This window comes from Bacteroidota bacterium (assembly GCA_040388375.1).
Lineage (GTDB): Bacteria > Bacteroidota > Bacteroidia > UKL13-3 > UKL13-3 > JAAFJM01.
Map to the genome: position 1 here is coordinate 57,672 of JAZKBU010000001.1, position 57,671 is coordinate 115,342.

At 35.0% G+C, this 57,671-nt stretch carries 50 protein-coding genes and 1 tRNA gene (2 of these 51 cut by a window edge); 22 read left to right on the top strand and 29 right to left on the bottom strand.

The genetic code is table 11. The features are described from left to right. The 3 genes from V4538_00245 to V4538_00255 all read left to right on the top strand — a co-directional run. Positions 1 to 2,290, top strand: the 3' portion of a protein-coding gene (locus V4538_00245; protein ID MES2379438.1) for a T9SS type A sorting domain-containing protein. Its footprint begins 1,373 nt before the window's first position; only the last 2,290 of its 3,663 coding nucleotides appear in the window; the start codon falls outside the window, past its left edge; it ends in the stop codon at positions 2,288 to 2,290. A 244-nt stretch (positions 2,291 to 2,534) separates the two neighbouring features. Beyond that, positions 2,535 to 3,500, top strand: coding sequence for a hypothetical protein (locus V4538_00250; GenBank protein ID MES2379439.1), 966 nt, complete (start codon positions 2,535 to 2,537; stop codon positions 3,498 to 3,500). 115 nt (positions 3,501 to 3,615) lie between these two features. Beyond that, positions 3,616 to 3,795 carry a hypothetical protein gene (locus V4538_00255; GenBank protein MES2379440.1) on the top strand — a complete coding sequence of 60 codons (180 nt, stop codon included), beginning with the start codon at positions 3,616 to 3,618 and terminating at the stop codon, positions 3,793 to 3,795. Positions 3,796 to 5,270: 1,475 nt separating this feature from the next. Here V4538_00255 and V4538_00260 read toward each other — a convergent pair. The 3 genes from V4538_00260 to V4538_00270 form a co-directional block, all read right to left on the bottom strand. Continuing rightward, positions 5,271 to 5,342 (bottom strand) — tRNA-Arg (locus tag V4538_00260). Between the two features lie 61 nt (positions 5,343 to 5,403). After that, positions 5,404 to 6,288 (bottom strand): succinate--CoA ligase subunit alpha, encoded by an 885-nt coding sequence (sucD, locus tag V4538_00265; protein MES2379441.1) that lies wholly within the window; start codon positions 6,286 to 6,288, stop codon positions 5,404 to 5,406. A gap of 89 nt (positions 6,289 to 6,377) precedes the next feature. Next, a complete protein-coding gene (locus V4538_00270) occupies positions 6,378 to 8,822 on the bottom strand; it encodes a response regulator (GenBank protein MES2379442.1) in 2,445 nt (814 codons plus the stop codon). Positions 8,823 to 9,062: 240 nt separating this feature from the next. Here V4538_00270 and radA point away from each other — a divergent pair, with 240 nt between their 5' ends. Genes radA through V4538_00285 form a run of 3 tightly spaced genes read left to right on the top strand, consistent with a single transcriptional unit; the run spans position 9,063 to position 11,965 of the window. Continuing rightward, positions 9,063 to 10,433, top strand: a complete 1,371-nt coding sequence (radA, locus tag V4538_00275; GenBank protein MES2379443.1) for a DNA repair protein RadA — start codon at positions 9,063 to 9,065, stop codon at positions 10,431 to 10,433. Between the two features lie 16 nt (positions 10,434 to 10,449). Continuing rightward, the gene (locus V4538_00280) at positions 10,450 to 10,905 is read left to right on the top strand and encodes a hypothetical protein (protein MES2379444.1); all 456 of its coding nucleotides are present in this window, start codon (positions 10,450 to 10,452) and stop codon (positions 10,903 to 10,905) included. A gap of 40 nt (positions 10,906 to 10,945) precedes the next feature. After that, positions 10,946 to 11,965 carry a radical SAM/SPASM domain-containing protein gene (locus tag V4538_00285; protein MES2379445.1) on the top strand — a complete coding sequence of 340 codons (1,020 nt, stop codon included), beginning with the start codon at positions 10,946 to 10,948 and terminating at the stop codon, positions 11,963 to 11,965. On the opposite strand, the gene V4538_00290 is transcribed toward V4538_00285, so the two are convergent. The 3 genes from V4538_00290 to V4538_00300 form a co-directional block, all read right to left on the bottom strand. Continuing rightward, complete coding sequence (locus V4538_00290; protein ID MES2379446.1) at positions 11,962 to 12,471, bottom strand: hypothetical protein; 510 nt, start codon at positions 12,469 to 12,471, stop codon at positions 11,962 to 11,964. The two genes, V4538_00285 and V4538_00290, sit on opposite strands and share 4 nt — an antisense overlap. Before the next feature lie 71 nt (positions 12,472 to 12,542). Beyond that, positions 12,543 to 14,990: a TonB-dependent receptor gene (locus V4538_00295; GenBank protein MES2379447.1), complete on the bottom strand. Its 2,448-nt coding sequence runs from the start codon at positions 14,988 to 14,990 to the stop codon at positions 12,543 to 12,545. 35 nt (positions 14,991 to 15,025) lie between these two features. Beyond that, positions 15,026 to 15,712, bottom strand: a complete 687-nt coding sequence (locus tag V4538_00300; GenBank protein MES2379448.1) for a 3-hydroxyacyl-CoA dehydrogenase family protein — start codon at positions 15,710 to 15,712, stop codon at positions 15,026 to 15,028. A 44-nt stretch (positions 15,713 to 15,756) separates the two neighbouring features. Here V4538_00300 and V4538_00305 point away from each other — a divergent pair, with 44 nt between their 5' ends. Both V4538_00305 and V4538_00310 read left to right on the top strand, forming a co-directional pair. Beyond that, positions 15,757 to 16,137 carry a Rid family detoxifying hydrolase gene (locus V4538_00305; GenBank protein ID MES2379449.1) on the top strand — a complete coding sequence of 127 codons (381 nt, stop codon included), beginning with the start codon at positions 15,757 to 15,759 and terminating at the stop codon, positions 16,135 to 16,137. Further along, on the top strand, positions 16,137 to 16,736 hold the full coding sequence (locus V4538_00310) for a hypothetical protein (GenBank protein ID MES2379450.1): 600 nt from the start codon (positions 16,137 to 16,139) through the stop codon (positions 16,734 to 16,736). The genes V4538_00305 and V4538_00310 overlap by 1 nt, the downstream gene beginning before the upstream one ends. A gap of 82 nt (positions 16,737 to 16,818) precedes the next feature. On the opposite strand, the gene rfbB is transcribed toward V4538_00310, so the two are convergent. Both rfbB and galE read right to left on the bottom strand, forming a co-directional pair. Beyond that, positions 16,819 to 17,874 carry a dTDP-glucose 4,6-dehydratase gene (gene rfbB / locus V4538_00315; protein ID MES2379451.1) on the bottom strand — a complete coding sequence of 352 codons (1,056 nt, stop codon included), beginning with the start codon at positions 17,872 to 17,874 and terminating at the stop codon, positions 16,819 to 16,821. A gap of 91 nt (positions 17,875 to 17,965) precedes the next feature. Next, complete coding sequence (gene galE, locus V4538_00320; GenBank protein ID MES2379452.1) at positions 17,966 to 18,979, bottom strand: UDP-glucose 4-epimerase GalE; 1,014 nt, start codon at positions 18,977 to 18,979, stop codon at positions 17,966 to 17,968. Between the two features lie 156 nt (positions 18,980 to 19,135). Between galE and V4538_00325 the strand changes: the two genes are divergently transcribed. Together V4538_00325 and V4538_00330 are read left to right on the top strand one after the other, a co-directional pair. Then, positions 19,136 to 21,454 carry a TonB-dependent receptor gene (locus tag V4538_00325; GenBank protein MES2379453.1) on the top strand — a complete coding sequence of 773 codons (2,319 nt, stop codon included), beginning with the start codon at positions 19,136 to 19,138 and terminating at the stop codon, positions 21,452 to 21,454. Between the two features lie 18 nt (positions 21,455 to 21,472). Next, positions 21,473 to 21,964 carry a hypothetical protein gene (locus tag V4538_00330; protein MES2379454.1) on the top strand — a complete coding sequence of 164 codons (492 nt, stop codon included), beginning with the start codon at positions 21,473 to 21,475 and terminating at the stop codon, positions 21,962 to 21,964. Between the two features lie 29 nt (positions 21,965 to 21,993). Here V4538_00330 and V4538_00335 read toward each other — a convergent pair whose 3' ends face one another. The 5 genes from V4538_00335 to V4538_00355 form a co-directional block, all read right to left on the bottom strand. Continuing rightward, positions 21,994 to 22,803: a choice-of-anchor V domain-containing protein gene (locus V4538_00335; GenBank protein ID MES2379455.1), complete on the bottom strand. Its 810-nt coding sequence runs from the start codon at positions 22,801 to 22,803 to the stop codon at positions 21,994 to 21,996. Positions 22,804 to 22,882: 79 nt separating this feature from the next. Then, positions 22,883 to 23,293 (bottom strand): hypothetical protein, encoded by a 411-nt coding sequence (locus V4538_00340; GenBank protein MES2379456.1) that lies wholly within the window; start codon positions 23,291 to 23,293, stop codon positions 22,883 to 22,885. A gap of 15 nt (positions 23,294 to 23,308) precedes the next feature. Continuing rightward, entirely contained in the window at positions 23,309 to 23,917 is a 609-nt protein-coding gene (locus tag V4538_00345) for a hypothetical protein (protein ID MES2379457.1), read from the bottom strand. Positions 23,918 to 23,983: 66 nt separating this feature from the next. Further along, positions 23,984 to 24,766 (bottom strand): hypothetical protein, encoded by a 783-nt coding sequence (locus V4538_00350; GenBank protein MES2379458.1) that lies wholly within the window; start codon positions 24,764 to 24,766, stop codon positions 23,984 to 23,986. A 189-nt stretch (positions 24,767 to 24,955) separates the two neighbouring features. Next, positions 24,956 to 25,936 (bottom strand): CAP domain-containing protein, encoded by a 981-nt coding sequence (locus V4538_00355; GenBank protein MES2379459.1) that lies wholly within the window; start codon positions 25,934 to 25,936, stop codon positions 24,956 to 24,958. A gap of 370 nt (positions 25,937 to 26,306) precedes the next feature. On the opposite strand from V4538_00355, the gene V4538_00360 reads away from it, so the two are divergent. Both V4538_00360 and V4538_00365 read left to right on the top strand, forming a co-directional pair. Further along, positions 26,307 to 27,437 (top strand): hypothetical protein, encoded by a 1,131-nt coding sequence (locus V4538_00360; GenBank protein ID MES2379460.1) that lies wholly within the window; start codon positions 26,307 to 26,309, stop codon positions 27,435 to 27,437. 180 nt (positions 27,438 to 27,617) lie between these two features. After that, a complete protein-coding gene (locus V4538_00365; GenBank protein ID MES2379461.1) occupies positions 27,618 to 28,193 on the top strand; it encodes a hypothetical protein in 576 nt (191 codons plus the stop codon). An 18-nt stretch (positions 28,194 to 28,211) separates the two neighbouring features. Here V4538_00365 and V4538_00370 read toward each other — a convergent pair whose 3' ends face one another. Both V4538_00370 and V4538_00375 read right to left on the bottom strand, forming a co-directional pair. Then, positions 28,212 to 28,529 (bottom strand): hypothetical protein, encoded by a 318-nt coding sequence (locus tag V4538_00370; GenBank protein ID MES2379462.1) that lies wholly within the window; start codon positions 28,527 to 28,529, stop codon positions 28,212 to 28,214. 171 nt (positions 28,530 to 28,700) lie between these two features. Then, the gene (locus tag V4538_00375; GenBank protein MES2379463.1) at positions 28,701 to 29,006 is read right to left on the bottom strand and encodes a hypothetical protein; all 306 of its coding nucleotides are present in this window, start codon (positions 29,004 to 29,006) and stop codon (positions 28,701 to 28,703) included. Between the two features lie 141 nt (positions 29,007 to 29,147). Here V4538_00375 and V4538_00380 point away from each other — a divergent pair, with 141 nt between their 5' ends. Then, positions 29,148 to 29,360: a helix-turn-helix transcriptional regulator gene (locus tag V4538_00380; GenBank protein ID MES2379464.1), complete on the top strand. Its 213-nt coding sequence runs from the start codon at positions 29,148 to 29,150 to the stop codon at positions 29,358 to 29,360. A 138-nt stretch (positions 29,361 to 29,498) separates the two neighbouring features. On the opposite strand, the gene V4538_00385 is transcribed toward V4538_00380, so the two are convergent. The 3 genes from V4538_00385 to V4538_00395 all read right to left on the bottom strand — a co-directional run bounded on the left by V4538_00385 (position 29,499) and on the right by V4538_00395 (position 32,652). Then, on the bottom strand, positions 29,499 to 30,209 hold the full coding sequence (locus V4538_00385) for a hypothetical protein (GenBank protein MES2379465.1): 711 nt from the start codon (positions 30,207 to 30,209) through the stop codon (positions 29,499 to 29,501). A 413-nt stretch (positions 30,210 to 30,622) separates the two neighbouring features. Then, positions 30,623 to 31,672 (bottom strand): hypothetical protein, encoded by a 1,050-nt coding sequence (locus V4538_00390; protein MES2379466.1) that lies wholly within the window; start codon positions 31,670 to 31,672, stop codon positions 30,623 to 30,625. After that, a complete protein-coding gene (locus V4538_00395; protein MES2379467.1) occupies positions 31,669 to 32,652 on the bottom strand; it encodes a DNA cytosine methyltransferase in 984 nt (327 codons plus the stop codon). Before V4538_00395 ends, V4538_00390 begins: the two co-directional genes overlap by 4 nt. Before the next feature lie 727 nt (positions 32,653 to 33,379). On the opposite strand from V4538_00395, the gene V4538_00400 reads away from it, so the two are divergent. The 3 genes from V4538_00400 to V4538_00410 all read left to right on the top strand — a co-directional run bounded on the left by V4538_00400 (position 33,380) and on the right by V4538_00410 (position 35,694). Next, on the top strand, positions 33,380 to 33,841 hold the full coding sequence (locus V4538_00400) for a hypothetical protein (GenBank protein ID MES2379468.1): 462 nt from the start codon (positions 33,380 to 33,382) through the stop codon (positions 33,839 to 33,841). Between the two features lie 81 nt (positions 33,842 to 33,922). Continuing rightward, positions 33,923 to 35,173: a hypothetical protein gene (locus V4538_00405; protein MES2379469.1), complete on the top strand. Its 1,251-nt coding sequence runs from the start codon at positions 33,923 to 33,925 to the stop codon at positions 35,171 to 35,173. Beyond that, complete coding sequence (locus tag V4538_00410; GenBank protein MES2379470.1) at positions 35,173 to 35,694, top strand: hypothetical protein; 522 nt, start codon at positions 35,173 to 35,175, stop codon at positions 35,692 to 35,694. The genes V4538_00405 and V4538_00410 overlap by 1 nt, the downstream gene beginning before the upstream one ends. A 19-nt stretch (positions 35,695 to 35,713) precedes the next feature. Here V4538_00410 and V4538_00415 read toward each other — a convergent pair whose 3' ends face one another. The 3 genes from V4538_00415 to V4538_00425 all read right to left on the bottom strand — a co-directional run bounded on the left by V4538_00415 (position 35,714) and on the right by V4538_00425 (position 41,803). Further along, the gene (locus V4538_00415) at positions 35,714 to 36,976 is read right to left on the bottom strand and encodes a PKD domain-containing protein (GenBank protein MES2379471.1); all 1,263 of its coding nucleotides are present in this window, start codon (positions 36,974 to 36,976) and stop codon (positions 35,714 to 35,716) included. A gap of 158 nt (positions 36,977 to 37,134) precedes the next feature. Continuing rightward, on the bottom strand, positions 37,135 to 39,360 hold the full coding sequence (locus V4538_00420) for a S8/S53 family peptidase (GenBank protein ID MES2379472.1): 2,226 nt from the start codon (positions 39,358 to 39,360) through the stop codon (positions 37,135 to 37,137). A 46-nt stretch (positions 39,361 to 39,406) separates the two neighbouring features. Then, on the bottom strand, positions 39,407 to 41,803 hold the full coding sequence (locus tag V4538_00425; protein MES2379473.1) for a glycoside hydrolase family 31 protein: 2,397 nt from the start codon (positions 41,801 to 41,803) through the stop codon (positions 39,407 to 39,409). A gap of 170 nt (positions 41,804 to 41,973) precedes the next feature. Between V4538_00425 and V4538_00430 the strand changes: the two genes are divergently transcribed. The 3 genes from V4538_00430 to V4538_00440 all read left to right on the top strand — a co-directional run bounded on the left by V4538_00430 (position 41,974) and on the right by V4538_00440 (position 45,359). Next, complete coding sequence (locus V4538_00430) at positions 41,974 to 43,254, top strand: glycosyltransferase family 4 protein (GenBank protein ID MES2379474.1); 1,281 nt, start codon at positions 41,974 to 41,976, stop codon at positions 43,252 to 43,254. Positions 43,255 to 43,311: 57 nt separating this feature from the next. Further along, positions 43,312 to 44,505 carry a glycoside hydrolase family 57 protein gene (locus V4538_00435; protein ID MES2379475.1) on the top strand — a complete coding sequence of 398 codons (1,194 nt, stop codon included), beginning with the start codon at positions 43,312 to 43,314 and terminating at the stop codon, positions 44,503 to 44,505. A 122-nt stretch (positions 44,506 to 44,627) separates the two neighbouring features. Further along, entirely contained in the window at positions 44,628 to 45,359 is a 732-nt protein-coding gene (locus V4538_00440; GenBank protein MES2379476.1) for an acyl-CoA desaturase, read from the top strand. A 66-nt stretch (positions 45,360 to 45,425) separates the two neighbouring features. On the opposite strand, the gene cmk is transcribed toward V4538_00440, so the two are convergent. Together cmk and porQ are read right to left on the bottom strand one after the other, a co-directional pair. Then, positions 45,426 to 46,109, bottom strand: a complete 684-nt coding sequence (gene cmk / locus V4538_00445) for a (d)CMP kinase (GenBank protein MES2379477.1) — start codon at positions 46,107 to 46,109, stop codon at positions 45,426 to 45,428. Then, positions 46,106 to 47,152, bottom strand: a complete 1,047-nt coding sequence (gene porQ / locus V4538_00450) for a type IX secretion system protein PorQ (GenBank protein MES2379478.1) — start codon at positions 47,150 to 47,152, stop codon at positions 46,106 to 46,108. The genes cmk and porQ overlap by 4 nt, the downstream gene beginning before the upstream one ends. 142 nt (positions 47,153 to 47,294) lie before the next feature. Here porQ and V4538_00455 point away from each other — a divergent pair, with 142 nt between their 5' ends. Next, the gene (locus V4538_00455; GenBank protein MES2379479.1) at positions 47,295 to 48,692 is read left to right on the top strand and encodes an inorganic phosphate transporter; all 1,398 of its coding nucleotides are present in this window, start codon (positions 47,295 to 47,297) and stop codon (positions 48,690 to 48,692) included. A 44-nt stretch (positions 48,693 to 48,736) separates the two neighbouring features. Here V4538_00455 and V4538_00460 read toward each other — a convergent pair whose 3' ends face one another. Beyond that, on the bottom strand, positions 48,737 to 48,877 hold the full coding sequence (locus tag V4538_00460) for a hypothetical protein (GenBank protein ID MES2379480.1): 141 nt from the start codon (positions 48,875 to 48,877) through the stop codon (positions 48,737 to 48,739). A 142-nt stretch (positions 48,878 to 49,019) separates the two neighbouring features. Here V4538_00460 and V4538_00465 point away from each other — a divergent pair, with 142 nt between their 5' ends. After that, positions 49,020 to 50,237, top strand: coding sequence for a porin (locus V4538_00465; GenBank protein MES2379481.1), 1,218 nt, complete (start codon positions 49,020 to 49,022; stop codon positions 50,235 to 50,237). Between the two features lie 46 nt (positions 50,238 to 50,283). Here V4538_00465 and V4538_00470 read toward each other — a convergent pair whose 3' ends face one another. The 3 genes from V4538_00470 to V4538_00480 form a co-directional block, all read right to left on the bottom strand. Then, positions 50,284 to 51,171, bottom strand: a complete 888-nt coding sequence (locus tag V4538_00470) for an FkbM family methyltransferase (protein ID MES2379482.1) — start codon at positions 51,169 to 51,171, stop codon at positions 50,284 to 50,286. A gap of 117 nt (positions 51,172 to 51,288) precedes the next feature. Next, complete coding sequence (locus tag V4538_00475; GenBank protein MES2379483.1) at positions 51,289 to 52,962, bottom strand: hypothetical protein; 1,674 nt, start codon at positions 52,960 to 52,962, stop codon at positions 51,289 to 51,291. Between the two features lie 116 nt (positions 52,963 to 53,078). After that, a complete protein-coding gene (locus V4538_00480; protein ID MES2379484.1) occupies positions 53,079 to 54,923 on the bottom strand; it encodes an agmatine deiminase family protein in 1,845 nt (614 codons plus the stop codon). Between the two features lie 107 nt (positions 54,924 to 55,030). On the opposite strand from V4538_00480, the gene V4538_00485 reads away from it, so the two are divergent. Further along, complete coding sequence (locus tag V4538_00485) at positions 55,031 to 55,750, top strand: RluA family pseudouridine synthase (GenBank protein MES2379485.1); 720 nt, start codon at positions 55,031 to 55,033, stop codon at positions 55,748 to 55,750. On the opposite strand, the gene V4538_00490 is transcribed toward V4538_00485, so the two are convergent. Both V4538_00490 and V4538_00495 read right to left on the bottom strand, forming a co-directional pair. Further along, on the bottom strand, positions 55,747 to 57,132 hold the full coding sequence (locus tag V4538_00490; protein ID MES2379486.1) for a HAMP domain-containing sensor histidine kinase: 1,386 nt from the start codon (positions 57,130 to 57,132) through the stop codon (positions 55,747 to 55,749). The two genes, V4538_00485 and V4538_00490, sit on opposite strands and share 4 nt — an antisense overlap. Before the next feature lie 83 nt (positions 57,133 to 57,215). Continuing rightward, a protein-coding gene (locus V4538_00495; protein MES2379487.1) for a response regulator transcription factor crosses the window boundary here: on the bottom strand, positions 57,216 to 57,671 show its 3' portion. It continues 225 nt past the right edge of the window; 456 of the gene's 681 nt are visible here — the last part of the coding sequence; its start codon lies beyond the right edge, outside the window; the stop codon is at positions 57,216 to 57,218.

Genomic DNA, 57,671 nt, shown 5'->3' on the forward strand with positions numbered 1-57,671 from the left:
GGGTAGAAACAGCTCTTATTTGGGTATAGGGGTTTCTTTTGATAACGGTTTTCAAACTACACCCGTGCGTATAGGTACAGATAGTAATTGGGCAAGCTTTTATGCATATGGGAGTGTATTTGGTTTAAAGGCTGATGGCACTTTATGGTTTTGGGGTTATACGGGTAATACTCCTTATTATATAGATACTTCCGTTACCGAAATTACTACCCCCGTGCAACACAATGCAGCCAGAGATTGGGTAAGTGCCAGCCATATGGGTTCTTATTGTTTATTAAAAGCTGATGGCTCTTTATGGGCAGCAGGAGATAATACTTTTGGACAATTAGGCAATGGTAACTATACCAATGGTACAGGTACTACACTTTCAAGAGTTGGTGATGTTAACCATAAAAACTGGATAAAAATAACTTCTTATTATTATAACTATAATTGCGCTGCGGTACAAGCCAATGGCACACTTTGGACATGGGGCTTTAATTTATATGGGGGGTTGGGTGATGGCACCAACATTAATAGAAATAGTCCTGTACAAATAGGTGCAAATAAGCAGTGGTTATTTATTCGAACTGGAAATGCCATATCGGGTGGTAGAGCCATAGCTGCCAATGGTACTTTATGGGCTTGGGGTGCTAACGATTATGGAACGTACGGCAATGGCTATATGGGTACTTGGTTAGTACCCACCCAAGTGAATAACGATAACAATTGGATAAACATTGCTAATTTAGCTACCCATGCCATAGGTTTAAAAGCACACCGCAATGGTTTTTGTGCGGTAGGGGTAAACGATTATGGACAATTGGGTGATACCACTAACAATAGTACTACCGTTTTTAATTGCGATTTAGGGGTAGCACCTTGCCAAATACCCCCTAAGCCCGTAGCAGATAGTGTAAAAATATGTTTAGGCAGTAGTGCTATTTTAAATGCAAGTGGCTTAGGTGTATTAAGTTGGTATAGCGATTCCATAGATGGCAATTTTTTAGGAGTAGGGGCTAATTTTACGCCACCGCTATTACAAAATAGTACCACCTATTATGTACAAGATAGTACTTGTTTTGTAAGCAATAGGCAACCTGTACCCCTTGTAGTTTTAGCCAAACCCAAAGGGGGTTTTACCATAAACAATAATGTACAATGTATAAAAGGCAATCAATTTGTATTTACCGATACCTCAAACATAGGTAAAAGCCATATAAAACGTATATGGAGTTTAGGCAATACCGATACCGCTTCACTGGCAACGGTAAACAAAACCTATACCCTTACCAATGCTTACGCCATTCTGTTAGTAGTTTACGATACTAATTCGTGTACAGATACCATTACTAAAACCATTCATGTAATAGCCAGTCCTCAATCAGGCTTTATCGTTAATCAACTCAATCAATGCGTAAATAACAACAACTTTATATTTACCGACACCTCAAGTATTAGTATAGGTACACTAAACCGCTCGTGGCAATTTGGCGATGGGGGAACAAGCATAAACACCGATTCAATAAGCCATAAAAAATACAGTTTGGCTAATACCTATTGGGTTAAATTAATTGTAGCTAGCGAAAACGCTTGTAAAGATTCAACACTTAAACGGGTTACGATATACGAAAAACCAACAGTTAAAGCCCTTGCTTCCGATACCCTTATTTGTGCAGGTAATACCATTGTTTTAAATGGAAACGGAGCTAAAAATTATACATGGACAGAGGGTGTTTTAAATGGTATAGCCTTTATACCCACACAAAGCAAAAACTACCAAGTAATAGGTATAGACAGTAACAATTGTGCTGATACCAATACCATACATATAACCCTTAAACCCATGCCCAATATTACTACTACTTGGAGTAAACCAACTATTACCGCTAGCCAAGTAAATGCCAGTTACCAATGGTTAAACTGCAATAGTAATTTTGCGCCCATTGGCGGAGCCAATGCACAAATATTTACCCCTGCTAATAATGGTAGCTATGCCGTAAGTATTAACTTAAATAATTGTATTGATACCTCCGCTTGTGTAGCTATAAATGGTATTGGTATAAACGAAATATACAATAACCCATTAAGCATATACCCCAACCCCAATAATGGTATATTTACCATTAACACAACGCAACAAGGCGAGTATAAAATAAGCAATGAATTAGGGCAAACCATACAAAGTTTTAAAACCTTGTATACCGATAATAGCACCCTAATTGATATAAGTAACCAACCCAACGGCATTTATTTTTTACAGTTTACCAATACGTTTAGTACTTATACCTATAAACTGGTAAAACAGTGAGTATTGTAACTCACAAAACCGTATGCGTTACTAGCATGGAAAAAGCAATACGCATATCCAATTAAAACCCTTAATTACATTTTGAGAAATCGTTACTTATTGTAAATAACGATTTTTTTTCGTTCCGAACGAAGCGTTCGGAGGTCAGTTCCGAACCGTCCCGAACGATTTACTTACTTTCTATATAATGCTAATTACATCTAATTATTTTGAAATTAATAATATTTTATTACTTTTGAGTAATATGGAAGCCACTTTTAAACGATTAATGGAATTATTCCCAACGGAAGCCACTGAAATTGAAAATGTAGATAATGCTTATCCGCTCATTAGTACAACCGTAGTTCCTTTATCATTCACAGGAGTAAATGCACGAACATTTTATGCTTGGAAAGAGAATGGTTTAGTTGATTTAACCATCATGAAAAAACAAGATGAAACAGGGCGAGTATGGATTAAGTTAAACCTATACGAATTTGTTTGGATTAAGATAGTACAGTGTATGCGTGATTTTGGCTTGTCTTATGACCATATCAAAATCGTAAAAGACAGATTTGAAATAAAAACCTACATGGAAATTGTCAATAATTTAGATGAAATGGAGAACATGTGGCGCAATCATTTACATTTTAGTGAAGAAAAGGTACAGGAACTAAGGGATGTTTTCCAAAAGCTTTCAGATATAATGTGTACAGTATATGACGAAAACGACCCCTATGAACAACAAAAAACAGTGTTGTTTAATATGATAATAACAACCATGATGAAACAAGCAAAAAGTTCCATTTTATTACTAAAAGAGAAAGATGGTTTTCGCTCTGATATTATGTTCTATAATGGTATTGAGGATATTGATTCTAGAATGTTCAAAAATATCCGAAAACCTCATTTTGAAATTCCTTTATTAGAAATAATAGAGGAGTTTTTTGACCAGCCAAAGAGTGAAGAGTATGGAATGCAATTGGGATTATTTAATCCAAAAGAGAAAAGGGTATTAGATGCATTGAAAAAAAATGATTTTAAAGAATTACACATTAAAATAGATGATAAAAACGATTTTATAATTGAGGCAATAGAAGAGGGAAATATTACTGATGAACAAGCGGCACAAGTAAGAAAAATGCTTGGATTAGGTAATTACCAGTCTATCAATTTGAAATTTAGGAATGAAAAAAATCTATACTTTAAGAAAACTAGAAGAGTGGAATAATAGTTGCAAAACAAGAGATAAAATAAAAAACACCCGTATTGGTTACGGCTTTAACGAAAACAAAAATTGAAACCTTGTAGCCCAAGTTTTCGGTTACACAGCCAACAACGCTGTTATGTTAAGTTTAGAACAATGTAAAACCATTTTACAACAACAAGGAAACAAGTACACACAAGAAGAAACAAAACAAATTAGAGATTTATTATTGGAGTTAATAGAACTTCAAAACATTCACGTAAACAAAAATTTTGACTATGATAAGGAAAGCGGCATTAATGGCAAGAGTTTCGAGTGACGAACAAGCCAAAGGATATTCATTAGATGTACAATTAAATAGCTTAAACAAGTATTGTGAGCATAATTCAATAACCATTACTAAAGTGTTTAAAGAGGACTATTCCGCTAAAACATTTAATAGACCTGCTTTTAATGAGTTTATTACCTACTTAAAAAAGAATAGGGGTACAATTGATGTACTCCTATTCACTTCATGGGATAGGTTCTCTCGCAATACTTCGGAGGCTTACATGATGATTAACGAATTAAAAAAGCTAGGAGTACAAGCACAAGCCATTGAACAGCCTCTTGATATGTCTATACCCGAAAACAAAGCCATTCTAGCTTTCTACTTAGCATTACCCGAAATTGACAATGACAGGCGCTCTATTAAAGTCAACGGGGGTATAAGGGGCGCAAGAAAAGAGGGCAGAATATCATGCTCCGCTCCAAGGGGTTATTCAAACAAAAGGGATGAATATAACAAACCTATTATTGTCCCCAATGAACAAGCCGTATATATTGCTAATGCTTTCAAACAAATTGCATCGGGTTTAGCCATGCCTTTAGTTATAAAAAATTTGAAAGAAAACGGTATTGTTTTAGTGAGGTCACAATATTATAAACTTTTCCGAAGTCCGATTTATTGCGGACTTATAAGAGTACCAGCAGGGGAAAATGAAGCAGAATATTATATGAAGGGAATACATGAACCTATTATATCGGAGGAGCTTTTTAACAAGGCTCTTGATGTTTTAAATGGTAGAAAAACTGCAACAAACAGGCAAACTGTTACCAGTGAAAAAGACGAATTACCTTTAAGGGGTGTACTTGTTTGCTCAAATTGTAATCACCATATTACAGGTAGTGCTTCACGAAGTAAAACAGGCAAAAGACATTTTTATTACCACTGTAATAAATGCAAAAAGGAACGCTACAAAGCAGATTTAGCAAACCAAGCGGTAATTGATATTCTTAATGGATTTAAAATGTCTAGCGATGTTAAAAACCTCTACCAAGCATTGGTAAAAGAATCATTGGGCGTAAACACCACCAAGCAAGAAAAGCAAGTTAAAACTTTAAAGGAACAAATTAGCCAACAAGAAACACGTTTACAAAACTTACAAGATATGTTAGTGGACAAACAAATTTCTAATGCTGACTATGCCAGTATGAGAAAAAAATACGAGGAAATAAAAGGCAAATTTATACAAGACCTTTCTTACTTAGAACAAGCGGACACTTTTTTACTCGAAAAGCTAAACAAGTCTATACAAGCTATTGCAAACCTTGAAAACATCTATCAAACCTGCGATACCAACTCTAAAATACGTTTGTTGAGTTCGATTTTCCCCGAAAAACTAAGTTTTGATGGTTTCACATGTCGAACTCCAAGAATTAACGAAGTAATTAGACAAACACTCAATATTGACAGGGCTTTGAATGGGGCAAAAAAAAGACAACTCACAAATAATTTGGAGTTGTCTATTCAAGTAGCCTCAACGAGAATCGAACTCATATCAAATGTTTAGGAAACATCTATTCTATCCATTGAACTATGAGGCCATAAAAAAACAAAAGCTAATATAAAATTAGCTTTTGTTTAATACTATAAGAAAGAAATGTACTAGTTAGCTTTTAAGCCTAATACTTCTGACATTTTTGAACCTATTTCTGCAGGTGAATCAACTACGTGTACACCACACTCTGCCATAATTTTCATTTTAGCAGCAGCAGTATCATCGTGTCCGCCAACAATTGCACCGGCATGACCCATTCTACGACCTGCAGGAGCTGTTTGACCGGCTATAAAACCAACTACTGGTTTTTTGTTTCCATTGGCTTTAATCCAACGGGCAGCATCTGCTTCGTAGCTTCCGCCAATTTCACCTATCATAATAATAGCATCTGTTTCAGGGTCGTTCATTAATAACTCTACTGCATCTTTGGTTGGTGTTCCAATAATTGGGTCGCCACCAATACCTATAGCGGTAGATATACCTAAACCTGCTTTTACTATCTGATCGGCTGCTTCGTATGTTAATGTTCCTGATTTTGAAACAATACCTACTCTACCTTGCTTAAATACAAAACCCGGCATAATACCTACTTTGGCTTGTCCAGGTGTAATAACACCCGGGCAGTTTGGACCAATTAAAGTACAACCGCGTGATTTGATGTATTCTTTTACCGGAATCATATCGGCTACCGGAATTCCTTCTGTAATACAAATAATTACTTGTATACCTGCTTCTGCTGCTTCCATAATGGCATCAGCGGCAAATGCCGGTGGCACAAAAATAATAGAAGTATTTGCCTGAGCTTGGTCTACTGAATCTTTAACTGTATTAAATACGGGTCTATCTAAATGTATTTGACCACCTTTACCGGGGGTAACGCCACCAACAACGTTGGTACCGTATTCTATCATTTGTTGGGCATGGAAAGTACCTTCACTACCGGTAAATCCTTGTACAATTACTTTTGAATCTTTGTTTACTAAAACTGCCATTTTGTATTTTTAAAAAAGTGTGGGCAAATATGCTATTTTATTTATATAAAACTAGCTAACAATCATCAATTTTTAGGTAAAACGTTAATTTAACCTACAAATTCCATTATCTTACTAATTAACAAATCTTTACTGATTGGTTTGGTCATGTATTCGTTAATACCGGCATGCAAACTCTCTTTCATTTCTTTCGGTTCTGCATTGGCTGATAATAAAATAATTGGCACTTCTTTATCCAACGACAACTCATCTCCATGGCGGATGTATTTTGCCAGTTCTATACCTGTCATATCGGGTAGTTCTATATCTATTAAAACGATGTCGAATGTTTTCTCTGCCAACCTTGACATGGCCATTTTACCATAGCTAGCTGTTGATATATCGAAACCTTTACGCTCTAATATTTTATGTAGTGTAAAGCTGTTTACTTCATCGTCCTCCACTATTAAAACATTTATACTCTCCGGTGCTTTTGTTTGTCTAACGGGTTGGTCTGCATTTGTTTTGGCAGAGTCTATTAAAACATCAAACGTAACAGTAGCCGTAGCACCTACATTGGTATTGTTGGCTAGCTCAAACTTGCCTATCAGTTTTTCTACAAACTTTTTAACTATAAACAATCCTAAACCAAAGCCTTTACCTATGTTATCATTTTTGGTAAATGGCATAGACAATTCTTTTAAGTTTTTACCCTGTAAGCCTCTGCCTTCGTCACTCACCTGTAACTGAATGGTAGCATAGGTTTCGTGTTGGTTAACATTGGTATCAATCAGTTTAATTTCAATTTTTATTACTCCCTGGTAACTTGCATTAAAAGCATTGCTTAACAGGTTTTGTACTATGGTAGCTACCTTTAGTTTATCACTAATTACATAGGTTGGTAAATCGGACGAAATAAGTTGTGTAAAGAACAAGCCTTTTTGTTTGCACATGGAATCAAACGGAATAAAAATGCTTTGCAACATTTCCATCAGGTTAAATGGTGAGTCTATGGCTTCATCGTTTTTGGAATCGATTTGCATATAACTCACTATATTATTCATGCTAAACAACAACTCGTTGCCACTGGCTCTTATACCTCCTAAATGGTCGCGTAATTCATTTATATTTTTACTATCGTTGGCTAAGTAGCTATAGTTTATCAATGAGTTTAACGGGGTACGTAACTCATGGTTTATTCTGTTTAATATATTGCTTTTGGCGGCTGAGGTTAACTCTAAAGTTTTTCTCCTTTTGTTTTGGTACATGAAATAAAACACCAAAACACCCAATAAAACCAAGAACAAAATAACAAAGGCTAAGCCAAGCAGAATTACATTTTTACGCTGCACGCTTACCTTTTGTTCGCTTAATGTTTGCTTGGCGGTATTGTTTTCTACGTTTAGTTTTTTAATGGTTTCGTTTTGCTTGGCTTTATAATAGCTTGAGTGTATATTTTCTACTTCGGCTCCTTTTGCTGCATTCAGTACCGCATTTTCTTCCGACTCTTTCATGTAGTAAAACGCCTTTTTGGTATCGCCCATTTTTTCGTATACGGACGATAATAAACGACATGCGTCTACATATTCTATTTTATAATTATTTTCTTTGGCAAGCTTAAGGGTTTGCATACCGTAGAATAATGCGCTGTCGTACTTATTTAATTTAATATATACGGCTGATAGGTTATAGCTTGACAGGGCTAAATCGTTTATAATACCTAATCTTTTATCTATTTGATACGACTCTGCATAATAAGGAAATGCTTTACGTGGATTTTTAAATGATATGGCGTAAATAGCTCCTATATTGTTTAATACGGCTGATATTTCTCTTTCTAAATTATGTCGTTTAAACACATCAATAGCCTGACTGTAATAAAACAGGGCTCTATAACCATCGCCTTTGTATTTGCTAATATTACCCAAGTTATTAATACTTTTTGCAGTAGCTACTTCATCGCCTAATTTTTTGTTGTATTCGTATGCTTTTGTAAAATAAAACTCTGCTTTTAAGGTATCGTTCAAATCAAAATACAGGGAGCCTATTTGCATGTTGGCATTGGCTATTCGTAAAATATCGCCTGCCTTTTCGCCTGAACTTAAAGCGCCTAAATAATAGCGCATGGCTTTTGAATAATCTGACTGTATGTAATACAAATTACCCATGTTTTGGTAGGCCCAAGCTATGGTTACTAAATCTTTTGATTTAAGTGCTAATGACAAGCCAAACAGGTAATGTATTTTTGAGTTTTTATAATCGCCTTTATCCCTTTCCAACTGACCTAAAATAATATTGGCTCCGGCCAGTCCTTTATCGTATCCTAATTTGTTTGCCAGGGTTAAAGCCTGCTCCGCATAGGTGCGTGTTTTTAAAACATCTTGCTTTCTAAGTATTTCGGCTAAGCTTACGTATATATCAACCAACTGACTTTCCTTAGCGTAAGGAAGCAATGACTCTAAACTATCTTTTTTGTTTTCGCTTTGGGCAACTACTTTATTGTTAACCGTAAGTGATAACAACATTACTATTAGCCAAATGTATTTATTTTTCATAACTTTATAAAAGCAGCACAAAGTATATAAAAGAAATGAATATGGAAACTATTTAATGATAAATAGCGCATAAAAATTTCATTTATTGGGTAAACAAATTCTTTGTTGTTTTCTTATTTAATTTGAGTTTAATATTATAATAAAAAGATAGTGCTTAAAACAAAAAAAAACGCCTAATTGCTGAGCGAATAATTACATTAGCCCAACAGAAAATTAACTAAAATTTATTGCTAAAAAACAATGGCAAAAACCTCAACTTCATTCTTTTGCAAAAACTGCGGTGCTTCATCAACCAAATGGATAGGTAAATGCCCCAGCTGTGGTGAGTGGAATACTTATGTAGAAGAAGTTATTCATAAAGAAAAAACTGATTATAAAAGTACCTGGAAAGAAACCGGTATTGTTAAACGTGCGTTAAAACCAACGCCCATTAATGCAGTGGAGCAAGGCAGCCAAGTAAGAATAAATTTAAAAGATGGGGAACTGAGTCGTGTACTTGGAGGTGGCTTGGTACCGGGCTCGGTGGTTTTAATAGGTGGTGAACCGGGCATTGGCAAATCTACTTTACTACTGCAAATAGCTTTACAGTTTCCTAACAATACCAAGGTGCTTTATATTAGTGGCGAGGAAAGCGATACGCAAATAAAAATGCGTGCAGAACGCTTGCCTTTTAGCAACGACAATTGTTATTTATTTACGGAAACATCTACCCAAAAAATTGGCAAGGCTTTTCAGGAGTTACAACCTGATGTGGTAATAGTTGATTCTATTCAAACTTTACAAAGTGAATTGATTGATGCCACACCGGGCAGCATATCGCAAATAAAGGAAACCGCCAGCGATATGATACGCTTTGCAAAAGAAACAGGGACACCTGTTTTTTTAATTGGCCATATTACTAAAGATGGAACCATAGCCGGACCCAAATTGTTGGAACACATGGTTGATACGGTACTGCAATTTGAAGGTGACCGACACCATGTATACAGAATATTACGTACTACTAAAAACCGATTTGGCAGTACTAGTGAAATTGGTATTTACGAAATGCAAAATGGTGGTTTAAGGGAGGTTTCCAATCCATCAGAAATACTAATAAGCCAGCGGGATGAAGCTTTGAGTGGTGTGAGTATTTCTGCTACCATTGAAGGTATGCGCCCTTTGTTAATTGAAACACAAGCTTTGGTTAGCCAAGCCGTATATGGCACACCTCAACGCAACAGCAATGGTTACGATACCAAACGCTTAAACATGTTATTAGCAGTACTGGAAAAAAAATGTGGTTTGCGCATGGGCATGCAGGATGTATTTATCAATATAGCTGGTGGTTTAAGAATTGAGGATCCAGGCATTGATTTAAGTATTATTGCGGCTATTGTTTCCAGTTATGAAAACATTGCTATTGACAGTAAAATATGTTTTGTGGGTGAGGTTGGTTTGAGTGGTGAAATAAGGGCGGTTAACCGTATTGAACAACGCATAAGCGAAGCGGAAAAATTAGGCTTTACAACTATTTACCTTTCTAAATTTAACAAGCTGCCTAAAAACAATGCTATTAAAATTATAGAGGTAAGTAAAATAGAAGAACTGCTCAGTTATTTGTTTGGGTAATTGAATTATTGAAAAAATGAAAGATTGGTTTAAATATAAATACGGCTTTGTAAATATTGACGATGAAAATATATATTTTACAAGCACTGGCAATTGGACCGAAACTAAAAAACTTCAAGAAAAAGGAATCCAAAAATCGAATAAAATACGAAAGATAAGAATTCAAACTTTTTTGGTAGTTAGCTTTGTTGCAAGCGCTGTAATAATATTTACAAGTTTGGCAAACGGGAATGTAAGTCTTTTGCTTTTATTTGGGTTACCAATAGCCCTGTTTTCTATTTATAATTATTTAAAAACCGGTATTGGCGAAAACTACAAATTACCCATCCATAATATAATTTCAATTACAATTGCAGACCATACAGCCATGATTGAATTTACTTATTTAGAAAATAAAATTGGCATAGAAAAACTTGAAAGGGTGGAAGAAAAAGGGAAAAAGCTATTAGAAAGCATTATGCTAAAAAAATAAATGTGTAAGTAGATTTTACTACTTATGTTTGCCACGTTACATGAACAGGAATCTTTCAGACGGTATTAATTTATTATCAAAACTAAATGGTAAACGTTTGCTTAATGCGGTTAAATTATATACCAGTTACTATTTATCAAAAACCATAAAAAAACCGGTGCAGTGGGGTATGCCCCTGAGCATGGAAATAGAACCTACTACCAGCTGTAATTTACGTTGCCCGCAATGCCCAAGCGGATTAAGAGAATTTACCCGCGATACGGGTATGCTTGATTTAACCCTGTATAAAAAAATAATTGATGAGCTACATCCTGAATTGGTTTGGCTTATTTTATACTTTCAGGGTGAACCATTTTTAAACAAAAGCTTTTTGGAGTTTGTAAAATATGCTGCTGCTAAAAATATATATACCGCTACCAGCAGCAACGCCCATTATTTTACGGATGAAATGGCAAAAGCTACGGTTGAATCGGGCTTGGACCGATTGATTATTTCTATTGACGGAACCACGCAGGATACTTATGGCAAATACCGCATTGGCGGTAAAATAGAAAAAGTAATTGAAGGCACACAAAACCTATTGAAATGGAAAAAGGAACTGGGTTTAAAAACACCTCATATTATTTGGCAGTTCATAGCCTTTAAACATAACGAACACCAGATACCTGAAATAAAAAAGCTGGCTAAAGAAATTGGTGTAGATGAATTAGGAATAAAAACTGCCCAGATATACGACTACCAAACAAGCGATGCTTTTATTCCTGAAAACGATAGCTTGAGTCGTTATAGTAAAACGGAAGACGGCTATCAAATAAAAAATAAACTGCTAAACCAATGTTGGCGTATGTGGCGTGGCAGTGTAATTACCTGGGACGGATTGGTGGTACCTTGTTGTTTTGATAAGGATGCAACACACCGTTTTGGCAATGTAAGTACTGATAGTTTTAAGGATGTTTGGCAAGGCACGCAATACAATAACTTTAGAAAAGCTATATTAAAAAGCCGTAAGGAAATTGACATTTGTACCAACTGTACCGAAGGTACTAAGGTTTGGAACTAATCTAACACATAAACGGTAAAACCTATCGGTAACTGACCCGGCTTTTTGGGTCTTACTCCTTTTAAATTAGGACCATCTAAATCGGTGATATTTAAATCTATTTCGGTAAATGTTAATACACTTTCTGAAGGCAATTTTGCAATAGCGGTACAAGCTTCTTTACCAAAAAAATTTCCTTTTACAGTGAATGTATTTTTTGTTTTTTCAGGAGCACCCATCGGGTTTGATGTAGTTAGTAAAAGGGAAAAACCTGTTATACAATTTTTGCGTGCCATATGGCCAATTTTAGGTGCCAGTACTATACGGGGTGTACCTACTTTAAAAAAAGTTTCTTTTACTTCTATGCTTTTATATAAATCTATTTGCTCAAACCCATTATCTAAATACAAGTAATAACCTGCTTTCATTTTGGTTAAAGTAGGGTGTTCCTTTTGTGGTTGTTGCTGAGTAGTAAAACTACTTAGCGTAAGCAAGCTCATTAAAATGATGGCAACTTGTTTTATCATACTGTTAAAAACTAATTGGTGTAAATATATTGTTTATGTTTTTGATGTACTATTAAAAATTTCTTATTTAACTAAAAACCTACATCCATGTTCTCCGTAGGCTGCCCCACCTGGGTTGTTTTTTTCTTGGTAAATGGGTTTTCATTGCTTCCAAAACGATAGCTTAATGAGAAAGTACCTATTCTGCTTTCGCGTTTACGCATTCCATCATACACAAAATTGGTTCCATCCTGCCTTACGTTAAACTGTCGTATATCAAAAATATCGGTTACGTTTAATCCTAACTGCAACTTACCTTTCATAAAGTCTTTGCGCAAGCCCGCATCTACTCCATTCATACCACTAATGGTATTTTGTCCGTTACGCATAGGTGCCATATACATTCCGTTGGCCTGAAAGAAAAAACCTTTTGGTAAGGGTAAGCTATACGTAAAACGTGCATTCCATGTGGTTATTTCCGATTGTAAATCGCTTAATACATTGCTGCCATTAATTACATTTCTAAACCAGTTTCCACTTAACATGATGGAGCCTAATTTATCAAAACTATACCTTACTATTACTTCTACACCTGTGTTTTCTGATGAACTAAAATTATAAAATGTCATGATTGATTGCCCCGTTAATTCATTCACGGTTCTTAAACGCGATATCATGTTTTCTGTATAGCGATAATAAACAGTGGTACTAAAGTTCAATTTTTTAAACTGGGTTAAATAATTCAACTCTACACTATGAATATACTCGGGTCTGATTTCAGGATTGCCTTTGCGTAAATTAATAGAATCGCTATAATCAACAAATGGGTTTAGGGCTTCCATGTTGGGCCTGTTTACTCTGCGGCTATAGCCAAACTGTATATCTTGTGTTTTGGTTAATGCATATTTTACATAACCGCTAGGAAAAAGGTTAAAGTAATCTCTGCTAAAAGAGCTATCGGTTGTTTTTGAATTGCCTTCGGTTAAAGCAAACTCTGCACGCAAACCAGCCTGAAAATCGAACCTTCCTTTTTTGGTGCTAAACATAGTATAGGCAGCGTTTACCTGCTCTTTGTATAAAAAGTGATTGCTGATTTTTGCATCGTAATCAAACTCATTTGAACCTGCGTTTAAGCGTTTGCCAACCTGGTCGTTATCTATTAAACGATTGGTTGTTTTTAAGCCATTTTCCCATTTACCAAACGTTAGCGGTAACTGGTAATCAACCTGTGCAATAAACGTAGTAAAGTTATTGGTGTTTTGGTTGCGCTGCATAGGTATGGGTGCAGGATTGTTATAATCATCAATGGCACTTCTATTGTTATTGCTTATAGTAGCACTGGCTGTTAAATCCGATTTATTTTTCTTACTTGTTTTCTTATAATCTACCGTAGCGTCTAAGGTTAAATTATCTTCAGTACTATAGTTGTTTCTTTTAAAATTGGCCGAAGGTTGTTTTTCGTTATCAAAATAATCAAACTGAATATATTCGGGTTTGTTACTAATGTTACTGCTTATGCCACCTGAAACGCTTAAGGTATTATAGTTGTTTAAAAATAAATCTACTCCTACTCTGCCTGTATGAAAATTGTTTACGTTATGTCCGTCTGATTTGCTGGTAAAAGAATTGTTAACAGTATCGAAAAAATTTTGCTGCTCGCCTCTTCCATAAAACTCTCTGCGCTCATGTCGGTACGAGTAATTTCCGTATAGGTTATATTTGGCGGTGCGGTTGTTTAAACCGAGGTTGAATGAATATTTATCTCTGGTACCAACGGTAGCTTGCGTATTGGCATTAAAGCCTTTCAGCTTGTCTTTTTTTGTTTTTATATTGATAATGCCTGCCATTCCATCTGCATCGTATTTAGCGGACGGATTGGTAATTACTTCTACTTCGCTAATGGCATTAGCCGGTAGCTGTTGCAGTATAGCCTGGCGATTGGCTCCTGTTAGTGTACTTGGTTTCCCATCTATTAAAATGGTTACATTTTCGCTACCACGTAAACTAATTTTCCCATCCATGTCTACATTTACGGAAGGGATATTTTGTAATACATCGGTGGCTGAGCCGCCTATATTGGTTATATTTTTGCCAACGTTGTATGTTTTTTTATCTAACTGATTGCTAAAGTCAGTTCGCTCGCTGTTTATTTCTACTTGCTTTAAAGTTTTAGAAGTGGCTTCTAACTGAATAACTCCTATATCGAGTAAGGTTTCTTGTAGTGTTATTTTAAATATTGGGCTCAGGGTACTTTTATAACCAATAAAACTGGCCTTTAACCTGTATATGCCGTAAGGAATATTCTCTAATTTTATTTCGCCTTTTTTGGTGGTAGTAGTTCCGTTTATGGTTACTGAATCGGGCATGCGTTGTAACGAAACAGTAACATACTCAATGGGCTTATTGGTTTTACCATCGGTAAAGGTAGCCAATACTACACCGGGAGCAGGTACAGGCTGAACGGTTCTTGGATTGCCGGGTTGAGCTAAAGCGGTTAAGCTAAAATATAAAGCACAAAGGCTTAAAAGTAATTTATTCAAAATGGGTAATACGTTTTAAATAAGTATAAATGCGTTTAGTTGAAAAATGTTTCGTAGCGCAAATACTTAGTTTTTAACAGGGGACATATTTTATAACGTTCATCGTGGGTATCGTTATAAACGGCTTCTAATACTTCGTACACATTTTTAACGCCTATTTTATCAGCCCACTCAAATGGCCCTAACGGATAGTTGGTTCCTAACTTCATGCTAATATCAATATCGGCCATGGTAGCAGTGCCTTCCTGTAAAGTATAACAGGCTTCGTTTATAATCATACAAACTACACGAGGTGTTACCATACCTACTCTGTCTGCTACTATTTTATACTCCCAGTTTAATGCAGTTAAGGTAGTAGCCAACGTGGCTGTATATTTTTCATCGGCTATGCTTACTTCAAGCAGATTTCTGTTTATAAATGTATCAATGCTATTGATACCGAACAATGGAAAATGAACAACTTCTTTAGCAGCATGTAACATACCTGCTAAACTATTTTTTACAGCACAAACAAAAACCGGGGTACTTGTTAAACCCACATAAGGGGTAAAGGAATGTGCATCCTTTTCATCGAAACTCAAATCAAAAAATGCATCGTATATGCCATCTTGTAAAATAAAGTTTGTATTTTCGTCCATACAATCTATCTCATAATCAGCCGATGAAAGTTTTTGTTTCAATTCTTCTATTCTTTTGCTGTTTCCTTTTGCCAAAATTTTCATATTCGCAGCAAATTAAATCTAACAAAACTAAAAACCCCAAAAAAATGGAAAAGAAAATTATTACCAGCCCCAATGCCCCTGCTCCTATCGGTCCGTACAGCCATTCTGTATTAATAGGAAATACTTTGTACACCAGCGGACAAGTGGCTAAGGATGCCACCACAGGCGAAATGATACAAACTAATATTAAGGCTGAAACGGCTAAAGTAATGGAAAACTTAAAAGCTATATTGGAAGTGGCCGGAATGAATTTTAGCCATGTGGTAAAAACAACTATTTACTGTACTGATTTGGGCGATTTTGCAGCCATTAACGAAGTATATGGCAGTTATTTTACTACGGATTTTCCGGCTCGCGAAACAGTACAAGTTGTAAAATTACCACTAAATGCCAACGTTGAAATAAGTGTAGTAGCTGTTAATTAATGAGACATTCAACCCAAAACTTAGTTTCTATTACTTTTCACCCAGTATTTATTAATACTATCGGGTTGCTATTGTTATTTATTTTATTCCCTTCGTTAGCGGCACTTAATACCAAAGGTAAAAACATAATTATATTACTTATAACTGCCTTTACTACTATTATGCCTATGCTGGCAGTATTAACTTTAAAACTAACCAAACAAATAAGTAGTTTTGAGTTAAGGGATAAAAACGAACGCAAATGGCCTTTTGCCATTACTGCTTTGGGTTATATAGTTAGTTTTTATATGCTGCAAAAGGTTGGTGTATCAACCATTATTTTAAAATACTTATTGGCTTGTAGCGGTACAGTAGTATGTATTGCCATTATTAATAATTTTTGGAAAATAAGTGTGCACATGGCCAGTATTGGTTCTGTTTTAGGCTTATTGGTTATGGTTAATATTTTTACGCAACAGGACCTTCGTATTCCTATTTTGGTTACGCTATTGGTAGCCGGTGCGGTGGGTACTGCCCGTTTATTCGCTATGGCTCATAACACATTGCAACTTTTAGCCGGTTTGACTTTGGGCTTTACCTGGATGATTATTGCTTTATAACTAAATCTATTTTCTACTTAGAATTTATAAAAAAAGCCGTTGACAAAATTTGCCAACGGCTTTTTAGTAACTTATGTTTTAGTTACCTACTTGCATACATTTTATCGTAGTACTTGGCATAATCGCCACTGGTTACCTCGTCCATCCACTGTTGGTTATTCATGTACCAGTTAATGGTTTCTTCTATACCTTGTTCAAACTGTAAACTTGGTTCCCAGCCTAATTCTTTCATTATTTTATTGGCATCAATAGCATAACGTAAATCGTGGCCCGCTCTGTCAGTTACATAAGTAATTAACTTTTCACTTTCTCCTGCCGGGCGACCTAAAATTTTATCCATTGTTTTACAGATTACTTTTATCAAGTCAATGTTAGTCCACTCATTAAAGCCACCTATATTATAGGTTTCGCCAACTTTACCATTGTGGTAAACTACATCAATAGCACGGGCATGGTCAACTACGTATAACCAATCGCGTACATTTTCTCCTTTACCGTAAACGGGTAATGGTTTGTTGTTTCTTATATTATTAATAAACAACGGCACTAATTTTTCCGGAAACTGGTTAGGTCCGTAGTTATTAGAACAATTGGTTAATACTACCGGTATTTTATAGGTATTGTAATATGCTCTTACAAAATGATCGCTGGCTGCTTTACTGGCTGAGTATGGGCTTTGCGGATCGTACGAAGTAGTTTCTAAAAAGAAACTGCCATCGTGTAAACTGCCATATACTTCATCGGTTGATACGTGGTAAAACAGCTTACCTTCCATATTACCTTTCCAGCATTCTTTGGCTGCATTTAACAAATTAACGGTTCCAACCACATTGGTCATAACAAACTCCATCGGGTTGGTTATACTTCTGTCTACATGGCTTTCGGCTGCTAAATGTATAACCGAATCAAATTGGTGCTCATTGAATAAATTATTAACCGCTGTTGCGTCCACCAAATCAACCCTTACAAAATGGTAATTGGGTGCATTTTCTATATCGGTCAGGTTTTTTAAATTACCTGCGTAGGTCAGTTTATCTAAATTGTATATTTGGTAATCGGGGTATTTATTTACAAACAAACGTACTACATGCGAGCCTATAAAACCTGCTCCTCCCGTTATTAATATTTTTCTTGACATAATGTTTTGCTTCTAGCAACTAGCTTCTGGCAGCTAGCTATTTTTATAAAAACTATTTTACTGCCAGCAGCCAGATGCCGGCAGCCAGATGCTATTTACTAGCTAAATGTTTTTCCCAAGCCCAGGCTGTTTGCATACAACTATCTAAATCGTGTTCGGTTTTCCAACCTAATACGTTAGCGGCCTTATCGCAATTGGCATAAATCTGTACCACATCGCCTGCTCTGCGTGGACCTATTTTATAATTTACTTTTTCGCCTGTTACTTTTTCAAACGACTGTATTACTTCTAACACGGAGTTACCGTTACCGGTGCCCAGGTTAAATACATTATAACTTTCGGTATATTTTTTTTGTTGTAAAAACTCAATGGCTTTTACGTGTGCTTTGGCTAAATCAACTACGTGTATATAATCGCGTAAGCAAGTTCCATCGGGTGTTGGGTAATCGTTGCCAAAAACGGTTAATACTTCGCGTTTGCCAATAGCAGTTTGGGTTATAAAGGGTACTAAGTTATTGGGTACGCCAATGGGCAACTCGCCAATTAAAGCTGAGCTGTGTGCTCCTACCGGATTGAAATAACGCAACGATACTACTTTTAAATCACTGGCTTGTGTATAGTCAAACAATACTTCTTCGCAAATTTGTTTGGTATTACCATAAGGCGATTGTGCCTCTGCCTTGGCTGTGTTTTCATCAACCGGAGGGTTAGCCTCGCCATAAACGGTACACGATGAAGAGAACGCAATTTGATTGATGCCTGCAGCCTGCATAGCGTACAATAAATTAACCGTTCCGCCTACATTGTTTTCGTAATATTTTAAAGGATTTTTTACGCTTTCGCCAACGGCTTTAAATGCAGCAAAATGTATTACTGCATCTATTCCTTTTTGGCTCACTAAAAAATCGGTTAAGGCTTTTTTATCTCTTATATCAACTTGGGTAAAGGCTACTTTTTTACCTGTTATTTTTTCAATGCTATCTAATACGTCCGGGTATGAGTTATCGAAATTATCAATTGCCACTACTTCGTGTCCTGCATTATATAATTCAACAATGGTATGCGAACCTATATAACCAGTTCCGCCTGTAACAAGTATTTTCATTTATTTAAAATATTAAGCAAAAATGGTTTTGCATTTATAGGGTGCAAAATAATGGTTTTGCTCAAAATATAGTATGGGCAGTTGTTTTTTTCTATATAGCATTCCTTCGTTTTTTTGTACATATTTGTCAATTGGACAAAAACATGAATCTATTGCATGGGTAAACTTTACACTCTTTTTATATTACTTTTCTTATATGCAAGTACTTGTATGGCCCAGCAGGCAAGCATACGCGGGTACGTAATTGATAAAAGCACTCAAAAACCAATAGAGTATGTAGTAGTTTCTATAAACAAAGGCGCACAAACCATTACAGATAGTACCGGCTTTTTTAAACTGGTTACAGTATATGGCAAGCATACTTTAAAGCTTTCGTTTATTGGTTACCGAACGGAATACTACAATGTAGACCTTGATGAAGGGGCTAATAAACTTATTACTATTGAGCTGGAAGCCTTTAATAACCAGATGGACCAAATTGTTATATCCGGCTCACGCGAAGGGAAAAAGGTAGCCAAAGAAATTGCTTCGGTCAGTATCATCAAACCTTATTTAATTGAAAATACCAACTCCACTGATTTATCGCAAGTAATAAACCGGTTGCCGGGTGTACAGGTAGCCGATGGGCAAGCAAGTATTAGAGGCGGTGTGGGTTGGAGTTATGGAACAGGTAACAGGATTGCTGTTTTGCTGGATGACATGCCTTTGTTGGGTGCTGATTTGGGCGATGCCCGCTGGAAGTTTTTACCTATTGAGGCGGCTGAACAAATTGAAGTAATTAAAGGAGCTGCTTCTGTTTTGTATGGCTCGGCCGCTTTAAACGGAACCATTAATGTGCGCACCGGCTGGCCTACCAGAAAGCCTCAAACCAAAATACAGGCTTACCAAGGTATTTCGCAAAACTTTGACAGGGGTTATATTAACTGGTGGGAATACTCTACGCAGCCTTTTAACAATGGTATGTTTTTTTCGCACAAACAAATGTTTGGTAATTTTGATTTGGTGCTGAGCGGAAATCTTTCGAGTACTCGCAGTCACCTACAATATACAGACGAATTCAGGGCGAGAACTTATGTAAAAACGCGTTACAGACCTCAATCAAATAAGAACTTAACTTTTGGGTTGAATGGTAATTTTATGATGGAGAAATCAGGCAGCTTTTTTTTATGGGCTGATGCTGATACGGGAACGCTTAAACAGTTTAATGGCTCTAAGCCGGCTGATAATTTATACCGTATATTTAGTATTGATCCTCATTTGGATTTAAAGCATGGTAACATGATGCATGCATTTAAATTCAGAATGTACCAGATAGCTCGCTTAATTGATAAAGCGCGTTACCCCAAGGATGATGATGCGATTGCTAATTTGTATGCTTTTGACTATAACAATAAATACAAAATAAATACTTATTTTACTTTGAACAGCGGGGTGTATACTACGGCTTTTCAAGCCGTAAACGGTATATACAAGGGCTCGTTTGGCGGCTTAACAGGGGCAGTTTATTCGCAGGCTGATTTCACTTATAAAAAACTAATTATTACGGGTGGACTTCGTTATGAGGTGATAGCGCAAGATACGAGTAAGGTGGAGAAGGCCTTGTTAAAACGTATTGGCTTAAACTACCAAATTGCTAAAAAAACGTATTTGCGCACTAACTATTCTGAAGGTTACAGGGTGCCTACTATCAGCGAGAAATTTATCAATGACCGGGTTTCATTTTTAAGCATATCGCCCAACCCTAATTTAGTACCTGAAAAAGGATGGACCGCTGAAATTGGTATTCAGCAGGGTTTTAAAATTGCCAACTTTGTAGCTTCACTAGACGCTGCCTTTTTTATTCAGGATTACGATAGTATGATTGATTTTAAGTTTGGACAACACAGTGAAGTTACACCTGAGAATCCTTTTCCATTGGGCTTTAAAGCTTTTAACGTAGGCCATGTACGCGCAGGTGGATTTGATTTAAGCCTGCAAGGCGAAGGAAAAATAAAAGATTTGATGATTCGTATATTAACGGGTTATACTTACTCATTACCTGTTAATTTAAGCGCTGATAACAGCCTGAATAATTATGGCAATTACTTTAACTTATTTATGGAAAGCTTGGGTGTAGCGAAAGCAGATAGTGGTACTTATTTGCAAAGGGTAATGCTCTCGTACCGCAACAGAACTACCGCTAAATTTGATTTGGATTTGACGTATAAAAGGGCTTCGTTTGGCTATAGTGTTTTTTATTATAGTATTTACGAAAAGGTAGATGATTTTGTAATGTTATTGCCTGGTGTTAAACAATTTTTTAAGCGAGCCGGTACGGCTGATATTGTACACAATATCCGTTTTGGTTATAAGCCTAACCAAAACCTTTCGGTTAACTTTTTAATTAACAACTTAACCAACCACGAGTATGCTACCCGCCCCGGTAAGGTTGACCCTCCCAGAACTTTTGTAGCACAGGTAGTGTTTGCATTTTAAAATCGGTATTTTGTCAGAATGAAAAAACCAATTAACATTAACTATAAAACGACATTCATAAGCATTGGACTATTTATTGTTGGCGGTGTTTCTACTTTTTTATTTGAAGAATACTATAGACAATTGGTGAGGTTTTCTTTCAACTATTTTAATGGAGATAATATTCGATTCATTGGTAAAAATTTTCATCTATTTCCAAGCAACAGCTTTATTATTGCCTTTGGACTTTTTACTTCATTGGCCTTTTTATTGCTAAAATTTTCAAACACAACTCGCAGCATCATACAAAAATGTTTTTTTAGTATTTTATTCTTTTTTATAACAAGCATTTGCATAACAGCTTTAGATAGTAAAAGAATAATTGTGGAGTGTACTGCCTGTGACGATGGCATTGTACCATTGCAGTACAATGAAATTACCTACTCCAAGTACTTTATTATTAGCTTATCAATAACACTCATTTATTTACTCATAACCTTTTTTATAGAACGTAGGCAACTGAAAAAATAAATAATGCTTGCAGAGTAATAAACCCGAAATTATTGTTTGATAAGTTTAGCTGTATAGTTAGTTTGTCCGTTTGAAATGAAAACCTGGTACAAACCATTTGGCAAATGTCCTACCTCTATTTTGTTACCTAATGGATTGATTTTATTCAAAACTTCTTTTCCGGTATTTTCTATTACCCGCACTTGTGTAAGACCATTTTCGGAAGAAGGAATATCAAAAGTAAAATAATTGGAAGTAGGGCAAGGATATAGGTTTATGGTTTGGCTGCGAGTTAAGTTATTTAAACCATTACTTTTTGCTTTTTGTACTATAAGCTGAGTTAAAAAAGTTCTATCTCCTCCTTTATGCCCTTCAAAATTAGAATTAAAAGCGCCATAAAAAACGACTGTATCTACATCGGGTGCAACCCAATTAAACGACCAAGACTTACTATCTACTCCCTCTACTCCAGCTGCTTTGTACGTAATGTATTTGTTATTTCCTACTAATTTGGTAGTAGTAGTGTCGGTTATTTTTAGTTCACCCAATAAGTCACCACGTAGGTTTTGTGGCGATATTAAAAAACCAAATCGGGTGGCTCCTTCTTCTGTGTTGGTAGCAGTAATGGTATATGTTTTTCCTGGTATGTACCCGTTAGCGGGTATGTCGGAACTAATCCAATCATATACATCAACAGCTTCACCTCCATGGCAAGCCGTACAGTTTTTTAAACTATCGCCCGGTGATCCGGTATAGCCCGGTTCTGTTCCATCCTTCTTGCCTAGCGTTTGGCTACCAAACGACTGTAACATGACTACTATAATTAACCCAAGTATTGTGTAGAGTATATTTTTTTTCATATAGTTATCGTTTTCACATGCAATATATTAATTAAAAAATATCTAAGCTATTTATTGGCAATTAATTTTTTTTGTGTAACTATTTTGAATTTGTCCATTTCAATGTTAACCAGATACCCGCTAACATCCCAAGTCCAAATGAAATGGCAGACAACCCGACAAAGCTTAACATTTGAAATTTTATTCCACTACCTAAAAGTATGCTTAATCCAACTGTAATGAAAAAGAATGAACCAAAATGAAAGAAAGACAATGGTCGTTTCAGAGTAAGTGGATTATCATTCCAAGTTGGTTTTATTATTTCTCGTTTAAGAAATACTTCATTGAATTTTGCAATAAAAAGTATTGCAATACTTCCAAAAACAAAAGGCAATAAAATCGATAAAAATCCTTTTTCTCCTTGTACTGCAATTGGCAATACTAAATTAGGTAATGCTAAAACTGCAAGAATAATAGCTTTAACTTTTCCTGTCTTATTCCAGTTTGTCATTCATTTATATTTTAATTAATCACACAAAATAAACTCTTTCTTCTCTGCAAGGTGTGGAGTCATTTCAACCGATTTTTTATAATTGGTACAAGCCTCCTCTTTTTGTCCGAGTTTCCATTGCGCTTTGGCTTTAATCAATAATAAATAGTCAATATTGCCACTGTATTTCATGGCTACATCATAATCGGCAATGGCTTTTTCATACTGCCCTTTTTCGTAAAATGCCTCGCCACGCATGGCATACAAATAAAAATCTTGCTTTCCCCCGGTTAATTTTATGGCTTCATTAAGCTGTGCAATGGCTAAGTCATATTGCTTTAAAACTATCAATTGCCTTGCATAGTTACGCCTTGCCTGCCAGTATTTAGGGTTCAGCTTAACTGCTAAGCTATATTCTTTGGCTGCAATAACAGTAGTCAAACTATCATTAGGCCAACAACCTTTTGTTCTGTTATTAGCCGATTCAAAATATTGTTGAGCAGTTTTTAATTGCTTAAATTGATGACATGGATTTTGGGTAGTATCAATGACAGGCAATCTATTCTTTGATGTATTCGGTTTTTCAGCGGAATAAGCATCAGCAAATAATCCAATCAGTACAAAAATCAATAGTGTCTTTTTCATTGTTGTTAGTTTATACCTTAATCTATTTGCAAGATATTAAAACATTAGAGTGATGCACGAACCAAGTTATTCTAAATGCATTTCTGTATTTCTTTTAATTTCTGTCGCTAGGTCGGGTCTATTTGTTTTTATTGTTGAACTAAACATTTCCTGAACAAATGGTGCCACCAAATATTGAACTCCTTCTTCTGGCTCCATACCCATTTCAACGGCATCCATATAGTCTTCAGACATCAAATAATGATCATTAAGAGTAGCTATGTATGCAAAATGAAGAATAAAAATATTTTCAATATCTTTAGCAAAACGGTCAAGATGTTCTAACCTTTTATTAGAATATACATTATTATCATTTGAAAGTAAATTATGAAAATAATTGTAGTGAGTATGGTCATTACAGCGGGCTCTTAGATTTTTGTAGCGGTCATCATAGTAAAGTAATGCATTTATAGATTTTAATTTATTTGAGGAACGAATATAGTTTGACATTATAGCAAATGCAGGAAATTTTTCTTTACCCTTCAACCAATTATCTATTTTTTCAACAATAAAATCATCCATACTAAAATTGTCCTGCAAATACAAGTTCGAATACACGTTAATAATTGTGGAGTCATAGTATTTTCGAAGCAGAGCATAGGAGTCATTAATACGACCTTTTAAAAGAATGTCTTTAATTGATTCAATAGTTCCACTGATTGATGAATAAGTATACGTGTCTATATTTATTATACCATGTGTCCCGGAAGTTTTGAAAGGCATTACAGCAAATGAGATATCTTTGTAGAAGTCTGAATACTTTACTAACTGCTCGAAAAGAGAATGGCTTTTGTATTTATCGTTAATCATTTAGTCATTTTATTATACATGGCTCGCTGAAGTATCTGTTTTAAATTTGTATTGTCTGGCATGACAAACATAATAGCGAAGATAAAACTTTCAATTTATACCTCACTTAACAATGCAACAACATTACACAAAAAAAGCCCTTGGTGTCTTTCAACAACAAGGGCTTTTTATAGTATAAAATGTAAGTGCTTATGGTTTAATAACCGTTACATCGTATTCGTATTTTTTAGCTACGCCATTTAATTTAAAATTATCAACTACTACGTGGTATTTAACATCGGCTGTTGAGGTGGTATTAATGCCTGTTGGTTCCCATACTACCGTTTGGTCGCCATAGCCATCATCGGTACTCGATATAATAGTTACCGGAACATCAGCTCCTTGTGCGTCTGTCATTTTTACAGTTACGGCCGATAAATCAACACCTGAAAAGAATGAGTTTGGATTGCTAATACCTAACGACCATCTGGCATAGGCTAAACTTTGCGGTATGTAAGCAGGTGGGTAAGCAATATAAGCAGGTGCATTGCTTGGTAAAGGATCTGCTGTATGTTCAATACAATGTAAAACAGAAGAACCAACGGTACTTCCTAATCCGTATTCTTTAGCTCTTGAAAAAAGCATCCATCTTCTGTGTCCTACTGCTTTGTTACCTGCTCCAGTATCTTCAATCCAACCAGAAATGGTTCTTGACGAATGGTAACTAGGAGTACCTAATGCTATATTGCTAATACCTGCTACATCTGCTCCTTCTTGCGTAAAACATTTCCATGTTGATGGTGGGGTGTGGCTTAATGCATTGTTAGCATACATCATTAAGGCTGCTTGTTGGCAACCGACAAGCCATGCCTGATTCCAAACCATATTGTAAGGTAAACCACAAATTTTGCGGAAATAGTTAAGTCTTACCAACGAACGGTCCAAAGCAACTTGCGAAATAGTACCCGGGTTACAACTGGCTGAATTACCGCTCCATGCCAATTCAACATCTGTTACATTGGTGGTTAAATACATTTCATTGTAATCTTTAACGGCTTGTTCTCTGGCAGTTAAATTGGTGTTTTGTTGTGTGGTGCTGGTGGTTGAAGAACTTGAATCGTCTTTCGAACAACCAACAAAAAGAAGTATTGCTATACTGAAAGCAATAGGTAATTTATTTATCTGTTTCATTGGTGCAATAATAATTCATTCCTTTTTGCCAGCAAAGTGTGGCTTTGTAAATAAATCATTACGCAAAGGCAGTTTTAATGGTTGGTGAGGACACCAACCATGGGCGGAAAAACAACAAACGTAGAGACGTTGCACGCAACGTCTTAAAAACCAAAGCAAATATCCTCCGCTAGCGCACGCCACAGGCGTGCGCTCGTAAAAATACAAAGACGTTGCGTGCAACGTCTCTACAAAGTGCCAACCCACTATTTAATAAAAGAGTGTTTTCCCTACTAAAAAAGGGTATTTCTACTACCAAGAAAGGGTATTTCTACTCTTTTATTTACAAAATATATTAGAGAGCATTGTATAAACAATAAATACAAATAATATGAAATCAAAAGTTTTAACTTTCGTAGTAGTTCTAACAACTTTCACAAGTGTTCAGGCTCAAATGTATGAGACAAAAAATTATGTTATCATACCAAAAGATATTGAAGTTATAAAAACTGGCAAGGTCGAAAACTGTAATAAAAATATTGAAAAAGGTTCAATTGTTATATCGGAACAAAAAAAGAAAAATGGGGAGTTTGATGTTACCATCATAAAAGTAGACACCTTAAAAAATAATAAAGATTTACCATTTGACAAGGAAGTGGAAGTTAAATTTAAGTCACTACCCGGATATGCTAACATAACTGTTAATGAAAAAGACAACTCAATTTTGCAGGTCAATTACTGGCTTAGCAAGAAAGAAACTATTAAAGCAGGGACATCAATTAGAGTAATTAAAATGAAACTAAATTGTGACGGTAAATATGAAGTGGATAAACAAGATGATAAACCAAGAATCCTTTCAAATGATTCAATTGTATATTTGTGTAAAGCCTCAGAATCTGAAAAGAGCGAAGAGTGGTTTGTGAATAGTGATATAGTCATTGAAGTATATAAGGATTCTAAAGTTAATCATTACTTTGTAAATAAATATGATAGGAATGGAAATTATTCCATTAAACTAAAAAACAGACAATATTTATCTTACAAGAAAAAAGGATTTGAATTTGGTGCTATTACTATACCTTTTAAATATCGCTTTGAGGACACAAAAACAGTTAATGGACAAGAAGTTAAAGCAAATAGCGAATTTATTGCTGACGCAAATCTTGGTTTATTTGCTGGCTACAAATTTTCAAGGTATCGTGTAAGATATGAAGGAGGCAAACTAAAAGACCTTTCAAATCTTGGCTGTACTCTTGGTGGTTTCCTTAACGTATCATCTGCAAGTATTGACTCATTATCAACAACATTTTCGGATAATCCCTTAAAAACAGACGAGAAATTAAGTATCGGACTAATATCACCAGGATTAGGTGCAATGTTTACAGTTTACAATGTCCAAATTGGTGGTTTTGTTGGTTGGGACTTTGGTTTCGGACAAAACGGAAAGAAATGGAATTTTAACGGCAGACCTTGGGTTGGTTTTGGACTTGGATATAGTTTGAGCAGCTTTTGGAAAAAATAACTACACGTAACTAGGGGTTTGCGATAGCGAGGGCAAAACATAACTGTGCATAAAAAAAAGCAAGCTATTTGTAGTGTAAAATAATAAAATACTTTTGTGTATAGGAATAAAAAATAATGCAAATCTACCCCATAATCATATATATGATTAGTTACCTCCTTTAAAACAGTAGGGTAAACCATGACAGAAGATAAAAGATACACTGGACAAATAAGCGACAAAGATGTTTTCTTATCCATAATGGAAGAATTACGTTATCGTAATAGAGAAAATCATTACCGTGAATATGATATTTTAAAATCATGTGGTATTGTTAGACAATTACTCCTTGATGGTAACAAATCTTTATATGACAAGGTAAACAGACAACATAAATTAAAAACAAAATATAAAATATTTGATTATAAAGATGAAGTACTTAATGGTAATTTTTGGTATAAAAGCATTTATCCTTATAGACTCCCATATACAGAATTAAAACTTGCTGACTTTTTAGAATTACATATTATATCAGAAAATAATAATATTTATAACGTAAGAGAATTAATATTATATGGTGCAAATACTGGAGGCGTTCATTCTATAACATTTAAGAAAGAAAGTAAAGATGGTATACTTCAAAACATGAAAGGTATAATAAATATAGAAGGAATTTCAAAATTCTTAGCAATGCAAAACATTTGCATGGTAGTTATTGATGCATTAATGCCATTAGAGGAATTAATAAAAAAAACAGCGGAAGATTCTTATTTATAAATACTCTATTTGCAATTACTAAACTCTCCAACTATATACAGAATACCTATTATTGATATAACTTATTTTAGGTGTTTTAACAATTTTGGTTTTTGGCTTTGGTTTCGGTTTTGGCTTTAATTTTTTAACAATAACTTGTCTGGGTGGGTCACAACGAGAGCATGCACTTAAACCCATGTTTAAAGCTTCTTGCAAACTACACTCATAGTCGCTTCTGCGTAAATATTGACAACCATCAGAATGGTATTTTTTGCCAGTTCTTGTGTAATGAACTGTTTGCGCTATTGCAACCATTGTTACAATAGTTAATGATAGGAGTAGTAATAGTTTTTTCATAGTTTAAATTTTGAATACAACCTTACTCCTAATATTTGAACCTTGTCAAGAGTAGAAATACCCTTTTTTCGTAGTAAAACACTCTTTTTCAGTTTAAACAAAAAAGCCCTTGTACCTGTAGTACAAGGGCTTTTTGTTGTTTAATAAATATTACTGTTTTAAGTAGTAGGCTTAGCTTATTGGCTTTTGCTTCTTTAAATCTTTATAAATTTCTTTGGCAAGTTGCTTCATATCGTTATAATTATTTTTAAGGCTTATGTATTTGCCACGATTTAAAAGACCTACGTAATAGGTATGCACCTGTTCGTTTTGTGCCCGATTGGTATAACCCATAAGGGTCATTACCTTATCGCCAATGTTGGTATAGTATTGTTCAGCCTCAAGGTCTAAACTCATTAATACATTAACGAGTTTGGTATTAATTAAATCGTCTAAAATAAGAGAGGCAATAAATTTGTTTTTGTTTTTAAGCTTCATGATATATTATAATTTGATACAAAAATATATTGTATTGTAATATTTTGCAATAGGTTTTTATATTATATTTTGATATACTCATATAAAAATGTAATGTACATTATTACATAATTGTATTGCAGTGCTTTACAAAAGATATTTATGGCTAAAGAAATCAAAATGAATAGGATTAAAGATGTTTTGCAAGAGCAAGGTAGAACTCAAACTTGGTTAGCTGAGAAAATAGATAAAAGTTATGTGGTTGTAACAAATTACTGTAACAACAATTCGCAGCCAAGCATTCCGGTATTGCGGCAGATTGCAAAAGAACTTGATATAGATGTGAGAGAATTATTAATACCTACAAAGGAGTAATAAACCATTAAAGAAGTTATAAGACTTGCATGATATGCAAGTCTTTTTTATTTAAAAATTTCCTTATTTATATTTATTTAAACAAAAAGCCCTTGTATGTTGTACAAGGGCTTTTTGTTTAATGATTGCTTACATGTTTTAAGCAGTAGGTGTAACAGGAGGTTCTTCATCCGGAGGAGTCGGGTTCTCGTTATCAACGGCTAACAAACCAAAGTTAAAGTAACTGTTAAAAGCAGCTTCGTTACCAATAGTACGGGCAGCTATCAATAGTACACATGCCGTTAAATGCTCAGTCAGTGCTTTTCTGTTTTTCTTCAATTCTGTTTGAGATGATTTTTTGTTAGATTTCGATGATACTTGTGTATCCCTCGCATCAACATAAGCAGTTTGTAAAGTAGCCAAATTGCCTACAAAATCATTTGAAAATTGAGCAGCGTATTTGGTAGCAGTAGCACTGTACCTGAACAGCAATACTTTTATTCCCTCAACGGTAGCATTGCGGTACTCGCTGATTCCTTGCGGATAAAACTCCGTGTAGATAGGCGTGTTTTTACCAAACTTTGATTTAATAGCTCCCTCTTCGCGGGAAACAAATTCTATAATAGCATCGTAGGCTTCCTGGCGGCTCATGGTGCCGCCCTTTTGTACAGCGCTATGAGTGCTCAGCTCACCATAACTGGTAACAAAATCCTGATGTAAACTAATCAGCAGGGTTTTGTCGGCAGTGGGTAGTACGGAATTTTGCATGGTAGTTAATCTGCTGATTAAATCTACTGCAAATAGGTTTAGCTCGTTACGACTAAACGTGTCGCTTACGAACAAATTTCTGGTTAATTTGGAGTAAAGCATATTTGAAATTAATTTTTACTATTAACGCAAGCCAAAAAAATTTCGTGTTAAATTATTTAAGAAATTTTATAAAAATATTTTTTGAAGTACTCCTTCAAAAATGAAGGTATATAAAATTAGTTAAGGTATGACACCTTGAAAACTCAAGGTGTATAAAATTACTTAATGTAGTACTCCTTCAAAACTGAAGGTGTATAAAATTAGTTAAGGTATGGCACCTTGAAAACTCAAGGTGTATAAAATTACTTAATGTAGTACTCCTTCAAAAATGAAGGAGCATAAAATTAGTTAAGGTATGACACCTTGAAAACTCAAGGTGTATAAAACTACTTAATTTGGTACTCCTTCAAAACTGAAGGTGTATAAAAACAGATTAATGGCTTTATTTGCCATATGTTAAGTGGATACCCTATTTATAATTTTTTAACTTTTTTGATGCCTTCATTAAACACACTTATTATATCAACATCTTCCTTTGAATTTTGCTCTAGTAACTTTTTCCATATTTCAAGTGGTTCATCAGTTATTTCTTCACCCCAATAATTTGAAAGCTTAGTGTAAGGAGTATCACATATAATTCTTTTTATATCATTGGCCCTTAAGAAGAGATTGTAAATTAATCTACTAACAACTACGGGGTTTCCATTTACAGAAATTGTTTGCTTGCCTCCAGCAGTAAAATTATCCCTAAGAGATGCTGAAACAGCATTATAGTTTTTAATTAGATAGGGAGCAGCTCTATCGAACTTAGTAGTACTTTTACCAAACATTTCAGGAAATAAAACAAAGCACTCATTAATAAACTGTTCTTTCATTGTTTTTTCCAGTTTATTAAAGGATTGTATAATCGGGCTAACTGCTGGGTCTTCTGAAGTCTCACTTATCCACCAAAGCTCTTCGCCTTGTTTTAATTGCTTTTTATAATATTCCTTTATTCTCTTTATTGGATTAGTTTCTTTTCTGAAATTATCATATGGAATTCCTAGTTTGTTGAAAATTGATAAACCTTCTTGTAAATCCATATCAATTTTATACCGTGGTGAATGTGTTACACCTACATCATAAAGGCAATCTTGATATTTACGATATTTTATGTTGAAATCGTTACCAAATTTACCAAAAAACATATAAATCGTTTCAACGCTGCCAATCCTTGTTGATTCAAGTACACTATTACCTGTAGAAATCCATTTATCTGCACTTGTCATTTTTACTTCAACGCCAAATAGTTTTTTGGCAATAATATCTGGAAAAGCATGTACACTTGTTTGCTCTATATACCCTTCAAAATCCGTCTGTAAAGAGGATAATATCATTTCATTGTAGACATCAGTTTCAAAAGTATTTCCATTAACTACCTTTGGAAATTTTTGTTCATACTTCTTTATTATCTTGTTCTTAGTAACTTCTAATAAAGAGGTAAATTGGTCTTCGGGGATATTTTCCTTATTTACGTAAATCATTTATTGAGGTAATGTGTATCAAGAAATTTCTCTACAGATTTTGCAATATTCCATCCCAATACAGGGGGAACAGCATTACCTATTTGTTTGTATGCACTTGATGTTGATGGGTAAAATATAAAGTTGTCTGGGAATGTTTGTATTCTAGCTGCTTCTCTTGCAGAAAGTCTTCTGTTGCCATTCCAATGAAATTCAATATTTCCATGATGTTCAGCTCTCATGGTTGGACTTATCTTATCTTTAGAGGTAATGCTGTTACCTTGTGTGCCTTTAAGCATTTTTGCTTTTGACCAAAAGTGATTATGAGCTTCCCCCTCAATCTTATTTTCCAAATCAGATATAGTATGTTCCAAAGTTACCCAATTTTCCTTTGTATGAGTTGGTTTTGGGAAATCAAATTCTGGTAACCCTCTTTTTTTATCAGTGCCAACAATTAATACTCTTTCTCTATTCTGTGGAACACCAAAATCTGCTGCATGATGTAATTTATATACAACGCTATATCCTAGTTCAGCAAAATCTTTAATTATTGTTTCTATAGCTTTTCCGTTATCCATGCTTAAAAGGCCTTTTACGTTTTCTGCCACAAAAATTGCAGGGCGAGTATTTTGAACAGCTAAAACCATACTTTTATATAGTTTGCCTCTATTACCTTCAAATCCTTTTCTTTTACCTGCTATACTAAAATCTTGACATGGAAACCCACCGAGGACAACATCTGCTTTGGATGGCATTTTAGGGCTAGATTGAGGGTATCTATCATTTAATAATTCCGATATATCACCACAAACAATTGGAGATTCAAAATTTTTAGAAAAAGTTTCACATGCTTTTGAGTCAAAATCATTTGCCCAAATAATTTTGAACTTTCTTTTTGAATACTTTTTACCTAAAACGTCAAAACCGCCCTTAAATCCTAAATCTAAACCACCGCATCCACTAAAAAGAGATATTACTTCATATCCTTTTGTATTTTTCATGCTTTTATTCTTGTTAAGTTTTTATATGTTAATATGTATTTATTAAAACGATTTAGTAATAACTGAAATCGTCAGCATTATTGTTAAAATTTTAAAGCAACTTGATCACATTAACAGTAATGATTGTTTACTAACTTGTTGTTTAAACAATAGTTAGCCTTTACCCAAAATGTTTCAACCATATTTATATGCTGTCTACGAACATATTCATTTTCTTTGTGTTTTATAGCCGCCTTATTAAAATCTTTAGACAGTTCCTTCTAAAATGTCCTATTAATCTATGATTACCATGAGACCTATTTTTACCATTTTTTCAACAATTTACCATTAGTGTGTTTAAGTTGTTCATTGTCAAAACTTATCAATAATCCTAAATATTTAATAGTTTTTGGGATTCAGCAAAATACATTTCTTTTTCAATCTTTTATTTTACCAGCATATATATATTTATTTATCTACGAATTTATAAATAGATAAACCCGACAAACAAATGCTTAAAACCCCAACAAAATAAAGACACTTAGTAGTAAATACAGTATTTTACAAGTATAAAAAGAGTATTTATACTATAAAAAATAGAGTATTTTCCCTACAAAAAAAGAGTACTTTCCCTATTGTTTATATATTTTTTAGTATATTATTTTGTGATGTACAATTTTCAGTAGCTACGAAATGAGACAAAAATTAAATGAATTTTTCACAAACCATTAAATTAAAACACAACAAAATGAAAAAGAAATTATTATTGATGATGGGAGTATCGCTCCTATCGCTTTCTATTAGTTATGCTAAGTACCCTGTTTTAAAAAGGGAAACAAACGGGGGTGGCATATTTGGTTATGCCAGCACCAAGGAGGAGTGGGGAGTGTGGGACGATGGGCGAGGCGGGCATAAAAGCGGTTGGGCAGTAGAGTGTAATGGCGCTGGATTAACCCGTTGTCCTAAATTAGGGGAAATGATAAGGCCCACGTTGCCGCCTGATTTTGATGCCACGCAGTACGAAACCTGTATGGATTTACAAAACTATGTGTACGACCAGGTGGCAACAGGTGTAACCACAGGTGGTAAAGCGGTGAAGGTAAAAGTGGAGGGTGAGAGTACCACCAGGTTGTATGAGCTAACATGGGACTTTAGCAACGGAAACGAATCTTATACCATTACCAGGGATGATATAACACTTCCTTACTAAATTTTACACTTAATCAATTACACCATTGTGTAACAGAAGCCCTTTCATTTCTGTTCGCAATGGTGTTTTATATAAAAACATATGCATTTAAATAAATATACACAAACCCTGTTTGTGCTCTTTTTTAATACGCTTGCGTTAAGCCTGCTGTTGGCTACTGCCAAGGCTCAACCCATAGCGGAAAAACATTTTACCCAACTGCTGAAATTTGATAGTTTGGTATTTATTGATGATGCAGCCGCTAATGCTTCGGGGAAAAAGCCCAAAACAAAAGTAACAGGCGATACCTGTTACCTTAACTTTTACGACCGTGAATCTAATCAGGATACTTTTACCCTGCTAAAAATAAATATACATAACAAGCATTTTTCAAAACAAAGCTTTGTAATTACGGGCTTGCATTTGTTAATGGAAGACGGAAGGGTAATTGTAAATGATTTTGATATAAATTCTACCCACCTGACCTTATTGGTTGACCATACCTTATTTATTCACGCTTTGCAAAACAATAAGACAAGCAAGGTAAATTTCGATGCCTATTCCGGTTACGAACAAGTCAAGTTGTTTTCATCGTATTTGGTATTAGCCAAATCGTACGATACCTATAACCCTTTCAGAAAAGTAGTTAAGACTGAAGTGGCCCTGTTTGATTTAGCATCGCAAAAAATTACCAAGACCATACAACCTACTGTAAACGATATAGAACTAACTCATACACCCGTAAAACCCATTACTTTTTTTAACGATAAAATTATAGTAGCGCAAAACAACAGCTATAGTTTTACGGTGTACGACTCTTTACTCAATATAGTTCAAACGGTGACCGATTACAAAATTTTACAGCATACTTTCAATGCTGAAAAACTACGCAAGCTGAACGGCAGAAACAGTTCTGCGCTTTTCTCCTACTTGGGTGAAAACTTCTTTAAATACGGCCTGCTGGAAAGTATAAAGCCTGTTAACGAAAATACTTTTGTGGTGCGCTACCATAACGGTGATAAAAAATATACTGATTGCCGCCTGCTTGATATTTGGCAAAGGGATAGCACTGACGATGAATATAAATTTACCGGAACAACCTACCTGAGTGATTATATTCAACACCATAACACTTTGGCTAAAGACAGTGCATTTATATATAACAAGGACAATTACTTTGAGTATACGGAAGACGCTATTTATTGGCAAAACAACAAAATGGTAAGGATTAGTATGGAGCAAAAAGTATATCCTTTGGGTTATAGCTTAAAGCAGCTTAGCCGGATTAAGAAGGATTTATATACTAAAACCAAACCTGTGGTATGTGTTTCATTCTTTAATGTAATTTACTAATGTATAAGTATCTGTTTTTACTCTGCTGGCTTGTTGGGCTTACCCATGTTGGCTATGCGCAAAACATAAAAAAAAGTTTTGAAAGCCTTACTTATTTAAGCTTGCAAGGCGATACCGTAAAACCCTTACCCACTAAAAATCGTATTTATATTTGTGTAGGTTCCAACTCTTGTGGCTTGTGCTTTTTTCAACTCGAAGCATTTTTAAACACGCTTGATACGAGTAGATTTGAATTGGCTCTGCTCATACAATCAACCCATACCAATAAGTATTTGGTTCAAAGTAAAAACAGCTTTATTAAAAAAATAAAAACGGTTTACCATATACCCATAAGCAATGATTATGAAAGGGATTGCAAAGAGGGTTTGTTTAAACGCATTAATGCCTGTGGCAACCCTGCTGTTATTATAGCCACTAAAAACAATGGGCTTATTGAACTGATTAAATACAAAAAGGTATTTACCAATAATGGTGACTTATCTCTCTATTTTAAAACACGCATTACCACATTTTTAAAGTAGTTGCTTCATAATAAACCGCTTATTGTTTTACTATTTTATGGGTAAACACGGTAGTATTTTGGCTTAACAGCAACATATACACACCTGCAGGAAATGCTGATAAATCAACAATAGTATTAGCTCCTGCTTTGCTATAGGGCAGTGTATACATTTGCCCGATGGCGTTTACCAATTGTATATAATCTACCTTATCGGTACTTACCACCAATTGAGAGCTAACGGGGTTTGGATATACCTGTATATTGTTAGCCTCCAAACTGTTTTGCAAACCGGTACTTACATGTGTATTGGCTACTACTACTTTGCTGGTACTATCGGTACTGGTACAATAATGTGTTTTTAGCTTTACAGTATAATTACCATTGGCAGCATAGGTATGTACCGGATTTTCTTCGGTTGAGGTATTACCATCACCAAAGCTCCACTCATAACCGGTGGCATTGTGTGTTTGGTTCTGAAATGTTACTACATTATTGGCAGCTAAAGTTGATTTAAAATGGGTGCCTATACGCCAATTGGCCAAACTATCGAACATTACTTTTTTTACTGCGGTGCGTATATTGGCGGCATCGGTAGCATTTAAGGTAAAGTTATTGGTAATGCTCAATGGGTTTTTTTTGAATATAGCGGTATAAAAACAACAAGCTGCGGCATAAGTACCTTCTTCAGTAGGATGGCTTTCATCGACTTGAAACAACTCTATATTGGGGTAATTGCGCCTTATATAACGCCACACTGCTCCTACGGGCGAGGCCGAGGCTTTTATACTATCCGTTGCAAACATATAGTTTAGTTGTATGGTACTATCCATTTCGTAATAAGTGCGGCTCACCAAGGTATCGGTTTCGCAATAGGGTGGCGAACACCAATATTGATCACCATTTTTTCTACCCCAGGTTATATAAAATACGGTCTGCCCGCATGGGCTAAAGGCTTTGCGCAAACTATCTAAAAAAACAGCATAGGGAACAGTATTTATAAAGTTATAATGAGCATAGGCCAAGCTTTGGTCTTGTAATATAATATAATCCCAATTGGGCCTTTTTATTTTCTCTAAAGCTACTGCATCTCTTGCATGATCGCCTAAATAATAACCACCTTGCGCATAACTATCTACGTTAATGGTATCGTGGTTGTCTTTACATATATTGGCTAATGCTTGCGGAAGGCTATTACCATAAGTATAACTATTACCTATGAATAATATTTTTTTGCGACTTTGTGCAAACAGGTTTACACTTACTAAGCTTACAAGTATAAAAAGGGTAATTGTTTTTTTCATAGTGATAAAATAGGGTATCGATTCAAGTTTGGTACTTGTGTTGCTTAGACCATTACTTATATAAAATAGTTGCACCATGGAGTGAATATGACCGGAGCTAATAAAAATGGTTGGCTTTTATGCCAACCATTTTAAAACTTTAGTCTGTATACATACGCTTAAAACACAATTACTTTTTTTACTTCGGCTCCTTTGGCTGAGCTAATGTTTATGTAATAAACACCTTTTGCTTCGTTGCTTAAATCAATATTCAATTCGTTGTTATAAGCACCGGTTTTCCAGCTTTGTTTGCTAATGGTTTTACCTACCATATTGATAATGCTTACTTCAAAATTTTGTACTTCGCTGGCATTGTAATTTAAATGAATTAAACCATTGGTAGGGTTAGGAAATACCTGTATGGCTAATGTTTCAAATTTGCTTTCAGCTATACCAATGCTGCTAATTGTTTTTTTAATGGCTGCATAGGCATTTATTTTTCCGGCTCCCCAGCGGCTTGAGTCGGGAATGGGTTTGGTATAGGTATCCTTATAAGTTGTTTGAAAAAGAATTCCTTTTAAAATATTGGGTGTTAGCTTTGGATTGGCTTGTAATAAAAGGGCTACAATGCCACTTACCATAGGTGACGACATAGAGGTTCCGCTGGCTTCAGCATAATAATAGTTGCGGTTGTTTTTAGGGAAATTATATATCAATACGCTTTGTGCATAGTTGGTTCCACCTAAAGCGTATGAAACATCGTATGAGTTAACGGATGAACCAATGGTCATTCCGGGTGCTGCTATATCGGGCTTAATGCGTCCATCAACTGTTGGGCCTTTGCTGGAAAAGGGTGTAATTTGCCCCGTAAAGGCATAACCTGAATAACTTTGGTTAGCACCTGCCACATTTTTAAAAGCAATTTTAGATGCATAGGCAGCTACTGTAACAGCCGCATGTGTACTGGCCATTTCGCCTAAAGTATAATTGCTGTTACCGGCAGTACCCCATGGAAAACCACCATTGGTAAATGCACCGTAATAACCATTGTAATCGTTTACAAACCCTTGCCACATATGCACGGTTCCGTTTGTTGCCAATAAGCTCACACAAAATCTATCGACAGTTTTACTAAATACATCTATTAAAATATGTGGTTTGTTATTGTAGTCTGCATCTTTAGTAGTAATGGTTAAAAAACAGGTGTCGTTTTTTGAGCCTACTAAAAAGGTATCAAGGGTGGTATTGTTTAAACAAATAATATTGGTTACGCTGCTCGTTGTTGAATCTTTAAACAAGCTTATTTTCAAACAAAATGTTTTACCTACTTCGCCCCAGATATCAATCCAGTTACGCTTTTCGCCATTAATGGTGGGGAAGGTTACAAATGTATGTAAGGCGGTATCGGTACTCGAAAATGTTTTTTGTATATGTATATTTTCATCGCCATTATTACCTGCCGACAATACAAATATTTTTCCTTCGCCTGTTATGTTATTACATGCCTGACTAAACAAGGAAGAACCATCGTTTGGCCCGATTGAATTACCCCAGCTTAAGTTTACTACGGCTGGTTTCCCTACTGATTTGGCATAGTTATAAATATAATTCATACCATCTAAAATGCTTGCCATGCCTGATGTTTTCCATTCGCTTTTCTCGGGTTTAATACCTACAAAGACTAAATCGCTCTCATAGGCTACTCCCCTGTATTTTCTGTTAGTTCCGTAACCTGAGCCTGCTGCTATTCCCCCAACATGCGTTCCGTGCGAAAAAGAGTTTACTTCGTATCCTTTGGCTAACATAGCAGCTGTATCTTTTAACTCGTTTCCGTAATTGTAGCCGCTTGGTGGTGTACCATCGTTGTGTTGCTCCCATACGCGTTTTACACGTAAAATAGTTCCTGTAGTATCGTAAAATGTTGGATGTGTATAATCAAAACCTGCATCAATAATGCCTACTACTACACCTTTACCTGAGTAGGATAAAGGCAGGTTTACACCATTTTGTACGGAATCAACCCTGGCTGATTTATTGGCTGCATCTAATAAACTAACTATAGGTTCATCAAGCTGTATATACTCAATGTTTTCTATTTCAATAAACTTTTTTATTTGTGTTACGGGTATTTGAACAGTCCAGATATTACCTGCTTTGGTACCTATTAATGCACCCAATCGGGTAATTGATTTTTCCTGTAAAGCAGTATTGGTTTTTATTAAAGCACTTATATAATTTACTCCGCCTGCTTTTGACAATACTATGTTTTTGTTGGTTTCAATGCCATCCTTTTTATTAAGCAACTGCATTAAATTAGCTGATAGTTTTTTTGTAGCATTGGTTTGTGCATGTGCATGTAATGCTGCAAAAAACACGAGTATAAATGGTAGAAATCTTGTTGTCATATTCAATTCTTTTTAACTATTCTAATTATCTATATTATGGTATTGCTTAACGTAAAATGATACGTTTAAAATCTTTATCCACTTTAAATTTAATGGTACCCACTGCCATGTTTTTTCCTGCTATTTTATAGTTCTTTCCATCTATTACATACTCTCTACAAGTAAAAGGTAAACCATGTACTACTACTTTAAAGTTTTTATTGCTTTGCTCTTCCAGCATACCTTCTAAAATATGCGATATGATTAGTTTTTTGTTATTACCATTTACAAAGAATTTATGCAAATGGTATAGGCCCATACGGTAGCCATAATTGTCGCCTGCATCTTCGTACAATACGCTCATTACTTCTCCATCTTTGGTGTAGTACACATGTAAACTAATTTCTGGCGATTCTATTTCGCCCACGTATTGTTGTTTGGGCCATTGCGGAATAACGGCTCCTGCTTTTATAAACACAGGCATCCTGTCAATAGGGCATCCTACTAAATGTTCTTTACCTCCACTATACTCGTGGTCGTTCCATATGTTAAACCAATTGCCACGTGGTATGTATACAGTACGTTCGCTTATGCCGGGGCGCATTACTGGGCAAATCAGTATGTGATCGCCTACGGCAAATTCATCGTTGCGGTATAATGTTTCTGTATCTGCTTGGTCAATAAACGCCAAAGGGCGTAGTATTGGTGTTCCGTAGGTACTGTTTTGCCAAAAGGCAGTGTACATATAAGGCAATAACTGGTAACGTAAATGAATAAACTTTTTTATTATATACTCATACTTACTGCCAAAACTCCAAGGCTCCTGGTCTATTTTGGTTTCGTTGCCTGCGCTGTGTGTTCTAAAAAACGGATGAAAAGCGGCTAACTGTATCCAACGGGTATACAACTCCCCATCGGGTTCACCAATAAAACCTCCTACATCGCTTCCGCAAAAGGAAACACCGCTTACACTTAAACGTAGGCACTGCATACTGGCTATCCATAAATGTTCCCAAGTGGCTATATTATCACCTGTCCAAACGCTTGAGTAACGTTGCAAACCACTATAACCTGAACGGGTAATTACAAAAGGCCTGTTGGGTTGTAAATAACGTTTTATACCTTTTTGGGTAGCGCGTGCCATTTGCATACCATATACATTATGTGCTTTTCTGTGGCTGCAAGGGTTGCCATCGTAATCATGGCGAACATCTTCAGGAAAAGTACCAATTTCAAATACGGCTGGTTCGTTCATGTCGTTCCAAACACCACGTACGCCTGCTTCCACCAAACCTTTAAACAAACTGCTCCACCACTCGCGTACGGCAGGGTTGGTAAAGTCGGGGAAATGGCATTTACCGGGCCAAACATCGCCTTCCATTAAAGTACCATCGGCTCTTTTACAAAAATAATCTTTGGCAATAGCTTCTTGCCACACCCAATAATCTTTGTCTATTTTTATACCGGGGTCTATAATGACTACTGTTTTAAATCCTTCGTTGGCCAGGTCGCCAATCATTTTTTTAGGGTCGGGAAAGTATTCTTTACTCCAGGTAAAACACCTGAACCCTTCCATGTAATCTATGTCTAAATAAATGGCATCGCAAGGTATTTTGCGTTTGCGAAACTCTGATGCTATTTCTCTTACTTTACTCTCAGGGAAATAACTCCACTTGCATTGGTGATAACCTAAACTCCACATAGGTGGCAGTTCGGGCTTTCCTGTTAAGGTTGAATATTGCTCTACTACTTTTAGTAAATCGGGACCATAAATAAAGTAATAATTCATTTCGCCACCGCGGGCATAAAAGCTCAATATTTCTTTATTGCCTTTTCCAAAATCGAAAATGGTACGGAAGGAGTTGTCATAAAATATACCATAGCCTATTTTACCTTTATTGTGCACGCCCATGTAAAAGGGGATGTTTTTATACAAGGGGTCGGAGTCTTTTTGAAAACCATAGGTATCCATTCCATAGTTTTCAAAATACATTCCGCGCAAGTTCATTTCTGTTGGCTTATCGCCTAAGCCATAAAAATATTCATCGGGCTGAATAACCTTGCTGCAGTAATTTATTTTACCGCCTTTTTGTAAATAATGTTGCCAATGAAAACCTGCTTCGTCCTGAAAGATTATATTGTTCTGCTTATCGAGCATGGTTATTTTTATATCGGCCTTGCTTATTTTACAGGTTATTGATTGTGTTTGTATATAGTAGTTTGAGTTGTCTTCAATAAAATGAAGCTCTACTAATTTTTCTTCGAAATATTTACTTACGGCATAGCTAAAATCTTTTTGAAAAAAACCATCGGCAGCATAACGAAACCTTATAATTTTGTCCGTCATTACCTTTACTTCTAAAATAGTTTCGCTGGTATTAAATATAAAAAAATTGCCTTCTTTTTTTACTTCTAAAACTGCATCTGGATAAAACTTATTGGAGTATTTGGTTTGTGTAAACATTACAAAATTCTTTTAAATAGGTTACAATTAAACATTTTTTTAATTGATAAATAATTTTTTTTCATCAATACATTATAAAAACAATTTGTTAAGTATAAAATAATTTTTGTTATAGGCTTAAAAAGATATATTGCTTATGTGATTTACTAACTTACTGAATTTACAACCACATGCAAAAACGACCAAAAGTATTGATGTTTGGATGGGAGTTTCCACCTGTTATAAGTGGTGGTTTAGGAATAGCATGTTTGGGTTTATGTAAAGCACTTTCACCACTGGCTGAAGTGAAAATGATAATTCCTAAAAGTGTTCCTGATTTTAAAATACCAAATATTGAATTAATAGGATTAAACGCTTTTAGTAAAGAACAATTACGCGAACTTTTTAACAAACAACCTAACTACGGTCATAGTGGATTTAACACGCACCAGATAGATGCAGGTGTAAACCCTTATACCAAAATAAGGGATGATGAAAGCGTTAATCAAAAATTTTACGATGTATATCGGGAAGATGTAGCGCCTTTTGAAATAGATGCTTTATATGCGGGCGATGTAATAAAAAAAGCCATTGAGTTTTCGCGCATTTCTGTTCAGTATGCTTTGCGACAAGATTTTGATGTAATACATGCACATGACTGGATGACTTTTTTACCTGCCATTGAGTTAAAAATACGTACGGGTAAACCTATGGTTTTACATGTACACTCATTGGAATATGATAGGTCGGGCGAAAGTAGTAAGAACTGGGTTTACGATTTGGAAAAAAGGGCTATGCATTTGGCTGATAGAATTATACCTGTTAGCCATTATACAGGCAGTATTTGCCATAAGCATTACGATGTGCCTGAGTTTAAAATATGCCCTATTCACAATGGTGTAGAGGCGGTAAATAAAACCATTAAGAAAAGTCCGCACAAGGATAAGCTGGTTATTTTTTTTGGTAGAATAACCATGCAAAAAGGGCCTGAATATTTTGTAGAGGCAGCGCGTATAGTTTTGGAACGACATGCTAATGTAAAATTTGTAATGGCCGGTAGTGGCGACTTACACAAACCATTAATTGAAAAAATTGCTTCGTATGGCTTAGGCGATAGGTTTTATTTTACCGGCTTTTTAAATAAACAAAAGTTAAACGAACTATTGGCTATTAGCGATGTGTATTGTATGCCTAGTGTAAGTGAGCCTTTTGGCTTAAGTGCAGTTGAAGCGGTGCAATATGGGTTGCCTGTAATTATGAGTAAAACGAGTGGTGCCGGAGAGGTATTACCAAGTGCACTTAAAATTGATTTTTGGGATACGCATAAACTGGCTCAATATATTATTGCTTCGCTGGATTATGAAGGTTTGCATGACGAAATAGTAAACAAAGCTGCTATTGATTTAAAAGATATTACCTGGGAAAACACAGCCAAAAAGGTAATTAAAATATATGAGTCAATTATTCCATAACAGATAAACAAGAATATTTCATCATTAACCATTAACAAGTTTCTAAATATAAAAATTATGCCGTCAATTTGTTTTTACTTCCAAGTTCATCAGCCTTACAGATTAAGGGAATATACTTTTTTTGATATAGGGCAAAACCACGACTATTTTGATGATGCAAAAAACAGGCAGGTTTTAGATAAGGTAAGTGAGCGTTGCTATTTGCCCACTAACCGCATGATGCTTGATTTAATTAAAAAGCACAAAGGCGATTTTAAAATAAGTTATTCTATTAGTGGTGTGGCTTTGGAACAATTTGAAACATGGCGACCTGATGTATTGCAAAGTTTTAAAGATTTGGCAGCTACGGGTTGTGTTGAGTTTATTAGTGAAACGTATTACCACTCCTTAGCCTATATTTTTAGCAAGGACGAGTTTAAACGTCAAGTAGAAAAACACAAAGCGCTCCTTAAAAAACATTTTAACTATGAACCCAAAGTATTTAGAAATACGGAATTGCAATACAACAATGAGTTGGCTAAATTTATTGAAGACCTGGGTTACGAAGCCATTATTTGCGAAGGAGTTGACAGGCTTTTACAAGGCCGCTCGCCTAATTATTTATACAAGGCGCCTAACGTAAACAAAATAAAATCGTTGCTTAAAAACTACCAGTTAAGCGATGATATAGCTTTTCGTTTTAGCAACCAGGGTTGGGAAAGCTGGCCGTTAACGGCTGATAAATTTGCCGACTGGTGTCACCAGATTGCAGGACATGGCGAAACCATTAATTTATTTATGGACTATGAAACCTTTGGCGAACACCAATGGGCTAATACGGGCATATTTGATTTTATGTGGCACTTACCTGAGTATATTTTAAAACATAAGGATTTTACTTTTAAAACTACTTCGGAAACAGCCGAAGCGTATACGGTGAGAGATGTATACGATGCACATGAGTTAACGAGTTGGGCAGATATGGAACGCGATTTATCGGCCTGGTTGGGTAACCCCATGCAGGACGAAAGCATTGCGAAAATTTATGCTATTGAAAAAAGGGTATACGACTCTAAAAACAAAGCCATGATTGATACTTGGCAAAAAATGCTTACGAGCGATCATTTTTATTATATGTGTACTAAGTTTTGGAGCGATGGTGATGTACACAAATATTTTAGCCCCTACGAAAGTCCTTACGATGCTTACATATTTTTCATGAATGCGTACAGTGATTTTTTAATGGAACTGGATAAACTTGACCAGGTTTAATTATTTAAAAGCAAACTTTTTAGGCTCCACATGGTTTATTGATTTGAATCAATGATTAAACTAATATTTATGATTTGCAATTTTTAAGCCTTCACCTACTTTTGTACCCTTAATATTATAAAATGCCCATATTAATTTTCTTTGTATCTCATTGGTACTTATCCCTTTTTTCTCAAACATTCTATTTACACCGTTATGCTGCGCATAAAATGTTTACCATGAATAAATTTTGGGAAAAGTTCTTTTATATATTCACTTGGTTTACGCAAGGTGCTTCTTATTTAACACCTCGCCCCTACGCTATTATGCACCGTATGCACCATGCTTATAGCGATACGGAGAAAGACCCGCACTCTCCACACTTTTTTAAAGAGGTATTGAGTATGATGAAATATACGTACCATATTTTTAGTGGTATTCATAAAAACAAATTCAAGTTTGATGTAAAGTTTGACAGGAATTTTCCGGAATGGAAAAGCATAGACTGGATGGCTAATACCTGGACCAGTCGTATTTTATTCAGTGTGGGTTATATTATATTCTATGTATTTTTTGCTACGCAATGGTGGATGTATTTATTGTTACCTGTTCACTTTTTAATGGGACCTGTACATGGTGCTATTGTAAACTGGGCCGGACATAAATATGGTTACAGAAACTTTGGAGAAAAAGACCAATCTAAAAACACTTTGGTTGTTGATTTTTTAATGCTGGGTGAGTTATTTCAAAACAACCATCATCATGCTGGTGCCAGAGCTAACTTTGCTGCTAAATGGTGGGAATTTGACCCAGTATATCCTGTTATAATTATTTTAGATAAGCTAAGAATTATAAAACTGGTAAGAACTAAATAAACAAAAAAGCGATTGAAAATAATTCAATCGCTTTTTTTATTTGATGTGATACAAAATGTTAAGGTATTAAGCCAGTTTTTTCTGTCTTACTAAATTTAAAATCAATTCTAATTGTTCTTCGTGTGTCATGTGGCTATTGTCTATTTCAATAGCATCCTCTGCTTTCATCAGTGGCGAATCGTTTCTGTGTGAATCAATATAATCGCGTTTTTCTAAATTGGCTAATACTTCTTCAAGCGTGGTGCCTTTTCCTTTTCCGGCTAACTCTGCAAACCTGCGTTGGGCTCTTACATTGGGGTCAGCTGTAATAAACAATTTTAATTCTGCATCGGGGAACACAACAGTGCCTATATCGCGGCCATCCATTATTACGGCTCTTTCTTTACCTAGTTGTTGTTGTTGTTTTACTAAAAAGCGTCTTACTTCGCTAATAGCACTTACATCGCTTACATAACCTGCTACCCTGGGGTTTACTCTTATTTCATTTTCAATATTTTCACCATTTAAAAATGTTTCTTGTATTTGGGTATTGGGGTCTATTATAAAGGTTATAAAAATATCGTTTAAGGCTTTTTTTACCTCCTCTATATCTTTATAATCAATTTTATTTTGAATAAAGTATAAAGTAACGGCCCTGTACATAGCACCTGTGTCAACGTATTTATAGTTTAAGTTTTTTGATAATTCTTTAGCAATAGTGCTTTTACCGCATGATGAATATCCATCTATAGCTACAACAATTGGTTTCATTCTTTTTTCTTTTTGTAAAACTCTTGCAAGTTAGTAACAATTGTGAAATGATTGGTAGCATTTCCTGAATAAAAAGATGCGCTTCCATACGAAAACATAAATTTTCGTACTTTTAAACCAAAACCCCAACTAAAACCTGCCCAACTTCTTGCATCGGGTAAAGTCAATTCTCTTCTTCTTAAATCATTGTAACCAAAACGCAACATAAACCCTTGCCCAAAAACCAATTCTGTATTTACAATTAAATGGCTCATGGCAAAACTAAGAGCGTTAAAATCTTCCTGAATGGGCAAACCGGTTACCAAATCGACATTGCGGCTATTTTTTGCCGAGTTCTGGTATAGTAAATCGCCAATTTTTTGTAAGTCGTGGGCAATAACAGAAATACGTAAGGGATTGTGTGCAAACTTTTTACTAAAACCAACCTGTAGGTTTAGCGGATATTGTTGGCGTGAAGTGCCTGTATAAGTAGTTATCTGGTAACCAACATTATTGGCTACTGCTGTTAATAAAAACAAACTATCGCGGCTACGGTAACTGGCTGCTACATCGGCTGCAAAACCTAGGCTTGTATAACTTTCTAAAGTGGAATAAATAAATTTACCTGTAGCGCCAATATTCCATTTATTCATAATACGCGATGTACTTAAATGGAATGCAAAATCGCTGGCGGCAAATGAACCTAAGCTGGTATTGTCAATATCTTTCTTATCAAAAGTACCGTAATTTAAATATTGAACACCAACCATTAAGGGTCCTGCTGATTTGGTATTAAAAGCATATCCAAAATAACCTAAACCCATATCGGCTACATAACGCTGGTAGTTCATAGTAAGTTGTTTATCCATTTTAGCCGTTAATAATGATGGGTTTTGAATAACTAAACTGGCATCATTATCGGGTGTGGCAATAGCACTTCCACCCAAAGCGGCAATGCGTGCATTTGCATGCATATTTAAAAACTCGAAGGAGCCTATTCCTCCGCGTTGTGCATTAACCATGGTGGATATTACTAAAAAACAAACTAAAATACTTTTTCTCATGTTTATAATACTGTGCAATTATAGCCTTTATGCTAACTACTTTTATCATATTTTAGTGTAAAAAAGAAAATGGTGTTTACAATTACTTAATATTGGAAAGTTCGTTTGAAAAACTAGATTTGTCGACCATATATTACTACTTATGTTTGGATTAGACCCAACTATTACATTTTTACTTATTCTTTGTTTAGTGGCCGCTTGCGCCTTTGAATTTATCAACGGCTTTCATGATACGGCAAATGCTGTAGCCACAGTTATTTACACCAATTCTCTTAAACCTTGGGTAGCCGTTGTTTGGAGTGGAATTTGGAATAGTGTTGGCGTTTTTGCCGGAGGTATTACGGTTGCAATGGGTATCAGCAATTTACTTCCTATTGAAGTTTTAATAGACCCTAATATTTATCACAGTATTGCACTTATAATGGCATTATTACTTACTGCTATTATCTGGAATTTAGGCACTTGGTATTATGGTATACCTTGCTCTAGCTCTCACACCTTGGTTGGAAGTATATTGGGCGTTGGTTTAGCTTACTCTTTTATAGCTGAAAAAAGCGGTAGTTTTGTAAACTGGAGCAAAGCGGGCGATATTGGTTTAAGTTTACTATTCTCTCCACTTATTGGTTTTAGTTTGGCTGTTTTATTAATGTACATTCTTAGAATGTCGATTAGAAACAAAGCTATTTTCAAAGCACCCAAATCAAACGACCCTCCTCCGTTTTGGATTAGAATGATTTTACTTTTAACCTGTACTGGTGTAAGTTATAGCCACGGTAGTAATGATGGACAAAAAGGTGTTGGTTTGGTAATGCTTATATTAATTGCTATTGTTCCTGCATATTTTGCCATTAACCCTAAAATAGATATTGGTAAAGTAAAACAAGGTATTGTTGTGGTTGATTCGGTAATGGCTACAGCTTCAAGAAACAAAATGGCTAAAGAAGATAGTTTGGAAGTAGCAAAAATTCAGGAAATATCTTCTTCGCTTTCTAGTAAATTGGTTACTCCTATGGATTCATTATCGGTTGAAGACAAATTTGCTATTAGAAAAAACGTTATTAAATTAGGTAAAGAAGTTGAAAAAATAAAATTGAGTAAAGACATAACACTGAGTGAAACGGATAAACTAAGTTTAAAAGCCGCGGTAAGCAATATAAAAGGTATTACTGAGTATTCTCCTAAATGGGTTATTTTAATGATTTCTATATCGTTAGGATTAGGCACTATGGTTGGATGGAAACGTATTGTAAAAACCATTGGCGAAAAAATTGGTAAACAACATTTAACCTATGCACAAGGCGCAGCTTCTGAACTAGTAGCTGCCAGTACTATTGGATTGGCAACTGGTTTAGGATTACCTGTTAGTACTACACAAGTATTATCATCGGGTATAGCGGGTAGTATGGTGGCTAGTAAAGGTATTAAAAACTTACAGGGTAAAACTATTAAAAACATTGCCATCGCATGGATTTTAACATTGCCTGTTACTATAGTTTTAGCAGGAGGATTATTCCTATTGTTTAGAGCTATGGCCGGATAAAACAACAAAATTATCACATAAAAAAAGCTATTTAATCGCAATGATTAAATAGCTTTTTTTATGTGCAGTGGAATTACTAAACAGGCTAAATCTGAATGCAACCAGCAGGTAAAAACATCATCCATTAAATCTTTGGTATAGCTAGTCCGTCTATTGGTTTCATTGGTTATTATAATGCCGTACATAAATTTGAACTCATATGCATGGCAAAGTAATTTTGCTTAATAATATATTTGATACTCAACAACTTTTATTATAAAAATTAACAAAAATATAATATTTAGATAATATTGGCTTATTTGCTTGGCGAAAAATTTTTCCCTTTTCATGCTAAGAAAAAGAACGTATTTGTTAATTGTATTTATTTCCACGGTTAGCGTATTAAAATTGAATGCACAAAAAAGCATTTCAAACCCTACTTTTAATTTTTCAAATGGTATTGGAGTAATTGCTCCAGACAGTTTATTTTCAATTAACTTCCGCTTTAGAACACAGCTTAGGTCGGCATACAACACAGTATCAAAGGACGATTTTAGTGCCTCAGAAATAGAAGCAAGAGTAAGAAGACTTAGGTTGCGCTTTGAAGGATTTGTTATAAACCCTAAATTGAACTATTATATTCAACTCTCTTTATCTAGGGGGGATATGGATTGGGTGGATAATGATAATTCGGAAATTAACTCTAGCCCCAATATAGTTAGAGATGCTGTAGCTATATACAAAGCCACTGAACATTTAACTATTACTTTTGGGCAAACTAAACTACCCGGGAACAGGCAAAGAGTAGTTTCTTCTGGTGAACTTCAATTCACGGACCGCTCCATTGTAAATGTTGCTTTCAATATTGATAGAGATTTCGGGCTACAATTTGCTTATAGAAATAATATTTCCAAATTGCATTATGTGCTAAAAGGAGCAATTAGTTCTGGTGAGGGACGAAATTCAAGTACATCAAATGCCGGATTAGCTTATACCGGGCGAGTTGAAGTTTTACCATTAGGAGAATTTACTAATAAGGGAGATTATTTTGAGGGAGATATTGAAAGGGAGAAAAAACCTAAAATATCTTTAGCCGCAGGATACCATTATAATGAAAGTGCAAGAAGAACAGCAGGAACTTTAGGAAAAGATTTATATCAAACGAGGGATTTAAGCTCTTTTATTGCAGACTTTCTTTTTAAATATAAGGGAATTGCACTCAGTACCGAATACGTTACTAGAAATACTAATTCTCCAATAACAACAAACAGTGCTGGTTTGGAACGAATTATTTATGTAGGAGAAGGTAAATTATTTCAATTGAGCTATTTGTTTAAAAACAATGTAGAAGTAGCCGGAAGATATGCTAGAATTACTCCCTATGCCTCCATTCAAGAAAAGAAAGAATTGCAAAAAGAAGAGATAGGCATGGGCGTTACTAAATACTTAAGAAAACATAGAGTGAAGCTACAAACACAATTATTCTATAACGAAGCTACTGATCTTAAAATTAATAAAATTGATGGCTCGTGGAATATGATGTTTCAAATAGAACTAGGCATTTAGTACTATTTCTTTTTCGCATAATGAAAAATATATAGTAATTATGTCTTTACTTAGTTGCATGCCAATCGCACCAGAAACCATAATTCACTGCGTTATCAAGGTTAAAGTAATCATGTCTATGTTTTAACAAGGTTTGTTTGGCTTCATCAAAATTTTGCCATTCGCCTTTCAGATCTGACCCAAAGGGACCTGATGAACCTACCATAAAATTATAGTTGAATTGTTTTTCAATGGCTTTCCGCTCCTTAAAATAGGTTTCATCCATATCTCCGGCAAGGCCAAGTGTACTTTGTATTTTTCTTTTTAGTCGCGCACCAAATGACTGGCTCAAAAACTTTAATGCTTTATCGGATGAGGTATGAAAATCTTCTTTTAATGTTAACACCCGAAATGATGTTTGGTCGACTAATTTAAATTTGGTATAACCTAATTCTTTTAACCGGTATAAGGTACCTAAAGCTTCTTCATCTGTTATGGTTTCGCCTTCGCCCACACATTCTGTTTCTACTGAAATAAATTGGGGTAACTCGTTTGCTTGTTTTAATGTTTGCAAGCAAACCTCATCATATCCTTCAATATCAATTTTACAATAAAAAGGGGCTCCGTATTCGGCAATAATCGATGAGAGTGTCCTTGTTTCAACTACAATGGAATTTTTACTTAAGTGGGCTCTATCTGCAATATTTTCTTTCAATGAATTCCAAATGGTATTTTGGCTCAGGTTAAAAGTAACTTTAGTTCCGTCTTTATCGCTTATAGCATAATTCAATAGCATTAATTGTTTGCTATTGTATGCTTTTTTAAATTTTGTTTTTGCTTCTGCTATTAAATTAGGATCTGCATCAACAGCAATAACGGTATACCCATTTTGCAAATAGTATCCGGTGTCCTCGCCCTTGTGCATTCCAATATCAATAATTAACTTATTATTCATTATAATTAATCAAACTACCTAAAGTTCAAATATTATAATAATTTATTAACTATTTAAAGCTATTACATATTATACCTATTGTATGGTATAACCATGAGTTTAATGCATGTAATTGGCTTATCGGTCAAACTCCTTACGGGTAATATTAAGTCTTATGCCCAGCGTAAAGTAAGTGTTTTCGGACTGATAAGCAGCAATAGCACTATTGCTATAACGATAGGTAACACCTGCATCTATAAATAAATTATGTTTAATCATATAGCTCGACATAAAATCAATGTATAAAACTTTTGTTAGTTGCCCTTGTGCAATGGTATTACCGTATTCTCCTAAAGTTCTGGTATTGTAACTCAAGCCTATGTTTTGTCCCACATTTGAATTGTTTGTATCGTAGCCTATTTCGTAATAAATACCCTTTAATTGCAAATACAATTTATTAAGTGGTTGATAGCGTACAACACCTATCAACTCTCTGAAATTGGCTCCTAAAGGATGCCCCAAGGGTTGGGCATAATTGGTAAAGGTTTGTAAAGGTGAGTAGGATGTGTACATAAAAGGTCTGCAAACGTTGTACTCTACCTGAGCATCTAAATTATTTACACCAAAAACATCTATATATTTTAAACCTAACTGGTAAGCCCATTTATTTCCCCACCAGCCTTTATTCATGGTAATCTGATCCAATACAAACTCGCTAATTACCAATTGCCCGTATAATGAAAAACGGTTTAAAAAATTAAACTTAAAGTTGGCACCTAATATGGCTTTATCGGTACTGTTTAAGCCATTTTCAATTGATTTGTACATAATAATGGGGTTTAAATAATTAACCTCAAACCCTCCATTGTTATAACCACTATCGCGCTGAAAAATAATAGTTTCAAATAAACCTAAATTAAACCTTTTACCTATGTTAACGGAAAGATGATGGGTGGCGGCATAATGCCTTGCCTGTATGCCATAACCTTTTACATTATAGTCGCGGTACTCGCTAAATATATTGGTATAATTTATTTTCCAAATGCGGGTGTTTAAACGCAAATAAAAATTATCGACTGCGTTGTTTGACATAATAAAGGTACGCACGCCATCGCCTATAAATTGCCTACCCTGCCCTAGTTGCCAATCCATATATTTATTAGGTGAAAAGCTAATGTAGCCGCTCGATAAGAAGTGATTGAACTCTTTTCCATCACTTTTAGTAAAGCCTATTCCCTGCAGTGTTCCTATTCTTTTATACTCTTCAATAGCTGCCGGTGTTGGCCTATAAATTTCATCACTTACTTGCGAGTAAAATCCTATTTTATCTGTAATGTTTCCTCTTATTTCTATTCCTCTGTTATTAATAAGTCCACGCGTTCCCATATAATCAATGGTGCTCATTTGGTAGTCCAGCACAGGATTAATGACTAAGTTAAAATCGGGTATTTGTACGGAGTATAGTGCTGATTTTTGTTTATAAAAACCTTTCAGGTTTTGGTTTTTACTTTTAGTTAAATCATTATTAGCCCATTCAAAATTATCGTTTAATAAATAGGCTAAGTTAAATTTATCCTGTTTTGAAAAACTGATATTGGAGCTATCCTTTTTATTGGCAAAATCGGCAATTGATTTTCTTCTGTAACTCTTATTACCGGTATGGTAATAGTCACCAGCAATGGAATCGTTTTTAATTTCAAACCGGTCTAATATATGGTTGGTAAATGGGTTTATAGGTAAATAGGTATGTTGCCCAAATAAGGTTAAAGGGAATGCTAAAATAAAAACAAAGAGTAATCTATTATTTTTCATAAAGTTACAAAAATGCAGTTTTTACTTGTATTTATTTACCTAAAAAAGAAACCCAATAAAAAAGGCTGACATCATATTGATGCAGCCTTTTTTATTATTTAAAATGTTATTGATTTTTATTGTTTTAAAAATTTACGGGTGCTTACCATTTGTCCATCAATAGTTAAGTTATAAAAATATAAACCGCTGGGTAAGTTATTAATATCAAGTGTTTCTGTTTGTAAACCCATGGCTGATTTAACTTGTTTCTCTACCCATATTTTTCCGGTAATATCAAGTACCTGAATATTTACCTGGGCATTGTTTAACAACTGAAAAGGAACATTTAACTGATTAGCTGCCGGATTAGGAAAAGCCGCAAACAGGTAATTTTTAGGCTCCACTTTTATTGCTTCTATATTGGTTCCGTAACTAAATTGTATGCGATAATAACCTTGGTTGTAGACGGTAGCTGTAGACGGTTTTGTTACTTTTTTACCATTGTTTGATTCTGCTGCAATGTAGTATTCAACTATATCGGTAGCGGTTAAATCAGGAATGCTTAAGATACCAATGCTATAGGTAGCGCTATCGGTTAATGTTAATGTTTTCCAAGCACCATTGTTTTTGCGCCAAACACAAGCTACTTCTTTTATACCACTGTAATTTTCGCATTTAGCAATAATTCTAAAATCGGTTTGCAATGTTTTATTGGCCTGCACTTTCGGATGCCATATTCTTATTGGATTATCGGCAGGTACTTGCATGGTAATACAATGAATAGCTCCTCCCAGCGGGCTCATTGAGCGGCAATCAATTGGCACTACATTGTATCCCGGCATAATAGATTGGAATAATTTAACAATAGAATCTGTCTGTTCTTTATTACCATCTATTTCATCTGAATAGGCAGGAAAAAGAAAGGTATTGTTAACGGTTATACCATTTACAAAATTACGAGCATCGTTGAATAACTGGTCACAGGTAACGCTATCGTATTTTCCTTCATCGCCTGTAGGATGGGGAATTCTGTAAATAGTATACGGCCTGTTGTAAGTAGATTTTAAAGCGGCCATTTTCTGGTAATTGTCTTCTATAATTTGTCTATCGTTGGCGGTAATTTCTGCCGGTAATTTTGAAACCAAAATGGTTTCTTCATCAATTAGTTTGGTGTACAAATCAATATGGCCTGTTCCTCCATCGCAATTCAATACTGTCAGCTCTTGCAGGTCGTTGGTAGCAAATGCTGTTTTCATATTGGTATAAGTAGTTGTATTTGACCAACGTAATATATCGTTGTTGGCTGCTTTAATTTTTGAACTAAAAAACATTCTACCGTATCCATCTGTCATTAAATTTCCGCCTTCTGCATTTAATGCTGTCGGGTAGTTTTTATAGTTCATTTGTGAAGCCAAATAACTTGGAAACACATTGTCTAACTCTCGCCCATCATAATATTTCATATCGGTAAAACCAACGCTATCTTTGGTTCCGTAATAAAATCCTATAGGCCCGAAATCGCGCATCCAGAAATCGTCACCTTGTTTTACAAAAAATTTATAATTGTTAAGTGGCCAACCTAAACTGCCCATAAACTGTTTTACTTTCAGGGTATCATTTGCCTCCCACACTCTAATCCAAACTTCACACTCCTGACTGATATAATGGGCTAACTGGGCTGAAATCCAGCCATACACACTATTAGTATCAATACCTATAATAGCAGAGAAGTCTTCATTGTATTCATAAGCCCAGCTAATACAAACGGCTTTGCTTTCTTCAAACTCGCCCGGCATACGCATATTTGAAGGCCAAACGGTGGCTTTACCAAAAGTTGTTTTAACATTTTTGTTATTGTCAATCATTAACTGGTATTCAGCTTTTGTGCGGGCTGCCGGCAAATGTCCTTTGCGCTTTTGCTGCCCAAACAGAATGGTACTAAAAGAGATAAAGAGGTAGAGTAAATAAATTTTCCTGGTCATAAACTTTGTTAATTAAGCCGGCAAGATTATAATTATTAATGAATACTGGCAACCGCCAAAGTAATTATTACATAACTCAAACATTTGCTTAATATTGCCGGATTATTATGAAGCATATACACAGTTTAAAGGATATTATTATTTACGAGGACGACTACTTTGTATTTATTAATAAACCAGCTCACTTTTCAAGTTTAGACGACAGACATGATGATAATTTGAGTATTATTAAACTGGCTAAAAAATACAACGAAAACCTGCGTCTTTGCCACAGATTGGATAAAGAAACAAGTGGTATTTTATTATTGGCTAAAAGCGATGAAGCTTACCGCGAAATGGCTATAAAATTTGAAAAAAGGGAAGTTGATAAAACTTACCATGCAGTAGTTGCCGGACAAATACAGGTAGAAAACCAATCTATTATTTTACCTTTAAGCCAAACAAGAAAAGGGCTTGCCTTTGTAGACAAAAAGGATGGTAAACCTTCCACTACCATTATCAGCACTGAAAAGCTTTATAAGCATTTTACTTTACTGGCTTGCAAGCCTGTAACGGGCAGATTACACCAAATAAGAATTCATCTGGCTTCCCAAAATTTTCCTATCGTGGCTGATGAAAGCTATGGCGGACAAAACGTATTTTTATCTCAGTTTAAGCCTAAGTTTAAAGAGGGTAAATGGCAAAATGAAGAACCTATTATAAAGCGTGTGGTTTTACATGCCTACAGATTATCATTTACGGCCTTTGAGAAAGATTATTTACAAACAGCTGATTATCCAAAAGATTTTGCGGTACTTATTAAGCAGCTTGATAAGTTTGATAGTTAAAATATAAGATTGGCATTGGAACGTAAGCTAGGTAACAATATGCTTACATGGGTTCCTTCACCTAATTTTGAGTTTACTTTTATTTTACCAAAATGCCACTCTACTATTTTTTTCACTAAGCTTAAACCTATACCGTAACCATTTATATGCCTTATATTATTTGACCTGTAAAATGGCTCGAATATATGTTTTAAATCGTCTTCGCTAATACCTACTCCCTGATCTATTATATCTAGTTTTATAACTTCGTGCGAGCAGTTTAAAGTAACCTGGCAACTTTTCTCTTCGCTAAACTTACAGGCATTATCCATTACGTTCATAATGGCCGACCTTAATAAAGCTGCGTTACCCCTTATAATATGTGCATATTCATCGTCCGGTAAATCGTCAATATTTACTACAATTTTATGTCTTTTGGTTCGGGTTAATTCGCTCGAACACTCGTCTAATAATTCTATAATGGAAACATTGCCAAAACTTGTATTCGGGAAATTGGCATTGGCTTTTGCTAAATCGCTTAATCCGTTTATCAACTGAATCTGGTTATTGATATCGTCAATTAATGATAAGAATGTTTTGATATAAATATCGTTGGAACGCGGTTGTAATAATAGCACCTCTATTTGTCCTTTCATTACCGTTAAAGGCGTTCTAAACTCATGTGAGGCATTGGAAACAAATGTCTTTTGTAGTTTAAACGAATCGTCTAAACGCTCCAACATCTGATTAAATGTAATAGCTAACTGGGCTATTTCATCTTTTGAAGGACCCACACTTACCCTTTCGTATAAATTGTTTTCCGATATTTTTTCTACTTGTGTAATTACATTGGTAATAGGTAATAGTGCCTGTGAAGCAAACATTCTACCTAAAAAAGCGGTAATGATTAAACTTCCAAAAAACAATGACAACAAAAACAATAACAAGAAATTCAGTTTGCTTTGTCCTAACTCATCAAACCCTGAAGTTATAACCTGGTAATTGGTATTACCTACCGTTAAGTTAAAGCCCACATAATCGGTATCTGAGTTAATCATGTTAAACTCTTTTTTTTCCTTTAACTTATTAAATATGGTGCTTACTGTTAATTCATCTATATGTGATTTGTTAAAGTAAAAATTATCGTATTGGTCTTTTATAATAAGTGATTGATTAGGGAAAAGGTTTAAATCGTACTTAAAAGTTTCGAGTACAAAATTCAAATCAATATTGCTTGAATCAAGCAAGGTACTGGCCAGTTTTTCGGTTTGTGTTTTAAGCCTTTCATTGAATTCATTCTCGCGCAACGATTTTGAAAACTGGTAAACAAAAACAGAAAACACCAATAATATAATGGCAATGATAGCCGTAAACTTAAGTGCTAGTATATTTTTTATATTCATCGAATCGTTGTAAAGAATGGTAAAAATAAAAAAGCTACTTAACAAAAGTGTATCAAGCAGCTTTTTTAGTGCAATAATCTAAATTAGTCTAACTCCTTCATGATGTAACCCATACCTACCATGGTAAAAATTAAACGGGTAGGAAAATCTTTGTCTACTTTCTTACGCAGGAAGTTGATATAAACATCTATAATATTGGTACCTGTATCAAAATTTACATCCCATACTTTTTCTGAAATTTCTGCACGTGAAATAACCCTGTTTTTGTTACGTAATAAATATTCTAATAAGCTAAACTCTTTACTGGTTAACTCAATAGTTCTGCCACCTCTGCGTACTACTTTTTTATTTAAGTCTAACTCTAAATCGGCTAACTTAAGTACTTTGGTATCTTGTAAATTATCGGTGTAACGTTTACTTAAAGCGCGTATACGTGCTAATAATTCTTTAAACTCAAACGGCTTAACTAAGTAGTCATCGGCACCTGCATCTAAACCCAATACTTTATCATCAGTACTGCCTAAAGCTGTTAACATCAG

What these genes read in the sequence shown, in the direction of transcription:
- V4538_00250 (MES2379439.1), top strand. Translation starts at nt 2,535, where the DNA reads ATGGAAGCCACTTTTAAACGATTAATGGAATTATTCCCAACGGAAGCC.
- V4538_00255 (MES2379440.1), top strand. Translation starts at nt 3,616, where the DNA reads ATGTTAAGTTTAGAACAATGTAAAACCATTTTACAACAACAAGGAAAC.
- sucD (MES2379441.1), bottom strand. Translation starts at nt 6,288, where the DNA reads ATGGCAGTTTTAGTAAACAAAGATTCAAAAGTAATTGTACAAGGATTT.
- V4538_00270 (MES2379442.1), bottom strand. Translation starts at nt 8,822, where the DNA reads ATGAAAAATAAATACATTTGGCTAATAGTAATGTTGTTATCACTTACG.
- radA (MES2379443.1), top strand. Translation starts at nt 9,063, where the DNA reads ATGGCAAAAACCTCAACTTCATTCTTTTGCAAAAACTGCGGTGCTTCA.
- V4538_00280 (MES2379444.1), top strand. Translation starts at nt 10,450, where the DNA reads ATGAAAGATTGGTTTAAATATAAATACGGCTTTGTAAATATTGACGAT.
- V4538_00285 (MES2379445.1), top strand. Translation starts at nt 10,946, where the DNA reads ATGAACAGGAATCTTTCAGACGGTATTAATTTATTATCAAAACTAAAT.
- V4538_00290 (MES2379446.1), bottom strand. Translation starts at nt 12,471, where the DNA reads ATGATAAAACAAGTTGCCATCATTTTAATGAGCTTGCTTACGCTAAGT.
- V4538_00300 (MES2379448.1), bottom strand. Translation starts at nt 15,712, where the DNA reads ATGAAAATTTTGGCAAAAGGAAACAGCAAAAGAATAGAAGAATTGAAA.
- V4538_00305 (MES2379449.1), top strand. Translation starts at nt 15,757, where the DNA reads ATGGAAAAGAAAATTATTACCAGCCCCAATGCCCCTGCTCCTATCGGT.
- V4538_00310 (MES2379450.1), top strand. Translation starts at nt 16,137, where the DNA reads ATGAGACATTCAACCCAAAACTTAGTTTCTATTACTTTTCACCCAGTA.
- rfbB (MES2379451.1), bottom strand. Translation starts at nt 17,874, where the DNA reads ATGTCAAGAAAAATATTAATAACGGGAGGAGCAGGTTTTATAGGCTCG.
- galE (MES2379452.1), bottom strand. Translation starts at nt 18,979, where the DNA reads ATGAAAATACTTGTTACAGGCGGAACTGGTTATATAGGTTCGCATACC.
- V4538_00325 (MES2379453.1), top strand. Translation starts at nt 19,136, where the DNA reads ATGGGTAAACTTTACACTCTTTTTATATTACTTTTCTTATATGCAAGT.
- V4538_00330 (MES2379454.1), top strand. Translation starts at nt 21,473, where the DNA reads ATGAAAAAACCAATTAACATTAACTATAAAACGACATTCATAAGCATT.
- V4538_00335 (MES2379455.1), bottom strand. Translation starts at nt 22,803, where the DNA reads ATGAAAAAAAATATACTCTACACAATACTTGGGTTAATTATAGTAGTC.
- V4538_00340 (MES2379456.1), bottom strand. Translation starts at nt 23,293, where the DNA reads ATGACAAACTGGAATAAGACAGGAAAAGTTAAAGCTATTATTCTTGCA.
- V4538_00345 (MES2379457.1), bottom strand. Translation starts at nt 23,917, where the DNA reads ATGAAAAAGACACTATTGATTTTTGTACTGATTGGATTATTTGCTGAT.
- V4538_00350 (MES2379458.1), bottom strand. Translation starts at nt 24,766, where the DNA reads ATGATTAACGATAAATACAAAAGCCATTCTCTTTTCGAGCAGTTAGTA.
- V4538_00355 (MES2379459.1), bottom strand. Translation starts at nt 25,936, where the DNA reads ATGAAACAGATAAATAAATTACCTATTGCTTTCAGTATAGCAATACTT.
- V4538_00360 (MES2379460.1), top strand. Translation starts at nt 26,307, where the DNA reads ATGAAATCAAAAGTTTTAACTTTCGTAGTAGTTCTAACAACTTTCACA.
- V4538_00365 (MES2379461.1), top strand. Translation starts at nt 27,618, where the DNA reads ATGACAGAAGATAAAAGATACACTGGACAAATAAGCGACAAAGATGTT.
- V4538_00370 (MES2379462.1), bottom strand. Translation starts at nt 28,529, where the DNA reads ATGAAAAAACTATTACTACTCCTATCATTAACTATTGTAACAATGGTT.
- V4538_00375 (MES2379463.1), bottom strand. Translation starts at nt 29,006, where the DNA reads ATGAAGCTTAAAAACAAAAACAAATTTATTGCCTCTCTTATTTTAGAC.
- V4538_00380 (MES2379464.1), top strand. Translation starts at nt 29,148, where the DNA reads ATGGCTAAAGAAATCAAAATGAATAGGATTAAAGATGTTTTGCAAGAG.
- V4538_00385 (MES2379465.1), bottom strand. Translation starts at nt 30,209, where the DNA reads ATGCTTTACTCCAAATTAACCAGAAATTTGTTCGTAAGCGACACGTTT.
- V4538_00390 (MES2379466.1), bottom strand. Translation starts at nt 31,672, where the DNA reads ATGATTTACGTAAATAAGGAAAATATCCCCGAAGACCAATTTACCTCT.
- V4538_00395 (MES2379467.1), bottom strand. Translation starts at nt 32,652, where the DNA reads ATGAAAAATACAAAAGGATATGAAGTAATATCTCTTTTTAGTGGATGC.
- V4538_00400 (MES2379468.1), top strand. Translation starts at nt 33,380, where the DNA reads ATGAAAAAGAAATTATTATTGATGATGGGAGTATCGCTCCTATCGCTT.
- V4538_00405 (MES2379469.1), top strand. Translation starts at nt 33,923, where the DNA reads ATGCATTTAAATAAATATACACAAACCCTGTTTGTGCTCTTTTTTAAT.
- V4538_00410 (MES2379470.1), top strand. Translation starts at nt 35,173, where the DNA reads ATGTATAAGTATCTGTTTTTACTCTGCTGGCTTGTTGGGCTTACCCAT.
- V4538_00415 (MES2379471.1), bottom strand. Translation starts at nt 36,976, where the DNA reads ATGAAAAAAACAATTACCCTTTTTATACTTGTAAGCTTAGTAAGTGTA.
- V4538_00420 (MES2379472.1), bottom strand. Translation starts at nt 39,360, where the DNA reads ATGACAACAAGATTTCTACCATTTATACTCGTGTTTTTTGCAGCATTA.
- V4538_00425 (MES2379473.1), bottom strand. Translation starts at nt 41,803, where the DNA reads ATGTTTACACAAACCAAATACTCCAATAAGTTTTATCCAGATGCAGTT.
- V4538_00430 (MES2379474.1), top strand. Translation starts at nt 41,974, where the DNA reads ATGCAAAAACGACCAAAAGTATTGATGTTTGGATGGGAGTTTCCACCT.
- V4538_00435 (MES2379475.1), top strand. Translation starts at nt 43,312, where the DNA reads ATGCCGTCAATTTGTTTTTACTTCCAAGTTCATCAGCCTTACAGATTA.
- V4538_00440 (MES2379476.1), top strand. Translation starts at nt 44,628, where the DNA reads ATGCCCATATTAATTTTCTTTGTATCTCATTGGTACTTATCCCTTTTT.
- cmk (MES2379477.1), bottom strand. Translation starts at nt 46,109, where the DNA reads ATGAAACCAATTGTTGTAGCTATAGATGGATATTCATCATGCGGTAAA.
- porQ (MES2379478.1), bottom strand. Translation starts at nt 47,152, where the DNA reads ATGAGAAAAAGTATTTTAGTTTGTTTTTTAGTAATATCCACCATGGTT.
- V4538_00455 (MES2379479.1), top strand. Translation starts at nt 47,295, where the DNA reads ATGTTTGGATTAGACCCAACTATTACATTTTTACTTATTCTTTGTTTA.
- V4538_00460 (MES2379480.1), bottom strand. Translation starts at nt 48,877, where the DNA reads ATGTACGGCATTATAATAACCAATGAAACCAATAGACGGACTAGCTAT.
- V4538_00465 (MES2379481.1), top strand. Translation starts at nt 49,020, where the DNA reads ATGCTAAGAAAAAGAACGTATTTGTTAATTGTATTTATTTCCACGGTT.
- V4538_00470 (MES2379482.1), bottom strand. Translation starts at nt 51,171, where the DNA reads ATGAATAATAAGTTAATTATTGATATTGGAATGCACAAGGGCGAGGAC.
- V4538_00475 (MES2379483.1), bottom strand. Translation starts at nt 52,962, where the DNA reads ATGAAAAATAATAGATTACTCTTTGTTTTTATTTTAGCATTCCCTTTA.
- V4538_00480 (MES2379484.1), bottom strand. Translation starts at nt 54,923, where the DNA reads ATGACCAGGAAAATTTATTTACTCTACCTCTTTATCTCTTTTAGTACC.
- V4538_00485 (MES2379485.1), top strand. Translation starts at nt 55,031, where the DNA reads ATGAAGCATATACACAGTTTAAAGGATATTATTATTTACGAGGACGAC.
- V4538_00490 (MES2379486.1), bottom strand. Translation starts at nt 57,132, where the DNA reads ATGAATATAAAAAATATACTAGCACTTAAGTTTACGGCTATCATTGCC.